This window comes from Pseudomonas sp. LB3P31, from assembly GCF_054897945.1.
In genome coordinates this window covers 3,092,620-3,148,957 of the sequence record NZ_CM142710.1, presented here as the reverse complement: position 1 = coordinate 3,148,957, position 56,338 = coordinate 3,092,620, and the positions used below count along the sequence as shown (strand labels likewise).

At 59.5% G+C, this 56,338-nt stretch carries 50 protein-coding genes and 1 pseudogene (2 of these 51 running past the window's edge); 28 read left to right on the top strand and 23 right to left on the bottom strand.

All coding sequences use genetic code 11. From position 1 onward, the window contains the following. The 3 genes in view from ACYZTK_RS14255 to mgrA are tightly spaced (at most 42 nt apart) and all read left to right on the top strand, a layout consistent with a single transcriptional unit that may run on beyond the window. Positions 1 to 1,212, top strand: partial view of a TonB-dependent receptor gene (locus ACYZTK_RS14255; RefSeq protein ID WP_462010483.1) — the 3' portion only. It extends 1,014 nt beyond the left edge of the window; only the last 1,212 of its 2,226 coding nucleotides appear in the window; its start codon lies beyond the left edge, outside the window; its stop codon occupies positions 1,210 to 1,212. A 2-nt stretch (positions 1,213 to 1,214) separates the two neighbouring features. Next, positions 1,215 to 2,534: an LLM class flavin-dependent oxidoreductase gene (locus ACYZTK_RS14250; protein WP_462010482.1), complete on the top strand. Its 1,320-nt coding sequence runs from the start codon at positions 1,215 to 1,217 to the stop codon at positions 2,532 to 2,534. Positions 2,535 to 2,576: 42 nt separating this feature from the next. Continuing rightward, positions 2,577 to 3,614 (top strand): L-glyceraldehyde 3-phosphate reductase, encoded by a 1,038-nt coding sequence (mgrA, locus tag ACYZTK_RS14245; protein ID WP_462010481.1) that lies wholly within the window; start codon positions 2,577 to 2,579, stop codon positions 3,612 to 3,614. Positions 3,615 to 3,760: 146 nt separating this feature from the next. On the opposite strand, the gene tauD is transcribed toward mgrA, so the two are convergent. From tauD to ACYZTK_RS14210, 7 genes are all read right to left on the bottom strand, one after another. Next, entirely contained in the window at positions 3,761 to 4,603 is an 843-nt protein-coding gene (gene tauD, locus ACYZTK_RS14240; RefSeq protein WP_462010480.1) for a taurine dioxygenase, read from the bottom strand. Positions 4,604 to 4,644: 41 nt separating this feature from the next. Further along, positions 4,645 to 5,478, bottom strand: coding sequence for a taurine ABC transporter permease TauC (tauC, locus tag ACYZTK_RS14235; RefSeq protein WP_462010479.1), 834 nt, complete (start codon positions 5,476 to 5,478; stop codon positions 4,645 to 4,647). After that, positions 5,475 to 6,269: a taurine ABC transporter ATP-binding subunit gene (tauB, locus tag ACYZTK_RS14230; protein ID WP_462010478.1), complete on the bottom strand. Its 795-nt coding sequence runs from the start codon at positions 6,267 to 6,269 to the stop codon at positions 5,475 to 5,477. The genes tauC and tauB overlap by 4 nt, the downstream gene beginning before the upstream one ends. A 16-nt stretch (positions 6,270 to 6,285) precedes the next feature. Next, a complete protein-coding gene (tauA, locus tag ACYZTK_RS14225) occupies positions 6,286 to 7,263 on the bottom strand; it encodes a taurine ABC transporter substrate-binding protein (protein ID WP_462010477.1) in 978 nt (325 codons plus the stop codon). Between the two features lie 227 nt (positions 7,264 to 7,490). Beyond that, positions 7,491 to 9,074, bottom strand: coding sequence for a glutamate--cysteine ligase (gene gshA, locus ACYZTK_RS14220; protein ID WP_462010476.1), 1,584 nt, complete (start codon positions 9,072 to 9,074; stop codon positions 7,491 to 7,493). A gap of 292 nt (positions 9,075 to 9,366) precedes the next feature. Then, positions 9,367 to 9,750 carry a PaaI family thioesterase gene (locus tag ACYZTK_RS14215; RefSeq protein ID WP_462010475.1) on the bottom strand — a complete coding sequence of 128 codons (384 nt, stop codon included), beginning with the start codon at positions 9,748 to 9,750 and terminating at the stop codon, positions 9,367 to 9,369. Then, a complete protein-coding gene (locus ACYZTK_RS14210) occupies positions 9,750 to 12,074 on the bottom strand; it encodes a Tex family protein (RefSeq protein WP_462010474.1) in 2,325 nt (774 codons plus the stop codon). Before ACYZTK_RS14210 ends, ACYZTK_RS14215 begins: the two co-directional genes overlap by 1 nt. Positions 12,075 to 12,435: 361 nt before the next feature. On the opposite strand from ACYZTK_RS14210, the gene ompR reads away from it, so the two are divergent. Together ompR and ACYZTK_RS14200 are read left to right on the top strand one after the other, a co-directional pair. Next, positions 12,436 to 13,176, top strand: coding sequence for an osmolarity response regulator transcription factor OmpR (gene ompR, locus ACYZTK_RS14205; protein ID WP_027922237.1), 741 nt, complete (start codon positions 12,436 to 12,438; stop codon positions 13,174 to 13,176). A 103-nt stretch (positions 13,177 to 13,279) separates the two neighbouring features. Continuing rightward, positions 13,280 to 14,593 carry an ATP-binding protein gene (locus tag ACYZTK_RS14200; RefSeq protein WP_462010473.1) on the top strand — a complete coding sequence of 438 codons (1,314 nt, stop codon included), beginning with the start codon at positions 13,280 to 13,282 and terminating at the stop codon, positions 14,591 to 14,593. Positions 14,594 to 14,729: 136 nt separating this feature from the next. On the opposite strand, the gene rimK is transcribed toward ACYZTK_RS14200, so the two are convergent. The 3 genes from rimK to rimA are packed head-to-tail and all read right to left on the bottom strand — an operon-like array spanning position 14,730 to position 16,909. Beyond that, on the bottom strand, positions 14,730 to 15,635 hold the full coding sequence (rimK, locus tag ACYZTK_RS14195; RefSeq protein WP_045061318.1) for a 30S ribosomal protein S6--L-glutamate ligase: 906 nt from the start codon (positions 15,633 to 15,635) through the stop codon (positions 14,730 to 14,732). Continuing rightward, a complete protein-coding gene (gene rimB / locus ACYZTK_RS14190) occupies positions 15,632 to 16,111 on the bottom strand; it encodes a retropepsin-like aspartic endopeptidase RimB (protein WP_462010472.1) in 480 nt (159 codons plus the stop codon). Before rimB ends, rimK begins: the two co-directional genes overlap by 4 nt. Before the next feature lie 18 nt (positions 16,112 to 16,129). Beyond that, positions 16,130 to 16,909 carry a S6 modification regulatory phosphodiesterase RimA gene (gene rimA, locus ACYZTK_RS14185; RefSeq protein ID WP_462010471.1) on the bottom strand — a complete coding sequence of 260 codons (780 nt, stop codon included), beginning with the start codon at positions 16,907 to 16,909 and terminating at the stop codon, positions 16,130 to 16,132. Between the two features lie 116 nt (positions 16,910 to 17,025). On the opposite strand from rimA, the gene ACYZTK_RS14180 reads away from it, so the two are divergent. The 3 genes from ACYZTK_RS14180 to ACYZTK_RS14170 all read left to right on the top strand — a co-directional run bounded on the left by ACYZTK_RS14180 (position 17,026) and on the right by ACYZTK_RS14170 (position 20,206). Continuing rightward, positions 17,026 to 17,433, top strand: a complete 408-nt coding sequence (locus tag ACYZTK_RS14180) for an RNA-binding S4 domain-containing protein (protein WP_462010470.1) — start codon at positions 17,026 to 17,028, stop codon at positions 17,431 to 17,433. 147 nt (positions 17,434 to 17,580) lie between these two features. After that, positions 17,581 to 18,483: an Hsp33 family molecular chaperone HslO gene (gene hslO / locus ACYZTK_RS14175; RefSeq protein WP_462010469.1), complete on the top strand. Its 903-nt coding sequence runs from the start codon at positions 17,581 to 17,583 to the stop codon at positions 18,481 to 18,483. A 181-nt stretch (positions 18,484 to 18,664) separates the two neighbouring features. Continuing rightward, positions 18,665 to 20,206 carry a phosphoenolpyruvate carboxykinase gene (locus tag ACYZTK_RS14170; RefSeq protein WP_462010468.1) on the top strand — a complete coding sequence of 514 codons (1,542 nt, stop codon included), beginning with the start codon at positions 18,665 to 18,667 and terminating at the stop codon, positions 20,204 to 20,206. A 61-nt stretch (positions 20,207 to 20,267) separates the two neighbouring features. On the opposite strand, the pseudogene ACYZTK_RS14165 reads toward ACYZTK_RS14170, so the two are convergent. Next, positions 20,268 to 20,681: pseudogene (locus tag ACYZTK_RS14165) on the bottom strand (EamA family transporter); the annotation flags it as partial. 141 nt (positions 20,682 to 20,822) lie between these two features. On the opposite strand from ACYZTK_RS14165, the gene ACYZTK_RS14160 reads away from it, so the two are divergent. The 3 genes from ACYZTK_RS14160 (at position 20,823) to ACYZTK_RS14150 (ending at position 24,793) form a co-directional block, all read left to right on the top strand. Beyond that, the gene (locus ACYZTK_RS14160; protein ID WP_462010467.1) at positions 20,823 to 22,757 is read left to right on the top strand and encodes a RecQ family ATP-dependent DNA helicase; all 1,935 of its coding nucleotides are present in this window, start codon (positions 20,823 to 20,825) and stop codon (positions 22,755 to 22,757) included. Positions 22,758 to 22,972: 215 nt separating this feature from the next. Beyond that, positions 22,973 to 24,199, top strand: coding sequence for a 3-hydroxyacyl-CoA dehydrogenase (locus ACYZTK_RS14155; protein WP_462010466.1), 1,227 nt, complete (start codon positions 22,973 to 22,975; stop codon positions 24,197 to 24,199). Between the two features lie 174 nt (positions 24,200 to 24,373). Next, a complete protein-coding gene (locus ACYZTK_RS14150; protein WP_462010465.1) occupies positions 24,374 to 24,793 on the top strand; it encodes an acyl-CoA thioesterase in 420 nt (139 codons plus the stop codon). 69 nt (positions 24,794 to 24,862) lie between these two features. On the opposite strand, the gene ACYZTK_RS14145 is transcribed toward ACYZTK_RS14150, so the two are convergent. From ACYZTK_RS14145 to ACYZTK_RS14130, 4 genes are all read right to left on the bottom strand, one after another. After that, positions 24,863 to 25,348 (bottom strand): glycine zipper domain-containing protein, encoded by a 486-nt coding sequence (locus tag ACYZTK_RS14145; RefSeq protein WP_462010464.1) that lies wholly within the window; start codon positions 25,346 to 25,348, stop codon positions 24,863 to 24,865. 200 nt (positions 25,349 to 25,548) lie between these two features. Then, entirely contained in the window at positions 25,549 to 27,897 is a 2,349-nt protein-coding gene (locus tag ACYZTK_RS14140; protein WP_462010463.1) for an FdhF/YdeP family oxidoreductase, read from the bottom strand. Continuing rightward, entirely contained in the window at positions 27,894 to 28,733 is an 840-nt protein-coding gene (fdhD, locus tag ACYZTK_RS14135; RefSeq protein WP_462010462.1) for a formate dehydrogenase accessory sulfurtransferase FdhD, read from the bottom strand. The genes ACYZTK_RS14140 and fdhD overlap by 4 nt, the downstream gene beginning before the upstream one ends. A 91-nt stretch (positions 28,734 to 28,824) precedes the next feature. Beyond that, on the bottom strand, positions 28,825 to 29,712 hold the full coding sequence (locus ACYZTK_RS14130; RefSeq protein ID WP_462010461.1) for a LysR family transcriptional regulator: 888 nt from the start codon (positions 29,710 to 29,712) through the stop codon (positions 28,825 to 28,827). 138 nt (positions 29,713 to 29,850) lie between these two features. On the opposite strand from ACYZTK_RS14130, the gene lysM reads away from it, so the two are divergent. Beyond that, on the top strand, positions 29,851 to 30,300 hold the full coding sequence (lysM, locus tag ACYZTK_RS14125) for a peptidoglycan-binding protein LysM (RefSeq protein WP_462010460.1): 450 nt from the start codon (positions 29,851 to 29,853) through the stop codon (positions 30,298 to 30,300). A 118-nt stretch (positions 30,301 to 30,418) separates the two neighbouring features. On the opposite strand, the gene yrfG is transcribed toward lysM, so the two are convergent. Continuing rightward, positions 30,419 to 31,081, bottom strand: a complete 663-nt coding sequence (gene yrfG / locus ACYZTK_RS14120; RefSeq protein WP_462010459.1) for a GMP/IMP nucleotidase — start codon at positions 31,079 to 31,081, stop codon at positions 30,419 to 30,421. An 89-nt stretch (positions 31,082 to 31,170) separates the two neighbouring features. Here yrfG and nudE point away from each other — a divergent pair, with 89 nt between their 5' ends. Both nudE and cysQ read left to right on the top strand, forming a co-directional pair. Further along, positions 31,171 to 31,737: an ADP compounds hydrolase NudE gene (gene nudE, locus ACYZTK_RS14115; protein WP_462010458.1), complete on the top strand. Its 567-nt coding sequence runs from the start codon at positions 31,171 to 31,173 to the stop codon at positions 31,735 to 31,737. Then, entirely contained in the window at positions 31,734 to 32,561 is an 828-nt protein-coding gene (cysQ, locus tag ACYZTK_RS14110) for a 3'(2'),5'-bisphosphate nucleotidase CysQ (RefSeq protein WP_462010457.1), read from the top strand. The genes nudE and cysQ overlap by 4 nt, the downstream gene beginning before the upstream one ends. 44 nt (positions 32,562 to 32,605) lie before the next feature. Here cysQ and ACYZTK_RS14105 read toward each other — a convergent pair whose 3' ends face one another. Genes ACYZTK_RS14105 through ACYZTK_RS14095 form a run of 3 tightly spaced genes read right to left on the bottom strand, consistent with a single transcriptional unit; the run spans position 32,606 to position 36,291 of the window. Beyond that, complete coding sequence (locus ACYZTK_RS14105; protein ID WP_462010456.1) at positions 32,606 to 33,061, bottom strand: thioesterase domain-containing protein; 456 nt, start codon at positions 33,059 to 33,061, stop codon at positions 32,606 to 32,608. A gap of 39 nt (positions 33,062 to 33,100) precedes the next feature. After that, positions 33,101 to 34,486 carry a sigma-54-dependent transcriptional regulator gene (locus ACYZTK_RS14100; RefSeq protein ID WP_462010455.1) on the bottom strand — a complete coding sequence of 462 codons (1,386 nt, stop codon included), beginning with the start codon at positions 34,484 to 34,486 and terminating at the stop codon, positions 33,101 to 33,103. Next, on the bottom strand, positions 34,483 to 36,291 hold the full coding sequence (locus ACYZTK_RS14095) for a sensor histidine kinase (protein ID WP_462010454.1): 1,809 nt from the start codon (positions 36,289 to 36,291) through the stop codon (positions 34,483 to 34,485). Before ACYZTK_RS14095 ends, ACYZTK_RS14100 begins: the two co-directional genes overlap by 4 nt. Positions 36,292 to 36,435: 144 nt before the next feature. Between ACYZTK_RS14095 and ACYZTK_RS14090 the strand changes: the two genes are divergently transcribed. The 4 genes from ACYZTK_RS14090 (at position 36,436) to ACYZTK_RS14075 (ending at position 42,144) form a co-directional block, all read left to right on the top strand. Next, positions 36,436 to 39,348, top strand: a complete 2,913-nt coding sequence (locus ACYZTK_RS14090) for an aminotransferase (protein ID WP_462010453.1) — start codon at positions 36,436 to 36,438, stop codon at positions 39,346 to 39,348. A gap of 348 nt (positions 39,349 to 39,696) precedes the next feature. After that, complete coding sequence (aguB, locus tag ACYZTK_RS14085) at positions 39,697 to 40,575, top strand: N-carbamoylputrescine amidase (RefSeq protein WP_462010452.1); 879 nt, start codon at positions 39,697 to 39,699, stop codon at positions 40,573 to 40,575. 5 nt (positions 40,576 to 40,580) lie between these two features. Beyond that, on the top strand, positions 40,581 to 41,687 hold the full coding sequence (gene aguA, locus ACYZTK_RS14080) for an agmatine deiminase (RefSeq protein ID WP_462010451.1): 1,107 nt from the start codon (positions 40,581 to 40,583) through the stop codon (positions 41,685 to 41,687). A gap of 244 nt (positions 41,688 to 41,931) precedes the next feature. Continuing rightward, positions 41,932 to 42,144 (top strand): HAD family hydrolase, encoded by a 213-nt coding sequence (locus ACYZTK_RS14075; protein WP_462010450.1) that lies wholly within the window; start codon positions 41,932 to 41,934, stop codon positions 42,142 to 42,144. Positions 42,145 to 42,325: 181 nt separating this feature from the next. On the opposite strand, the gene ACYZTK_RS14070 is transcribed toward ACYZTK_RS14075, so the two are convergent. Further along, positions 42,326 to 44,419 (bottom strand): TonB-dependent receptor, encoded by a 2,094-nt coding sequence (locus ACYZTK_RS14070; RefSeq protein ID WP_462010449.1) that lies wholly within the window; start codon positions 44,417 to 44,419, stop codon positions 42,326 to 42,328. Positions 44,420 to 44,799: 380 nt separating this feature from the next. Here ACYZTK_RS14070 and ACYZTK_RS14065 point away from each other — a divergent pair, with 380 nt between their 5' ends. After that, positions 44,800 to 46,086 carry an OprD family porin gene (locus ACYZTK_RS14065; protein ID WP_462010448.1) on the top strand — a complete coding sequence of 429 codons (1,287 nt, stop codon included), beginning with the start codon at positions 44,800 to 44,802 and terminating at the stop codon, positions 46,084 to 46,086. Between the two features lie 205 nt (positions 46,087 to 46,291). Here ACYZTK_RS14065 and ACYZTK_RS14060 read toward each other — a convergent pair whose 3' ends face one another. Continuing rightward, positions 46,292 to 47,449, bottom strand: coding sequence for an ATP-binding protein (locus ACYZTK_RS14060; protein WP_462010447.1), 1,158 nt, complete (start codon positions 47,447 to 47,449; stop codon positions 46,292 to 46,294). A gap of 251 nt (positions 47,450 to 47,700) precedes the next feature. Here ACYZTK_RS14060 and ACYZTK_RS14055 point away from each other — a divergent pair, with 251 nt between their 5' ends. Then, a complete protein-coding gene (locus tag ACYZTK_RS14055; protein ID WP_462010446.1) occupies positions 47,701 to 47,922 on the top strand; it encodes a tautomerase family protein in 222 nt (73 codons plus the stop codon). A gap of 128 nt (positions 47,923 to 48,050) precedes the next feature. After that, complete coding sequence (locus ACYZTK_RS14050) at positions 48,051 to 48,761, top strand: SDR family NAD(P)-dependent oxidoreductase (RefSeq protein ID WP_462010445.1); 711 nt, start codon at positions 48,051 to 48,053, stop codon at positions 48,759 to 48,761. Positions 48,762 to 48,874: 113 nt separating this feature from the next. On the opposite strand, the gene ACYZTK_RS14045 is transcribed toward ACYZTK_RS14050, so the two are convergent. Further along, positions 48,875 to 49,171, bottom strand: coding sequence for a DUF6124 family protein (locus tag ACYZTK_RS14045; RefSeq protein WP_462010444.1), 297 nt, complete (start codon positions 49,169 to 49,171; stop codon positions 48,875 to 48,877). A gap of 866 nt (positions 49,172 to 50,037) precedes the next feature. Here ACYZTK_RS14045 and ACYZTK_RS14040 point away from each other — a divergent pair. Continuing rightward, the gene (locus ACYZTK_RS14040; protein ID WP_462010443.1) at positions 50,038 to 50,439 is read left to right on the top strand and encodes a type II toxin-antitoxin system HicB family antitoxin; all 402 of its coding nucleotides are present in this window, start codon (positions 50,038 to 50,040) and stop codon (positions 50,437 to 50,439) included. Between the two features lie 512 nt (positions 50,440 to 50,951). Here ACYZTK_RS14040 and ACYZTK_RS14035 read toward each other — a convergent pair. Beyond that, entirely contained in the window at positions 50,952 to 51,212 is a 261-nt protein-coding gene (locus tag ACYZTK_RS14035) for a hypothetical protein (protein ID WP_462010442.1), read from the bottom strand. Positions 51,213 to 51,870: 658 nt separating this feature from the next. Here ACYZTK_RS14035 and ACYZTK_RS14030 point away from each other — a divergent pair. The 6 genes from ACYZTK_RS14030 to ACYZTK_RS14005 form a co-directional block, all read left to right on the top strand. Further along, positions 51,871 to 53,319 (top strand): tyrosine-type recombinase/integrase, encoded by a 1,449-nt coding sequence (locus tag ACYZTK_RS14030; RefSeq protein ID WP_462010441.1) that lies wholly within the window; start codon positions 51,871 to 51,873, stop codon positions 53,317 to 53,319. 505 nt (positions 53,320 to 53,824) lie between these two features. After that, positions 53,825 to 54,052 (top strand): helix-turn-helix transcriptional regulator, encoded by a 228-nt coding sequence (locus tag ACYZTK_RS14025; RefSeq protein WP_462010440.1) that lies wholly within the window; start codon positions 53,825 to 53,827, stop codon positions 54,050 to 54,052. Positions 54,053 to 54,055: 3 nt separating this feature from the next. Next, positions 54,056 to 54,199: a hypothetical protein gene (locus tag ACYZTK_RS14020; protein ID WP_462010439.1), complete on the top strand. Its 144-nt coding sequence runs from the start codon at positions 54,056 to 54,058 to the stop codon at positions 54,197 to 54,199. After that, a complete protein-coding gene (locus ACYZTK_RS14015; RefSeq protein WP_462010438.1) occupies positions 54,196 to 54,588 on the top strand; it encodes a virulence-associated protein E in 393 nt (130 codons plus the stop codon). The genes ACYZTK_RS14020 and ACYZTK_RS14015 overlap by 4 nt, the downstream gene beginning before the upstream one ends. Further along, entirely contained in the window at positions 54,585 to 55,826 is a 1,242-nt protein-coding gene (locus tag ACYZTK_RS14010) for an AAA family ATPase (protein WP_462010437.1), read from the top strand. Before ACYZTK_RS14015 ends, ACYZTK_RS14010 begins: the two co-directional genes overlap by 4 nt. 2 nt (positions 55,827 to 55,828) lie before the next feature. Continuing rightward, positions 55,829 to 56,338: the 5' portion of a hypothetical protein gene (locus ACYZTK_RS14005; RefSeq protein ID WP_462010436.1), read on the top strand. It continues 267 nt past the right edge of the window; 510 of the gene's 777 nt are visible here — the first part of the coding sequence; its start codon is at positions 55,829 to 55,831; the stop codon falls past the right edge of the window.

Below are 56,338 nucleotides of genomic sequence, written 5' to 3'. Positions count from 1 at the left end.
CAGGATGGCGATCGCCTGGGCACGGTCACTGTCGCGTTCCCCGGCACCGCCGACAAGGGCGATCTGGCGTTTGACCAGTATTCCCAGGAGCTGCGCCTGGCCTCGCCCAAAGGCGAGTTCCTGGAGTACGTCGGCGGCGTGTTCTACATGCATGGCAAGGACGAGGAAACTTATCAGCGCACGCTGACCACGCCCACCAGCGTCAATCGCGGAGTCGCCGATTACAGCACCACCAGCGACAGCTACGCGATATTTGGCGAAAGCACCCTGAACTTCACCTCGGACTTTCGCGGCATTGCTGGCCTGCGCTGGACCCACGACGATCTGGAATACGATCACCGGCGGGTCTCGACTTCGGCGACCACGGTCAGCGGCATTCAGCCTGCCACCAGCAGCTCCGGTTCGGTGGACGAAGACGGCTGGTCCGGCCGGCTCGGTGTGCAGTACGACCTGAGCGATACAGTCACCACCTACCTGACCTATTCGCGCGGCTACAAAGGGCCAGCCTACAACGTGTTCTTCAACATGCAACCGCGGGATACCGTTGCGCTGAAACCGGAAACCTCCAACACCTGGGAGGCCGGCATCAAGGCCACGTCGTGGAACAATCGCCTGACCACCAATTTGGCGATTTTCCACAGCGACTACGACAACTATCAAGCGAACTTCTTCGACACTGTCGCCGGCCAGGTGGTCACCCGACTGATCAACGCTGGCAGTGTCAGTACTGAAGGGGTCGAACTTGATTACGCCCTGCAGGCGACCCAGCAACTGAAATTCTCCGGCGCCCTGGCCTACACCCGCGCACGCATTGATGAGTTCGCCTGCCCTGCCGGCGCAGCGGCGTCGTGCAACGTCAACGGCAAGCCATTGCCGTTCAGCCCGGACTGGAAAAGCTATGTGCGTGCCGACTACTCGATCCCGCTGGAAAACGGTCTGGATATCGAGTTGGGAACCGACTACAGCTGGCAGAGCGAAGTGCAGTACGACATCAGCCAGAACGTCGATACCAAACAGGGCGCCTACGGCCTCTGGAACGCCAGCATCGCCCTGGCCGACTACAGCAACGGCTGGCGCGTGGCGCTGCTGGGTAAAAACCTCGCGGATAAATCCTATTCACCGCTGCTGGCCAGCGGCGGCAGCTATATCTACCGCGCCGTGCCGCGCGACGACGAACGCTACTTCGGCGTGCAACTGCGCAAGGATTTCTGATCATGGCTCGCCAACTCAAACTCGGCGCATTCCTGATGGCCACGGGGCACCACGTCGCGGCCTGGCGTCATCCTGACGTACCGGCCGATGCCGGGCTGGATTTCGCCCACTACAAGCGCCTGGCGCAAATTGCCGAAGCGGCCAGGTTCGATACCTTGTTTGTCGCCGACAGCATCGCGGCACCCGGCGGCGAGATTGCCAGCCGCATGGCGCGCTCGGATGGCTTTGAACCGCTGACTCTGTTGTCAGCCCTGAGCGCCGTGACTGAATACATTGGCCTGATCGCTACCGCTACTACCAGCTACAACGAGCCGTACCACGTGGCGCGCAAATTCGCTTCGCTGGATCACCTGTCCGGCGGGCGGGCAGGGTGGAATCTGGTGACCTCGGACAACGCCGCCGAAGCGCAGAATTTTGGCCGCGAGGAACATATCGGCCACGCCGAACGCTACAGCCGTGCCCGGGAGTTCCACCAGGTGGTCACCGGCCTGTGGGACAGCTGGGACGACGACGCCTTCATTCGCGACAAGGCCAGTGGTGCCTATTACGACCCGGCCAAGGTCCATGTGCTGGATCACGTCGGCGAGCATTTTCGGGTCAAGGGTCCGCTGAACTTGGCGCGCTCACCCCAGGGGCAACCGGTGGTCGTACAGGCGGGGTCGTCCGAAGTCGGTCGCGAACTCGCGGCGCAGACCGCAGAGGTGGTGTTCACTGCGCAAACTTCATTGGCCGGCGCCCAGGCGTTTTATGCCGACCTCAAGGGGCGCTTGGCGCGGTACGGCCGCAGCGCCGACTCGCTGAAAATCATGCCGGGGGTTTTTGTCGTGGTCGGGCAAACCGAAAGTGAGGCACAGGAAAAATATGAAACGTTTCAGCAATTAGTCGAACCCGAGGTTGGCGTCGCGTTACTTGGGCGTATGCTGGGTAACTTCGACTTGTCGAAGTACCCGCTGGATGGGCCGTTGCCGCAACTGCCGCTGACGGACAGCGGCCAGCAAAGCCGGCAGAAACTGCTGACTGAATTGGCCGGCCGGGAGAACCTCAGCCTGGCCGCGCTGGGCCGCAAAATCGCTGGCGGTCGCGGGCATTACAGCTTGATAGGCACCCCCGAGCAGATTGCCGATCGGTTGCAGCAATGGTTCGAACAGGGCGCGGCGGATGGCTTCAATGTCCTGGTGCCGCACTTGCCTGGCGGGCTGGAAGATTTCGCCAACAGCGTGGTGCCTGAACTGCAACGGCGCGGCTTGTTCAGAACAGAGTACGAAGGCCGCACGCTGCGCGAGAACCTTGGGCTGGCCAGGCCTTCCAACAGATTTGTGTAAAGCGCCAAGGGGCGCGCAACTGAGCAAACAAGAGAGGATTCGATGACTTATACCGCTGCCGAAAACCGCTATCAATCTGTTCCTTATCGCCGCGTAGGGCGCAGCGGTCTGGTCCTGCCGGCGCTTTCCCTGGGCCTGTGGCACAACTTTGGCGACAGCACGCCGATCGACACCCAGCGCTCGTTGTTGCGCACGGCATTCGACCTGGGCATTAACCATTTCGACCTCGCCAACAACTACGGCCCGCCGTACGGCAGTGCGGAAATCAATTTCGGTCGCTTGCTGCGTGAAGACTTCAAGCAGTACCGCGATGAGCTGATCATCTCCAGCAAAGCGGGTTGGGACATGTGGCCTGGTCCTTATGGCCAGGGCGGCGGTTCGCGCAAGTACGTGCTGGCCAGTCTTGATCAGAGTCTGCAGCGTTTGGGTCTGGACTACGTCGACATCTTCTATTCCCACCGCTTCGACCCGGATACTCCGCTGGAAGAAACTGCCAGCGCACTGGCCACCGCGGTGCAGCAGGGCAAGGCCCTGTACATCGGGATCTCGTCCTACTCCGGGGTGAAGACTCGGGAAATGGCGGCGCTGTTGCAGGAGTGGAAAGTGCCGTTGCTGATCCATCAGCCGGCGTACAACCTGCTCAATCGCTGGGTGGAAAAGGATCTGCTGGATGTCACCGATGAACTCGGGACTGGCGTGATTGCGTTCACTCCTTTGGCCCAGGGGCTTCTGACCGACAAATACCTAAATGGCATTCCCGAGAATGCCCGGGTCAATCGTCCGGGTGGCAGCTCTTTGCAGGCCTCGCACTTGTCCGAATCGAACATCGCTCACGTACGGGCGCTGAACGAAATCGCTCAGCGGCGTGGGCAGAGCCTGGCGCAATTGGCGCTGGCCTGGACGCTGCGTGATCCGCGAGTAACCTCGGCGTTGATTGGTGCGAGCCGGCCGGAGCAGATTGTCGAGAACGTCGGGGCGTTGAAGAATCTGAGTTTCAGTGCGGAGGAGTTGGCGGAGATTGATCGGTTTGCCCAGGAGGGGGGGATTAATCTTTGGGAAAGGCCTTCGACGGCTGAATAAGTGTTCGGCGCCGGTTTATCTGGTGCCTGGTCTACCTCATCGCGAGCAGGCTCACTCCTACAGTGGATTTGTGTATGACCCAGATCCCCTGTAGGAGTGAGCCTGCTCGCGATGAGGCCCTCACATTCACCACAAAAATTGAATTCCTACCGAAAAAACGGCACATCCCCCAACACCGTCGCCCGCTGCATCACCCGCCGCGCCGGACGGTAGTCATCGACCGCATAATGCTGCGTTACGCGGTTATCCCAGAACGCCACATCGTCCTTCTGCCAGCGCCAGCGAATAGTGAACTCGGGCCGGGTCGCGTGGGCGAACAGGAATTTGATAATCGCCTCGCTCTCGGTTTCCGACAGCTCGTTGATCTTCGAGGTGAAGCCTTCGTTGACGAACAACGACCGCCGCCCGCTGACCGGGTGCGTGCGGATTACCGGGTGCGACAGCGGCGGGTTTTTACGCCGGGCTTCTTCCCACTGCGCCAGCGCGTCCGGCGTGTTGCCGTAGCGCTCCAGCGGAAACGAGCGAGTGAAGTCGTGAGTGGCGGTCAGCCCTTCCAGCAGGCTTTTCATTGGCGCAGACAGCGCTTCATAGGCCGCGATGCCGCTGGCCCACAGGGTATCGCCGCCGAACTCCGGAAGCAGCTTGGCGCTGAGCACCGCGCCCATCGCCGGGGTCGGCAGGAAGGTCACGTCGGTGTGCCAGATCGCGTTGTCACGCACGTCGGTGACGGCGGTGTCGAGGATCAGTACTTCGGGTTGTTCCGGCACATTGGGGTAGATCGGGTGGATGTGCAGATCGCCGAAGTAGGCGGCGAATCGCGCCTGTTGCTGTGGCGTGATCGGCTGGTCGCGGAAGAACAATACCTGGTGCTTGAGCAGCGCCTGTTCAATGGCGGCATGTTGCTGCGGGTTGAGTGGCTGGCTGATGTCGATGCCACTGATTTGCGCACCGAGGGCCGAGCTTAATGGGGTGATGGTCAAGTGAGTCATGTCGGGTCTCTTCAACCTGGATCTCCAGGTTGTCAGGTTATTCAGTGAGCCTGGCCGTGCCACGGCACCAGTTTGCGTTGCAGGGCGCGCAGGCCCATTTCCATGGCGAAGGCGATCAGCGCAATGACTAGGATCCCCAGCACTACCACGTCGGTGACCAGGAACTGCGCGGCCGACTGCACCATGAAGCCCAAACCGCTGGTGGCGGCGATCAATTCGGCGGCGACTAGCGTCGACCAGCCAACGCCCAGGCCAATGCGCACGCCGGTCAGAATGTCCGGCAAGGCACTGGGCAAAATCACATGGCGGATCAACTGCGCACGAGTCGCGCCCAAGGACTGCGCGGCGCGTAATTTGGCCGGGTCGACGGTGCGTACGCCGGTCGCGGTGGCAATGGCAATCGGGGCAAAGATCGCCAGGTAGATCAGCAGGACTTTCGACAGCTCACCGATGCCGCACCAGATCACGATCAGCGGCAAATAAGCCAGCGGCGGGATGGGGCGGTAGAACTCGATCAGCGGATCGAGAATGCCACGAGCAATGCGGTTGTGGCCGATGGCGATGCCGACGGGCACTGCCGTCAGCACCGCAAAGCCGAGGCCCAGGCCAATGCGGCTGAGGCTAGCGCCCAGATGCTGCCAAAGGGTGGAATCCATATAGCCGGTGGTCACCAGCAACCAGCCCTTCTGCAGCACGGCCGCCGGAGGTGGCAGGAACAGCGGCTCGATCATGCCGGTGGCCGTCACGGCCCACCACAGCGTCACCAGGACGAACAAGGTCAGCACGCTGATCCAGCGCGTGCTCAGGCTGCGACGAACTGGTATCAGCGTCGAGCCGGGTTTGGCCGTCACGGCTGGAATTTCGTAGCTGCTCATGCGCGCTCCTGCCGCGTGGCGGCGCTGCGTTGGTTAAACACCTTGCCGAGCACGTGTTCACGGGTTTCGATGAAGCGCGGGTCCGACTTGATCGCTCGAGCCGACTCGCCCGCCGCGTAACGCTGGCCAAAATCCAGGCTCAGGCGCTCGACGATCTGCCCTGGGTTGGGCGCGAGCAGAATCAGGTCAGTGGCGAGAAACACCGCTTCTTCGATGTCGTGGGTGATCAGAAATACCGGCTTGGCGGTGCGTTGCCAGACTTGCAGCAACAGCTCCTGCATCTGTTCGCGAGTGAACGCGTCGAGGGCGCCGAAGGGTTCGTCCATCAGCAGCACGCGCGGGTCGGCAGCCAGGGCACGGGCCAGCCCGACTCGTTGTTTCTGGCCACCCGAGAGCTGCCAGATGCGTCGGTGTTCAAAGCCCGACAAGTCCACCAGCGCGAGCATTTCCCGAGCGCGGATTTCACGTTTGGCTTTCGGCACACCGGCCAGTTCCAGACCGAAGCCGACATTCGCCAGCACGTCCTGCCAGGGCAGCAGGGCGTCGTCCTGGAACACCACGCCGCGTTCGGCACTCGGTCCCTTGACCGGTACACCATCAAGGGTGATGCGCCCGGCGCTTGGCTCGACGAAGCCGGCAATCAGGTTCAACAGCGAGGTCTTGCCACTGCCGGACGGACCAAGCGCCACCAGCAATTGCTGCGGCCCCAGGCTCAAGGAAATATCCGCCAGTACCGGTTCGGGGCTGCCGGGGTACTGTGCGCTGATGCGCTCCAGCTGTAGCAAGGCCATCGCAATTAACTCCCGATCAGTTGGTGATGAACTTGGCGTTCACGTACGGAGCGTAGTCCGGCAACACCGCATCGACCTTGCCCTGCTCCTTGAGGAACACGGCGGTGTCGGTGATGGCCTTGGTGGTCGGCGCGCCGAGTGTGGTGACCTGGTCAGCAGCCAGCGGGTAGACGTTGCCCTGCAGCAGCAGAGGAATGTCGCTGGCCTTGGCGCCGGACAGCTTCACCAGCTTGTCGACGTTGCTTTGATTGGCCAGCCAGGCTTGCGGATCCTTGCGGTATTCGGCGTAGGCGTCGAGGGTCACCTTGGCAAAAGCGGTAACGATTTCCGGATGCTTCTCGGCGAAGTCCTTGCGCACGATCCACGCATCAAAAGTCGGTGCGCCAAACTTGGCCAGTTCGCCGGAGGTGATCAGCACCTTGCCGGTTTCCTTGGCCACGCCCAGCGCCGGGTCCCAAACGTAAGTGGCGTCGATATCACCGCGTTTCCACGCTGCGATAATCGCCGGCGGCGCAAGGTTGAGGACGGTGACTTTCGATGGGTCGATGTTCCAGTGTTTGAGCGCGGCCAGCAGGCTGTAGTGACCGGTGGAAACGAACGGCACGGCGATTTTCTTGCCGATCAGATCTTGTGGGGTCTTGATCCCGGAACCGTCGCGAGCGACCAGGGCTTCGGCGGCACCGATCTGAGTGGCGATGAGGAAGGTTTCCACTGGCACTTTGCGAGTGATCGCAGCGGTCAGGGGGCTGGAACCGAGATAACCGATCTGCACGTCGCCTGAAGCGATGGCCGCGATGATGTCGGCACCGTTGTCGAATTTGCGCCAGTCGATCTTGGCGTTGGTGGCTTTTTCATAAGCGCCGTCGGCCTGGGCGACTTTCGCCGGGTCAACGGTGGTCTGGTAAGCGACGGTGACGTCGGCGGCCTGGGCAAAGAAGCTTGCTGCAGCCAATGATGCAGCCGCCAGGAGGCGAAGGGGGAAAGTCAGTTTCATTGAGAAGCTCCTTTTCAGACGACCGAGAGTCGGTGTGAAAGGAGACTAAATGATATAAGAATTCGAAAATAAATAACTTTTTCGAATTAGCTTATGAGCGGAATATTCTAAAGATCAAAAGATCGCAGCCTCGTTGCACTCGACAGCTCCTACGGCCCTACAGTGACCAGCCATCACTGTAGGAGCTGTCGAGTGCAACGAGGCTGCGATCTTTGAACAGGCGCCGCTTAGTTACTGATCGCCAGAATACTCGCCTGATACGACCCGACAAACACATCAAAATCGCCGACTTCGTTTTGCTCCAGCTCCACCTGCTCCGCCAGCGACGACCGTGCCCGCGCTTCGAATTTCGCCTGGTCTTCAGCCGAAAGCGGTTCGCTGCGGAAATATTCCGCGTGCGCCTGACTCTGGCGCAACGAGAATTGGCTGAAGCTCTCCTTGTGCTCAGCCATCGCCGCCAGCACCTGGGCCGATGGCGTCAGGGACGGGTCCTTGACCTTGGCCAGCTGCGCATCCAGGGCTTTGCTATGGGCATCGCTGCCCTGGCTCTGGTCCAGCAGCGCGGCTAACGGTGCAATTTTCTCCAGCAACTCGCTGGCCCATTCCTTCAGGTCTACCGGCTGACCGTCCCGCTGCAATTGCAGGCCCGGGCGGCGACCGTCCTTGACCACACTGAGGAAGTTCGAGGTCGCGTTGCCGCACGAGCAGTTGGTCAGCAGCGGGCTCTCGTTGAACGCGCAGTACAACAGGAACGCGTCGAGGAAGCGCGACTCGGTGAGGTCGACGCCCATCGGCAGGAACGGGTTGATGTCCAGGCAGCGCACTTCGACGTACTGAATGCCGCGGGCGACCAGCGCCTGGATCGGCCGCTCGCCGGTATAGGTCACGCGCTTGGGCCGGATGTTGGAGTAGTACTCGTTTTCAATCTGCAGGATGTTGGTGTTGAGCTGAACCCACTCGCCGTCCTGATGGGTGCCAATCTCGACATAGGGCGCATAGGGTGTTGCCACAGCCTCGCGCAGGCTGTCGGTATAGCTGGCCAGATCGTTGTAGCACGGCGTCAGGCCGGCCTGGGCGTTGCTCTGGTAACCCAGGTCGCTCATGCGCAGGCTGGTGGCGTACGGCAGGTACAGGGTGTCCGGATCGAGCTGTTCAAGCTGATGCGAGCGACCGCGCAGGAAGCCCGCATCCAGGGCTGGCGAAGCACCGAACAGGTACATCAGCAGCCAGCTGTAGCGACGGAAGTTGCGGATCAGCGCGATGTAGGCCGACGACTGATAGTCGCGGTCGGTGCCGACAAATCCTTCGGCTTTCTTCAGCAGCGGCCAGAGCTTTTCCGGCAGGGAAAAATTGTAGTGAATCCCGGCGATGCATTGCATGGTCTTGCCGTAACGCAGGGCCAGGCCCTTGCGGTACACGTATTTGAGCTGACCGATGTTGGACGTGCCGTAATAGGCGATCGGGATATCTTCCTCGGCCGGCAACGGGCACGGCATCGAGGGACTCCACAGGTACTCGTTGCCGAGCTTGCTGTAGGCAAAGCGGTGAATGCTGTCCAGGCTCGCCAGGGTATCTGCCGGGTCGGGCAGGGCGGGCGTGATGAACTCCAGCAGCGACTCGGAGTAGTCGGTGGTGATTTGTTCATTGGTCAGCGCGGAACCCAATTCTTCCGGGTGAGGCGTTTGCGCCAGGCGACCTTCGCTGGTCACGCGCAGGCATTCACGTTCGATGCCGTGAAGGCACTGTTCGAGCAGAGAGAGGTTAGCGCGCTCGCCGAGCAGAGCCAGGCGGCGGTTGAGAAGTTCGCTCAAGTTGGATTCCTTCACGCGTCAGTCGCCCCAATATGGGGGTGGGCAAGACGGTCTACAAGGGTGAAGTTGAAACTGGCGTTTTCGCCTGGTTTTTGGATCGCACGGGTCTGGTGGCAACCAGCCAGGGAGTGATCGCCGCAATCCCCTGTGGGAGCGGGCTTGCTCGCGAAGGCGGCGGATCAGGCAACATCATGGTTACCTGACACACCGCCTTCGCGAGCAAGCCCGCTCCCACAGGAATTCCGGCGCTGCGGTCACAGCGCTGAAATTAACTCAAAATGATGGTCTTCATCTACAGCACTGCGAACGTGCCTTGCGCTTTTGCGACCAATTTTCCGCCTTGCATCACCTCGGCCTCGACCACCAGCGTGCGCCGGCCCGGGTGGATCACCCGCGCCGTGCACATCACTTCGCCGTCGGAAACCGCGCGAATGTAGTTGATCTTGCATTCGATGGTCGCACTCTGCTGGTCAAAGCCGTGGGTGCTGGAACAGGCCAGCCCCATGGCAATGTCGACCAGGCTGAACAACGCCCCGCCATGCAACTTGCCGCCGCGGTTACGCAATTCTGGCTCAAGCACCAGGGCGACTTGCGCCACCCCGGTTTCCAGGCTGTGCAAGCGACAGCCCAGCAGCCTGAAAAAAGCGCTTTCGGTGACCCCGTCAGGGAGCTCCATCACCGCTTCTTCAGCTGCTTGGCGTTGGCGAACAATGAAGCCATGGCGTTGTTGGCCGGAGCCGCCGCCGTGGTTTCCTTGCGTGGTGCGTTGTTCTGCGACTGGCGTGGCGCCGAACCCGGACGTGCGCCACGGGCACCATCGATTTTCTCGCCCGGAGTGTCGCTCATGCGCATCGACAGGCCGACGCGTTTGCGCGGGATGTCGACTTCCATGACCTTCACTTTCACCACGTCACCCGCTTTCACCGCTTCACGTGGATCCTTGATGAATTTCTCCGAAAGCGCAGAGATATGCACCAAACCGTCCTGATGCACGCCGATGTCGACGAATGCGCCAAAGTTGGTCACGTTGGTCACCACGCCTTCGAGGATCATCCCCAATTCAAGGTCCTTGAGGTCTTCGACGCCTTCCTGGAATTCCGCGGTCTTGAACTCGGGACGCGGGTCGCGGCCTGGTTTTTCCAGCTCTTGCAGGATGTCGGTCACCGTTGGCAGGCCGAAAGTCTCGTCGGTGTACTTCTTCGGATCGAGGCGTTTGAGGAAGCTCGCGTCACCGATCAGCGAACGGATATCACGGTCGGTTTCAGCGGCAATGCGCTGCACCAGCGGATAGGCTTCAGGGTGAACCGCAGACGAGTCCAGCGGGTTGTCACCGTTCATGACGCGCAGGAAGCCGGCGGCCTGTTCGAAGGTTTTTTCACCCAGACGCGCGACTTTTTTCAGCGCGGCGCGGGTCTTGAATGCACCGTGTTCGTCACGGTGGCTGACGATATTCTGCGCCAGGGTCGAGTTGAGGCCGGAAATACGGGCCAGCAGCGCCACCGAAGCGGTATTGACGTCGACGCCCACGGCGTTGACGCAGTCCTCGACCACCGCATCCAGGCCACGCGCCAGTTTCAGCTGCGACACGTCGTGCTGATACTGGCCGACGCCAATCGATTTCGGATCGATCTTCACCAGTTCAGCCAGCGGATCCTGCAGGCGGCGAGCAATCGAGACTGCGCCACGGATCGACACGTCGAGGTCCGGGAATTCCTTGGACGCCAGTTCCGACGCCGAGTAAACCGATGCCCCGGCCTCGGACACCATGACCTTGGTCATTTTCATCGCTGGATATTTTTTGATCAGTTCCGCGGCCAGCTTGTCGGTTTCACGGCTGGCGGTGCCGTTGCCGATGGCGATCAGGTCTACCGCGTGCTTGGCGCACAGGGCCGCCAGAATCGCGATGGTCTGGTCCCACTTATTGTGCGGCACGTGCGGATAAACCGTGGCGTGGTCCAGCAGCTTGCCGGTGGAGTCGACCACCGCTACCTTGCAGCCGGTGCGCAGGCCTGGATCGAGGCCGAGGGTGGCGCGTGGGCCGGCCGGTGCAGAGAGCAGCAGGTCGTGCAGGTTGTGCGCGAACACGTTGATCGCCTCGGTTTCCGCGCCATCGCGCAGTTCGCCGAGCAAATCGGTTTCCAGGTGGGTGTAGAGCTTGACCTTCCAGGTCCAGCGCACCACTTCGCCCAGCCATTTGTCGGCGGCACGGTTCTGGTTCTGGATGCCGAATTGCTGGCCGATCATGCCTTCGCACGGGTGCATGGTGCCCGGCAGTTCGTCGCCGACTTTCAGTGCCGAGCTCAGAATGCCCTCGTTGCGGCCACGGAAAATCGCCAGGGCGCGGTGCGACGGCATGCTTTTGAGCGGTTCATCGTGTTCGAAGTAGTCGCGGAACTTGGCGCCTTCTTCTTCCTTGCCGGCGATTACGCGGGCACTGAGGATCGCTTCCTGCTTGAGGTAGCTGCGCAGTTTGTCCAGCAGGCCGGCGTGTTCGGCGAAACGCTCCATGAGGATGTACTTGGCGCCCTCGAGGGCCGCCTTCACATCGGCCACGCCTTTTTCGGCGTCGATGAAGCGCGAGGCTTCGGCGTCCGGGGTCAGAGAAGGGTCGTTGAACAGGCAGTCGGCCAGCTCGCCGAGGCCGGCTTCCAGGGCGATCTGGCCCTTGGTGCGGCGCTTCTGCTTGTACGGCAAGTACAGGTCTTCAAGGCGGGTCTTGGTGTCGGCGAGCTTGATGTCGCGTTCCAGCGCCGGGGTCAGCTTGCCTTGTTCCTGGATACTGGCCAGGATGCTGATGCGCCGTTCGTCGAGTTCTCGCAGGTAGCGCAGACGCTCTTCCAGATGACGCAGCTGGATGTCATCGAGGCTGCCGGTCACTTCTTTCCGGTAGCGGGCGATGAAGGGTACGGTAGAGCCTTCATCGAGTAGCGCGACGGCCGCTTCGACCTGTTGTGGGCGTACACCGAGTTCCTCGGCGATGCGGCTGTTGATGCTGTCCATATAACCACCTGACAAATTGTGAAAGCAGGCTCGCAGGCACAGGAATAGAGGCTCGGCGAGTCTGGTTGAGCGGCCTGGCCTGCGCCGCTACCTGGATCAACAGGCATCCCGTTGACCCGTGAAATCGAACAATTACTGCCAGCGCCATGAAAATAAAAAGCGGCCGCTGCAGCAAACGATCAGACGTTGCCTGACACAAAAGGCCGCGCATTATAACCAGCGAACGGAGATCTGGGGGCATCGCAGGCGCAAGGCACCCACCCCGGTTTACTGGCGGTCGAGGAAAAATCTGCTAACAATGCACACGGTGCGTATAACGGCAGCTACGCCATAATGCGCGCCGAGCTAAAAGGAGCATCTAATGAGCAGCACTGCAAACATTGCTGAAGGCGAAAAAATTCTAATTGTTGATGACGATCCGGGGCTCAGCAGCCTGCTGGAGCGCTTTTTCGTCAGCAAGGGCTATCGTGCTCGCGCGGTACCGAACACTGAACAGATGGACCGCCTGCTGGCGCGTGAAGTGTTCAACCTGGTCGTACTCGACCTGATGCTGCCAGGCGAAGACGGCCTGACCGCCTGCCGCCGCCTGCGCACCGCAAACAACCAGATCCCGATCATCATGCTCACCGCCAAGGGCGATGAACTGAGCCGGATCAAGGGTCTGGAGTTGGGCGCCGACGATTATCTGGCCAAGCCGTTCAACCCGGACGAGCTGATGGCGCGGGTCAAGGCCGTGCTACGTCGCCAGTCGACTCCTGTGCCGGGCGCACCGGGCAGCGAAGACGAGAGCGTAACCTTCGGGGATTACGAGCTGTCACTGGCCACCCGCGAGCTGAAGCGCGGCGACGAGGTGCACATGCTTACCACCGGTGAGTTTGCCGTGCTCAAGGCGCTGGTGATGAACGCACGTCAGCCATTGACCCGCGACAAGCTGATGAACCTGGCGCGTGGCCGTGAATGGGATGCCCTGGAGCGTTCCATCGACGTGCAGATCTCCCGTCTGCGCCGGATGATCGAGCCTGATCCATCCAAGCCGCGTTACATCCAGACGGTATGGGGCGTAGGTTACGTATTCGTCCCGGATGGCGCTGCCACCAAGTGATCGGCGATTTGTAGGAGCGGGTCATGCGGATGATTTTGTCCGCAGACTCGCGAACCGCAATATGCGAGCATCGCTCGCTCCTGCAAGTGTTTAGCGGTTATCCATGAAAACCCCCGTGTGGTTCCCCCAAAGTTTCTTCTCCCGCACCCTCTGGCTGGTGCTGATCGTCGTGCTGTTTTCCAAGGCGCTGACCCTCGTTTACCTGTTGATGAACGAAGACGTGCTGGTGGATCGGCAGTACAGCCACGGCGTCGCCCTGACGCTGCGCGCCTATTGGGCGGCGGATGAAAACAATCGTGACAAGATCGCCGAAGCTGCCACGCTGATTCGTGTGGTGGGCACTGGCGTGCCGGAAGGTGAGCAACACTGGCCTTACAGCGAGATCTATCAGCGGCAGATGCAGGCGGAACTGGGCGCGGATACCGAAGTCCGGCTGCGTATGCATTCGCCTCCGGCGCTGTGGGTTCGGGCGCCAAGCCTGGGTGACGGTTGGCTGAAAGTACCGTTGTACCCGCATCCTCTGCGCGGTCAGAAGATCTGGAACGTATTGGGTTGGTTCCTCGCCATTGGGTTGCTGTCCACGGCATCGGCATGGATTTTCGTCAGTCAGCTCAATCAGCCGTTGAAACGCCTGGTCTACGCCGCGAGGCAACTTGGTCAGGGGCGCAGTGTGCGCCTGCCCATCAGCGATACGCCAAGCGAGATGACCGAGGTTTACCGCGCTTTCAACCAAATGGCGGAGGATGTCGAACAGGCGGGCCGTGAGCGCGAGCTGATGCTGGCCGGGGTGTCACACGACCTGCGAACGCCGCTGACCCGCTTGCGCCTGTCTCTGGAGCTGATGGGCGATCACAGCGACCTGACGGACGATATGGTGCGCGACATCGAGGACATGGACGCGATTCTTGACCAGTTCCTGGCGTTTATTCGCGATGGTCGCGACGAGTCGGTGGAAGAGGTCGATCTGATCGACCTGGTGCGTGAAGTCGCTGCACCGTACAACCAGAACGAAGAAAAAGTGCATCTGCGTGTGGAGCCGATTCAGCCGTTTCCGCTACGGCGGGTGTCGATGAAACGTTTGTTGAACAACCTGATCGGCAATGCGCTACATCACGCGGGCAGCGGAGTGGAGGTCGCGGCGTACGTGTCTGGCGATACCAGTGCGCCCTATGTGGTCCTGAGCGTAATGGACCGTGGGGCGGGGATAGATCCGGCGGAGCTGGAGGCGATCTTCAACCCGTTCACTCGCGGCGATCGTGCCCGGGGCGGCAAGGGCACTGGCCTGGGTTTGGCAATCGTCAAGCGGATTGCTTCGATGCATGGCGGCAATGTCGAGCTGCGCAACCGCGATGGCGGTGGGCTGGAGGCGCGGGTGCGGTTGCCGTTGGGGTTGATGTTGCCGCGAGATGCTGTCTAGTCGCTGATGACCCCTTCGCGAGCAAGCCCGCTCCCACAGGGTTTTGCAGTGAACACATGATTGTGCTTTACCACAGACCCTGTGGGAGCGGGCTTGCTCGCGAAGGCGGCCTCCCGGCCGCCATAAACTTGAAGGTTTAACCCTTGCCCTTGGTGCGCGTCATATTCGGCCCACCATTCTTCTCAAGATGCTCAATGATGATCCCTGCCACGTTCTTCCCGGTGGTGGTCTCGATCCCTTCCAGACCCGGCGACGAATTCACCTCCATCACCAGCGGCCCGTGATTGGAACGCAGGATGTCCACACCGGCCACCGCCAGCCCCATCACCTTCGCTGCACGCAAGGCCGTCATGCGCTCTTCCGGCGTAATTTTGATCAGGCTCGCGCTGCCTCCGCGATGCAAGTTGGAACGGAACTCCCCAGGCTTGGCCTGGCGCTTCATCGCAGCGATGACCTTGTCGCCCACCACAAAGCAGCGAATATCCGCACCGCCAGCTTCCTTGATGTACTCCTGGACCATGATGTTCTGCTTGAGGCCCATGAACGCCTCGATCACCGATTCCGCCGCCGTAGCGGTTTCACACAGCACCACGCCGATACCCTGGGTACCTTCGAGCACCTTGATCACCAGCGGGGCGCCATTGACCATCTCGATCAAGTCGGGAATGTCGTCCGGGGAGTGGGCAAACCCGGTAACCGGCAAGCCAATTCCCCGGCGCGAGAGCAACTGCAGCGAACGCAGCTTGTCCCGCGACCGCGCGATCGCCACCGATTCGTTGAGCGGGAACACCCCCATCATTTCGAACTGACGCAGGACGGCGCAGCCATAAAACGTCACGGATGCACCGATACGCGGGATCACCGCATCAAAACCCTCCAGCGGCCGGCCACGATAGTGGATCTGCGGCTTGTGGCTGGCGATGTTCATGTAGGCGCGCAGGGTGTCGACCACGACCATTTCGTGGCCACGCTCGGTGCCGGCCTCGACCAGACGACGAGTGGAATACAGACGCGGGTTCCGCGACAGCACAGCGATCTTCATGCAACACCTGTGGAAAGGGTAGATACCGGGAACACCGGCTTGTCTTGTACGTATTTGATACCCGGATTGACCACCAGTTGGCCGTCGATCAGGGCTTTGGAACCGAGTAGCAGGCGATAACGCATGGATTTGCGGCAAGCGAGCGTGAACTCGACCCGCCAGACCCGATCACCCAGGGCCAGGGTGGTGCTGACCACGTAGCGCTTTTGCGCGTGGCCATTGGAACTCTTGATGGTTTTCATCGTCACCAGCGGCGCTTCGCAACGCCGGTGACGCAGTTGCACTACCGTGCCCAGATGCGCGGTAAAACGCACCCACTTTTCGCCCTCGCGTTCGAACGGCTCGATGTCAGTGGCATGCAGGCTCGAGGTGCTGGCACCGGTGTCGATTTTTGCTCGCAGGCCAGCGACTCCCAGATCCGGGAGCGCCACCCACTCGCGCAGACCGACAACGGTCAAATGGTCAAATGTCTTCAATAGGAAATAAACCGGCGATTAACGCGTCCAGGCTCCAGGTGTTACCTGGGCCAACGCTTTGAATGCAGGCCTGGCGAACCAGTAACCCTGCATCAGAAAAATTCCACAGTCCGCCAGGAAATCCCGTTCTCCAGCGCTTTCAATGCCCTCGGCAATGACTGTAACGTCCAACTCCGCACAGATTGTGACAATCCCTCGCACGATCGCCTGACGAACACGATCGCGGTCGATATCACGGATCAGTGCCATGTCGAGTTTGATCAGGTCTGGTTGGAAGTCGGCAAGCAGATTGAGCCCCGAGTACCCCGCCCCGAAATCATCGATGGCGGTCTTGAAGCCGAATTCGCGGTATTCACGCAGAATATTGGTCAAATGGCGATAGTTATCTACGTGCTGGCTTTCCAGGGTTTCGAAAATAAGCCGGTTGATCGGGAAGTCGTGCTTTTTTGCCGCCTCCAGTGTGCTGCGAATACACAGCTCGGGGCGGTACACGGCATTGGGCATGAAATTGATCGACAGGTTGGTTTGCATGCTCAGATTCGCCGCACCTGCAATAGCCCGAGTGCGGCAGAGCTGGTCGAATCGATAGCGATTGCTCTCGGTAACCTGGTCGAGTACCGACATTGCGCCTTCACCGGCGATTCCGCGCACCAGCGCTTCGTGGGCAAAAATCGACTGATCTCGCAGGTCAACGATCGGTTGATAGGCAAAGGCAAAATCGAAGCCCAGGGGTTCGCTTTGCTGACATCCCAGGCAACTGCCCTTGGGTGAAGTCAATGAAGTCGGGAAAATAGTCAATCGAACACTCCACAGCAATGAACCGACCAGGATCACATTGTATCTGCAGGAGCGGGTTCTTGCGCCCGACAGAAACGGTAGTACAGTTCCGACTATTGGCTGAAAGAGGAATTCCGGTGGCACAAAAACAGGAACAGGACGACAAGGTTCGTCTCGATAAATGGTTGTGGGCTGCGCGGTTTTATAAAACACGTGCCTTGGCCAAGTCGGCAATCGAGAGTGGCAAGGTGCACTGTCGGGGCGAGCGCTGCAAACCCGGTAAGGAACCACGGATCGGCGACGAGTTCCAGATCCGCATGGGCTTCGAGGAGCGCACGGTGGTGGTTCAGGGATTGTCGATCGTACGCCGTGGTGCGCCCGAGGCGCAGGCGCTGTACGCCGAGACCGACGCCAGCGTCGCCAAGCGCGAGGCCGCCGCAGCGATGCGCAAGGCCGGTACGCTAGGCATGACCACCGACGGCAAGCCGAGCAAAAAACAGCGGCGAGATCTGTTTAAATTCCGTGGAAGCAGCAACGACGAGTGAGGCGGCGCAGACTTGCAATCCGGCGCGCGCGCAGCCATATCGGGTTGATCCCGGCAAACACCACTCGTCGAATAAACTTTGCGTGCGCAAAAAGCCGTGCGAATTACTCTTTGAAATCTTTTGACATTAATTCAGATACCCAGACCTATGACCGATCTAACGGATACCGACTACACCCAACGCTTCATCTTCGATGACAGCGATACCCGCGGCGAACTGGTTTCGTTGGAGCTCAGCTACGCCGAAGTCCTGGCCAAACATGCGTACCCGGAACCGGTCGCGCAATTGCTTGGCGAGCTGATGGCGGCAGCGTCGCTGCTGGTTGGCACCTTGAAGTTCGATGGCTTGTTGATCCTTCAGGCTCGTTCCGATGGCCCGATTCCGCTGCTGATGATCGAGTGCTCCAGCGAGCGCGAAATCCGTGGCCTGGCCCGTTACGAAGCCGAGCGTATTGCGCCGGATGCAACGCTCGCCGACCTGATGCCTAACGGTGTCCTGGCACTGACCATCGATCCGACCCAGGGCCAGCGCTACCAGGGCATCGTCGACCTGGATGGCGAAACCCTGTCGGAATGTTTCACCAACTATTTCGTAATGTCTCAGCAAGTAGGCACGCGCTTCTGGCTCTACGCCGATGGCCGTCGCGCCCGCGGCCTGCTGTTGCAGCAACTTCCCGCTGACCGCCTGAAAGACGAAGAAGACCGCGCCGCCAGCTGGCAGCACATTACCGCCCTGGGCAGCACGCTGACCGCCGATGAGTTGCTCAGCCTGGACAACGAAACCGTGCTCCACCGCCTGTATCACGAAGAACAGGTGCGCCTGTTCGATGTGCAGCGCCTGCGCTTCCGTTGCAGCTGCTCGCGCGAACGATCGGCCAATGCACTGGTCAGTCTGGGTCTGGAAGATGCTCAGGAGCTGGTTGTCGAACACGGTGGCAACATCGAGATTGACTGCCAGTTTTGTAACCAGCGTTACCTGTTTGATGCTGCCGATATCACCCAATTGTTCGCTGGAGCAGGTGTCGATACCCCGTCAGATACCCGTCACTAAAACGGTTCAGCGCAGGTAAATTCACTGGTAAGTGGCGGATTAACGCCGTTACGACGGGAGGGCCCTACTATTTTTGGGCTTTTCTGGCATAATCCGGCCCACTTTTTTCGCGGTAGTAGTGCACGACTTTCTACTACAAAACGTTTGGAGCACACTCGGCCACTGGCCGACGGGGAACCTCATGACGCAAGCCAATAACGCCGTGTACACCGATCTGAGTGTTGATGATCTGGTAAAAGAAGCCCTCAATCGCGGTGAAGGCGAGCTTGCCGATACTGGCGCGCTGGTTGTTCACACCGGTCACCGTACCGGCCGCTCGCCAGTTGACCGCTTCATCGTTGAAGAGCCGTCCACCCAGGCTGCCATTGCCTGGGGCCCGATCAACCGCAAGTTCCCGGCCGACAAGTTCGATGCCCTGTGGGACCGCGTCGAGGCATTCAACAACGCGCAAGAGCATTTTGTTTCCCATGTTCATGTAGGTGCGTCTGCCGATCACTACCTGGCCGTGAAAATGACCACCCAGACTGCCTGGCAGAACCTGTTCGGTCGCTGCCTGTTCATTAACCCGGCCCAGTACAACCCGGCTGGCCGTGAAGAGTGGCAAGTGCTCAACGTCGCCAACTTCGAATGCGTCCCTGAGCGTGATGGCACCAATTCCGATGGTTGCGTGATCCTCAACTTCGCCCAGAAAAAAGTGCTGATCGCTGGCATGCGCTACGCCGGTGAAATGAAAAAAGCCATGTTCTCGGTGCAGAACTTCCTGCTGCCGGCTGCCGACGTGCTGCCAATGCACTGCGCTGCCAACATCGGTGAAGAGGGCGACGTGACCCTGTTCTTCGGCCTGTCCGGCACTGGTAAAACCACCCTGTCCGCCGACGAAAGCCGTTACCTGATCGGTGACGACGAACACGGCTGGGGCGAAGGTGTTGTGTTCAACATCGAAGGTGGTTGCTATGCCAAGTGCATCGACCTCTCCGAGAAGAACGAGCCGGTTATCTGGAAAGCCATCCAGCACGGTGCAGTCCTGGAAAACGTCGTTATCGATGACGCCAAGCACGCCGACTACGCTGATGTCAGCCTGACCCAGAACAGCCGCGCCGCCTACCCGCTGGAGCACGTTGCCAAGCGTTCCGAGAAGAACCTCGGTGGCGAGCCAAACGCGGTGATCTTCCTGACCTGCGACCTGACCGGCGTACTGCCGCCAGTGTCGATCCTCAGCGAAGAGCAAGCGGCCTACCACTTCCTGTCCGGCTACACCGCTCTGGTGGGCTCGACCGAAATGGGTTCCGGCAGCGGCATCAAGTCGACCTTCTCTACCTGCTTCGGCGCACCGTTCTTCCCGCGCCCAGCTGGCGAATACGCAGAGCTGCTGATCAAGCGCATCCGCGGCTTCGGTTCCAAGGTCTACCTGGTCAACACCGGCTGGACCGGCGGCGGCTACGGCGTCGGCAAACGCTTCAACATCCCGACCACTCGCGCGGTCATCGCAGCGATCCAGAGCGGCGCGTTGATCGGTGCCGAGACCGAACACCTCGACACCATCAACCTCGACGTGCCATTGGCCGTGCCGGGTGTTGAAACCGGCCTGTTGAACCCACGTAATACCTGGGCTGACAAAGCTGCTTACGATGAATCGGCGAAAGCACTGGCCGGTCTGTTCGTGGAGAACTTCAAGAAGTTCGACGTGAGCGACGCGATCAAGGCTGCAGGTCCAAAGTTGTAAGTGTTGGCCTGATGCAATGAAAAAGCCGCCTTCAGGGGCGGCTTTTTTGTGCGCGGTGTCTTCAAGTCTTGAGGTGCAGCACCAACGTACCGAGCAACACCAGGACCACCCCTAGCACCTGGATTTTCGCCAGCCGTTCCTTGAAAAACACGTACCCCAGGATCGCCGCAATCCCTCCGGACAGGGTGCTGATCACCGTCACCACCGAAACCGAGCCCGCCACCGCGCCCCAGGCAAATGACGAGAACCCGCCAAGGTTCATCAGGCTGGCACCGGTCAGTATCATGCAGTTTTTCAGCGGCGGGATCTTCAGGCCGTCCTTGATCCTCACTACGATCACCACCAGCACGATCAGCCTGATCAGATAGGCGAGCCACAGCATCGTCACCGGTCCAAGCACCGGCAGTACAAACTGGCCCTGCAACCAGAAACTGGTGCCATAGAAAACCGCCGCCAGCAGCGCGTAGGCCAGACTTATCGCTGTCTTGATCTCCCACTCAGTGCCATCCCCCGCGCGGTATCATCCCGTATCTTTTTTTACCCCGACCTTTTCTCGACTCGCGGCGATCGCCAGCTAGGCTTTGGGCTTCGCCAGCGGTCAACGGAGTGACAGCTTATGCACAACACCCTGGAACAGGTTTTCGGTTATCCACAGTTTCGTCCCGGCCAGGAGGCTGCGATCTGTGCAGTGCTGGCCGGGCGCTCGGCAGCGGCGATCTTCCCCACGGGCTCGGGAAAATCGCTGTGCTATCAAGTCTCGGCCATATTGCTGCCGCACCTGACGCTGGTGGTTTCGCCACTGCTGGCGCTGATGCAGGACCAGTTGGCATTCCTGCAGCGTCACGGCATCTCGGCAGGCAGTATCGACTCGGCGCAGAGCCGCGATGACGCCGCCGATGTGATGGCGCGGGCCAAGTCAGGTGAGCTGAAGATCCTGATGGTTTCGGTGGAACGGCTGAAGAACGAGCGCTTTCGAAATTTTCTCCAGCAGGTGCCGATCTCGTTGCTGGTAGTGGATGAAGCGCACTGTATTTCCGAGTGGGGTCATAATTTTCGGCCCGATTACCTCAAGCTTCCGGACTACCAGCGCCAGTTCAATATTCCCCAGGCACTGCTGTTGACCGCGACTGCGACGCCGAAGGTGATCGCAGATATGGAAGCCAAGTTCGCCATCGCTGCAGAGGACGTGGTGACCACCGGTTTCTATCGTCCCAACCTCAACTTGCTGGTGGAGCCGGTCCGCGGACAGGACAAGCGCCGGCGCCTGGTTGAATGGATGAGCCAACGTCCAGGCCAGCCGAGCATTGTCTACGTCACCCTGCAGAAAACCGCCGAGCATATTGCCGAGCACCTGGGTCGCAACGGCATCCAGGCCGAGGCCTATCATGCGGGGTTGGCCCACGATAAACGTGAAGCCATCCAGAAGCGCTTCATGGGTGGGCAGTCCAATTGCATCGTCGCCACCATTGCGTTTGGCATGGGCATCGACAAGAGTGATATCCGCAACGTGGTGCATTTCGACCTGCCCAAATCCATCGAGAACTACAGTCAGGAAATCGGCCGCGCCGGGCGTGACGGACAGCCGTCGGACTGCCTGGTACTGGCCAACCGCGACAGCCTTAACGTGCTGGAAAACTTCGTCTACGGCGACACCCCGGAGCTGGAGGGAATCCAGCGGGTGCTGGACGAGTTGAAAGCTGCCGCGCCGGACGGGCAATGGGAGTTCCTGCTGGGGCCGCTGGCGGACCAGAGCAACATCCGGCAGTTGCCGCTCAAGACGCTTTTGGTGCAGCTGGAGTTGCGCCGGATCATTGCCCCGCGTTACGCCTACTACGCCGAGTACCGCTTTAAATATCTGCAGGAGCCCGGTGAGTTGCTGGGCCATTTCGAGGGTGAGCGCAGGGATTTCGTCGCGGCAATCATTCAGTCTTCCGCGCGTGCGCGAGCCTGGGCGACAGTGAATTTTGACGCGCTGTACGAGCAGTATCAGGCTGAGCGTAATCGAGTGGTCAAGGCACTGGATTATTTCCAGGAGAAGGGCTGGATCGAGCTTGAAAGCAAGCAGATGACCGAGGTGTACAGCGTGTTGCAAGCAGACTTTGAAAGTCAGGCGCTGGCCTCGGAACTGCACTCGTACTTCACCCGGCACGAGCAAACCGAGGTCGCGCGGATTCACGCGATGCTCGACCTGTTCGCTACGGAGCACTGCCTGGGCTACCGCTTGGCTGAGTACTTCGGCGACTACAACGCGCCGCAGCAGTGCGGGCATTGTTCGGTGTGTCATGGCGATATCGCACGACTGCCTGCGCCGCCAGAACTGCCAACGCTTGTGGATAAAAACTTCGAGGCATTGTGCGGTGAGTTTATCCACAAGCATGAGCAGCACACCGGGAGCCTGCCTTCGGCCGAGCGAGTGACGCGGTTTTTGTGCGGGGTCAGCGTGCCGTTGTTCACCAAGCTCAAGGCGCGGTCGATGACGGGGTATGCGGCGCTGGAGGCGTATCCGTATGGCGAAGTCCGGTGTTGGGTCGCGACGCATCTTCCAACCTGAACCGGATCCCCTGTGGGAGCGGGCTTGCTCGCGAAGGCGGTGTGTCAGTCATCGCTGTTTTGAATGGCGCGCCGCCTTCGCGAGCAAGCCCGCTCCCACAGGGGATTTCTTGCATCCATTCGGTGAATGTCCCCCATCACAGGAATAAATTTCAAAAATGATCGGTGGCTGACTATGGTGAGGGCTGTCTTTGGATCGCCAACAAGAGAACAAGCATGAGCCAGACACCGTTCGACATTCAGCGCGCCGCCGTGATTGGCGCGGGCACCATGGGCCGAGGCATTGTGATGTGCCTGGCGAATGCCGGAGTGCCGGTGCAATGGGTCGATAACAACCCGCAGATGCTTGAGCAGGCCCTGGCCGCCGTGGCTGATACCTACGCTCACAATGTGCGCCAGGGTCGGATCGATCAGGCTGAAGCGGATGCGCGCATTGCGCGGGTGACGACAGCGGCCGATTACGCAGCCATTGCCGAAGCGGACCTGGTGATCGAAGCGGTGTACGAGAACCTCGAACTCAAGCAGAAGATCTTCCGCGAGCTTGACGCTGTGCTCAAGCCCGGGGCAATTCTGGCTAGTAATACCTCGGCGCTGGATATCGACGCCATTGCGGCAGTCACTGGCCGGCCGGAGCAGGTCCTGGGCCTGCATTTCTTCAGCCCGGCGCACATCATGAAGCTGCTGGAGATCGTCCGCGGGGCGAAGACTGCGCCAGCGGTACTGGAAGCGGCGCTGGCGTTAGGCAAGCGCATGGGCAAGGTCAGTGTGGTGGCGGGCAACTGCGAGGGTTTCATTGGCAATCGCATGCTCAATACCTACGTCCTTGAAGCGCGCAAGATGTTGCTTGAGGGCGCTTATCCGTATCAGGTCGATGCGGCGCTGCAGGGTTTTGGTTTCGCTATGGGGCCGTTTCGCATGTATGACGTAGTCGGCGTCGATCTCGGATGGCGGGCGAGGGAGTTGGCGGGCGTCGGGCAGGATGCACCAGAGATTCAGATCGATAATCGCTTGTGTGAGCTGGGTCGTTTCGGGCAGAAGAGCGGCAATGGTTACTATCACTATGAACACGGCAGTCGCCAGGCTGAGCACGATGTAGAGGTCGACGCGCTGGTGCTGGAGGTCAGCGAAGGATTGGGCTTCCAGCGCCGGGATATCTCACCTGAGGAGATTCTGGAGCGTTGCCTGATGGCATTGGTCAATGAGGGGGCGAAGATCCTTCAGGAAGGGATTGCGGGATCAGCCCATGACATTGATCTGGTTTATTTGAATGGCTATGGTTTCCCGGCGGACAAAGGTGGCCCGATGGCGTGGGCGGATCAGCAGGGATTGGCGGACATACATCAGCGGTTGCTGGCGCTGGAAACCCGCCAGGGTGATCACTGGAATCCGGCCCGGTTGATTGGGGAGTTGGCGGCGGCAGGGAAGGGTTTTGCTGACAGGTAAATGATACTGCGCCTGTGCTGGCCCTATCGCCAGCAGGCTGGCTCCCACAGGGAATCTCTGTTGTTCGCCTGGTCTGTGTTAATCGCCGATCATTTGTAGGAGTGAGCCTGCTCGCGATGAACGATAACGCGGTACCCCTTTCAAATGAGTACCCAAGCCAAGGAACCAACTCAGATGCCCCAACGCTCCGAATACCCGCACTTCCAGCCCATCACCACCCGCTGGCATGACAACGATGCCTACGGTCACGTCAACAACGTCACCTACTACAGCTTCTTCGACACGGCGGTGAATACCTATCTGATCGAAGTCGGCGGCCTGGATATTCACGACGGCGAAGTAGTCGGTTTTGTGGTGAGTTCGGCCTGCGATTATTTCGCTTCGATTGCCTTCCCGGATCGTATCGAAATAGGGCTGCGCGTGGGCAAACTGGGCAACAGTTCGGTGCAATACGAACTGGCCGTATTCAAGGCCGGTGAAGACGAAGCCTGTGCGGCTGGACGCTTTGTGCATGTGTTTGTGGATCGAGGGTCGAATCAGCCCGTGGCGATCCCTGCGGGGTTGCGCGGGGCGCTGGAGCGGCTGACGGTTTGACCGGCAAAAAAAAATCGCAGCCCAAGGGCTGCGATTTTTCTATCTACCGCTAACGAGGCGATCGATGCCTCAGTCGCGATAGCGATGTTTGTTCTTGCGGTGGCCATAGGCGTGACCGCGACCGTGATGGCCGTCACGGTAGTAGCGACGATCATCACGACCACCCCGGTAGGAGCGGCGATCATCGTCTTCATCGCTCTTGTTGCCCATGTAGTTACCGAGCGCGCCACCAGCGCCACCGCCGGCTGCGGAGCCGATCAGGCTGCCTGTGGTGCCGCCCATGCTGCGGCCGACCACGTTACCGCCGGCTGCGCCCAGCGCACCGCCGATAGCCGCTTCGCCACGGCTGCGTTTGTCTGCGCCGACTGCGCTACCACCCGCGCCGCCCAGGGCTGCGCCAATGGTCGAACCTGTGTTGCCGCCTAACGATTGACCGACGACCGAGCCTAAAACCCCACCCAATGCGCCGCCCACACCTGCTTCGGTGGTGCCTCCGGCAGAAGCGAAGCCACTGACCAGGCCAAGGGACAACAAGAGAATCGAGGAGAACTTCATAGAGGAACCTCAAGGGGATGACGGCGCGATCCTGAGGCTGGGAGAGGGTGGTTACAATCGAAATCCGACGAGTGACACGACTTGTACACAATTGCGTAAGTTACTGTTTTTTGGGCGGAACTTAATGCTTTTTCGCGGGTCTTTATCTACTTAAGACAGGCCGTTTCCTCACAGAAACGGCCTTTTTTGTGGGCATTTGATTACGCCGACCTGGCCATGATCAACCCGGTCGCACTCGCCGCTTCCAGTCGAATCGCCACAAACTTCGAAGTCGGCGTATGGCTGCCATCCCCCGTGCTCTCCAGCGGCACCAATGGATTCACTTCCGGATAATAAGCCGCAGCCTGTCCCGCCGGAATATCAAACGCCAGCAAGGTAAAGCCTTTTACCCGACGCTCACGGCCATCATCCCAGATCGATACGATGTCAGCCTTCTGCCCCGGCTTGAAGCCCAGGCGGATGATGTCTGCTTCATTGACGAACAACACGTCGCGCTGGCCCTTGACCCCGCGATAACGGTCATCGAGCCCGTAGATCGTGGTGTTGTACTGATCGTGGGAGCGCATCGACTGCATGATCAGGTCCGGCAGCACGCCAGTGGCGCGCGTACGTTCGTGAACCAGGTCCTTGGGCAGGATGTTCGGGCGGAAGTTGGCCCGGCCCGATGGAGTATTCCACTTGCGCGCACCGGCGCTGTTCCCCAGGTAAAAACCACCCGGATGTTTCACTTTCTCGTTGAAGTCCTTGAAGCCCGGGATAGTGTCGGCAATCAGGTCACGGATACGGTCGTAGTCGGCCACCAGCCAGTTCCAGTCCACCGGCTGGCTGCCCAGGGTGGCGGCAGCGATGCCGGCGATGATCGACGGCTCGGAGCGCATCTGGTTCGACAGCGGTTGCAGCTGGCCGTTGGAGGCGTGGACCATGCTGAACGAGTCTTCAACGGTCACCGCCTGCGGGCCCTCGGTCTGGATGTCGATGTCGGTGCGCCCCAGGCACGGCAGGATCAGCGCGTCCTTGCCATGGGCCAGATGGCTCCGGTTGAGCTTGGTGCTGATCTGCACGGTCAGGTCGCAGTTGCTCAGGGCCTGGAACGTGCGCGGGCTGTCTGGCGTGGCCTGGGCGAAATTGCCACCCAGGCCGATGAAGACTTTGGCGCGACCTTCGGCCATGGCGTGGATCGACTCGACGACGTTGTGACCGTGTTCGCGCGGTACCTTGAACTGGAAGCGACGCTCCAGGGAATCCAGGAACGCCACCGGCGGACGCTCGTTGATGCCCATGGTGCGGTCGCCCTGCACGTTACTGTGGCCACGCACCGGGCACAGGCCCGCACCTGGCCGACCGATGTTGCCACGCAGCAGCATCAGGTTGGCAATTTCCTGGATAGTCGGCACGGAATGGCGATGCTGGGTAATACCCATCGCCCAGCACATGATGACGTTCTTGCCGGTGGCGTACATGCGCGCCGCCTGCTCGATCTCCACCAGGGCCAGACCGGATTGCTCGACGATCTGCTCCCAGGGGGTGTCGTCAATGGCGCCCAGGTATTCCAGCACGTTGACGCTGTGTTCATTGAGGAAGTCGTGATCGAACACCGCGGGACCGCCGGCTTTCTGCGCGTCGCGCTCCCACTGCAGCAGGAACTTGGCCATGCCGCGCAGCAAAGCCATGTCACCCCCCAACGCCGGGCGGAAGTACGCGGTGTTGGTCGGCTTGTCGCCGTTGGTGAGCATTTCGATCGGGTGCTGCGGGTGCTGGAAGCGTTCCAGTCCACGTTCCTTCAGCGGGTTGACGCAGACCACCTGGGCGCCGCGCTTGACCGCTTCGCGCAACGGCTCAAGCATGCGCGGGTGGTTGGTGCCGGGGTTCTGGCCCCAGACGAAAATCGCATCGGCATGTTCGAAGTCGTCGAACGTCACCGTGCCTTTACCCACGCCGACACTCTGCGCCAGGGCCACACCGCTGGCCTCGTGGCACATGTTCGAACAGTCGGGAAAGTTGTTGGTGCCATAGGCGCGCACGAACAGCTGATACAGGTACGCGGCTTCATTGCTGGCGCGGCCCGAGGTGTAGAACTCGGCGTGATCCGGGCTCGGCAGGCCCTGCAAATGCTTGCCGATCAGGGCAAAGGCCGCTTCCCAGCTGATCGGCTTGTAGCGATCGGATGCGGCGTCGTAGCTCATCGGCTCGGTCAGGCGGCCCTGATATTCCAGCCAGTAGTCGCTCTGCTCCAGCAACGAGCTGACGCTGTGTTTGGCGAAGAATGCAGCATCCACCCGGCGTTTGGTCGCCTCCCAGTTCACCGCCTTGGCGCCGTTCTCGCAGAACTTGACCACGCCGCTTTCCGGCGAGTCGCCCCAGGCGCAACCCGGGCAGTCGAAGCCGCCGTTCTGGTTGGTCTTGAGCATCATCCGCAGGTTCTTCAGCGCGTTGTCGCTGGTCAGCCACGCCTGGGCCACACTGATCAGCGCGCCCCAGCCACCGGCCGGGCCTTTATAGGGCTTGTAGCGGGGAACGGGTTTCTGGTCGGCTTGATGATGTTGGCTCACGCTAAATTCTCCATCGCAGGGCTGTAAACCCGCGGCGCACTTTTCTGCGGCAGGTGGATGAGATTGAGGTTGTGGCGGCGCGCCCACTGCACGGCGAGGCCGGTGGGTGACGACAGGCTGACAAGGGTCTGGATGCCTGCGCGCAACACTTTGTGTATCAATTCGAGACTGCAGCGGCTGGTGACAATCGCCAGCCCGCCGTCAATCGGGATGTCCTGGCGAACAAGCCCGCCGATCAGTTTGTCCAGGGCGTTATGCCGACCGATGTCTTCGCGCCCCAGCAGCAACTCGCCCTGATCATTCATGAACACTGCCGCGTGGACCGCGCCGCAATGCTGGCCAAGCGGCTGGAAAGCACCGATGCGCTGGCGCAAGCCGTCCAGCCATTCAGCGGGCGGCAGGGCGGCGCCGGGCAGCACTGTCAGGTCTGGCAACGCCTGCTCGACTGCTTCCACACCGCACAGGCCGCAACCGCTGGTGCCGGCCAGTTGTCGACGTTGCTGCTTGAGGTTCCAGAACGCGCGGTTGGCGATGGTGACCTGGGCGTATTGCGCCGCGCCTGAACCGCTGAGCTGCAGGTCGTAGATGTCGCTGGCGTCCTTGATGATGCCGCTGCCGAGGCTGAAGCCAACGATAAAGTCTTCGAGGTCTGTCGGAGTCACCAGCATTACAGCCTGGCTGATGCCGTTGTAGGCGATCGCCAGCGCGACTTCTTCAGCCAGTTCGGTGCTGGCCGCTTCGGTAACGTCGAGGTTGCTGTAGCTGTAGGTCTGACTCGCAGCGGGCGCGGGCGTTTCAAGGGCAGGCGCCGCGCTGGCTGGGCGCTTGGCGTTCATGGCATCACCACGGATTGATAAGTATCAAGCCTAGGCGCGTCAATCGGTCGCGTCTAATCGCTAATACTGATGTGCCGATAGATGCCGTCGATCAAGCGTCCGTGCTCGATTTCTGAAAAATCGCAAAACACGCTTCTGCAAGTGCCGAGCGGGGCGCGCTACGCCGCATGATCAAACCCAGGCGAGCGAGGGTCTGCGCATTTTCAATGGGTTGCAGGCGCAGATGATCGGTGAGGTTCTCCAGTCCGCCGTCCAGTGGCATCACTGCGCAGCACAAACCTCCATGCACGGCTTGTAACAATTGATGCACGGCATCGGTCTGTAGCAGCGGCTGGGGCGTAAGGCCCCGGCTGTGGAAATTATGGTCGATGGACTGGCGAAAATGCATGCCGCTGGTGAGCATGCCCAACGGCAGTTCGATCAGCGACTCCCAGCTCAGCGGCGCCTCGCCGAAGTTGAAAAAGCGCTGGTCATAGAGCAGGCCCATGCGGGTTTCGCTGAAAGCCAGGGAGTCGAAGCGCTCGCCGTCGAGGCGTTCGAGGTACGACACTCCGAGGTCCAGGCGATTGCTTGCCAGTTGTTCGAGGATCTGTTCGGAGCTCAGGGCGGACAGCTCGAAACGCAAATTCGGGTGTTCGGCGTGCAGGCGTTGCATCAGCGGCAAGGGATCGAAGCTCGACAGCGGCACCACGCCCAATCGCAAGGTGCCGACCAGATTGCCGCGACAGGCGGCAGCCTCGGCTTGCAGACCGTCGTAGGCCGCCAGCACCGTGCGCGCCCACGCCAACACGCGCTCGCCGGGCGCGGTGAAACTCTCGAAGCGTTGCCCGCGATTGACCAGCGGCAACTCGAGTTCTTCCTCGAGGCTGCGCAGGCGCATCGACAGGGTCGGTTGGGTGATGTGGCAGCGCGCGGCGGCCTGGCCGAAATGTCGGGTCTCGTCGAGTGCGATGAGGAATTTCAGCTGCTTGATGTCCATCTTCGCTCCAGGGCGCAGGAAGGGACCGATTCTAGCGCCTGGGGGGAAGCGGCGTCATTGGTCGGGTTGGAACCGCGATGCGCAACCTTGGTCTAGGCTTTTGCGTCTGGACCCTTTTATTCCCATGGAGAGCACACGATGAGCCTTTTCAGTTTTCTTAAAGAAGCCGGTGAAAAAATCCTCGATGCGCTAACGCCGGACAAGGCCGAAGCGAATAGCGAGGCGCTGACCAAGCACGTTAAAGACGCGCTGACCGGGATCGATACTTCGAAGATTCAGGTGAAAGTCGAGGGCGACAAGGTCATCGCCACAGGCGAGGCTGCGACCCAGGAAGAGAAAGAAAAGATCCTGTTGTCCCTGGGTAACGTGGCCGGTGTCAGTGGTGTTGAAGACCAGATCACCGTGACCGGGCCGGTGGCCGTGGCGGCGAAATTTGTGGTGGTCGAGAAGGGCGATACGCTGAGCGCGATTTCCCTGCGGGTGTATGGCAATGCCAACCAGTATCAGAAAATCTTTGAGGCCAACAAGCCGATGCTCAAGGATGTGAACAAGATTTATCCGGGGCAGTCGTTGCGGATTCCTGAGTAGACCTCTAGGCCGCTTTCGCGAGCAAGCCCGCTCCCACAGGTTCAGTGTCGTTCGCCGAAAATGCGAACGACGCGAAACCTGTGGGAGCGGGCTTGCTCGCGAAGCAGGCGATCCGGTCTCAAAGCCCCACAACAAGCTCCCGATAATCCTCAACCGCCGCAAACTCCGCAGTGTCCTTGGGCCCCTTGCGACTATCGGGCTCACGTACCGCCAATAAATGCGCGATGCCAAATTCCCGCGCACTGCGCAAAATCGGCAAGGTATCGTCGATGAAAAGACTGCGCGCCGGATCGAAACCGATATCTGCCTGCAAGGCGTCCCAGAACTGCGGGTTTTCCTTGGGGAAGCCGTAATCATGAGAGCTGATCAAGCGCTCGAAGTACGGCGCCAGTTCAATCCGTTCAAGCTTCAACGACAGCGAATCACGATGGGCATTGGTGATCATCACCACCCGCTTGCCGGCTTTCTTGATCGCTGCCAGGAAGGTGTCTGCGTCCGGACGCAGGGCAATCAGGTGCGCGGTTTCCAGTTTCAACTCGCGCACCGGCAACTTCAGCTCGGCGCTCCAGAAATCCAGGCAGTACCACTGCAGCTGACCGGCGTTGCGTTCGAACAGCGGCTGCAATTCCATTTCGGCCATCGCCCGACTGACTCCGTGCAGCTCGGCGTAGCGTTGCGGCAGGTGCTCCAGCCAAAAGTGGTTGTCGAAGTGCAGGTCCAGCAGGGTGCCGTCCATGTCCAGCAAAACGGTATCGATGTCGTGCCAGGGCAGTAGGGACATAAAAACTTCTCCAGCGCTAAAAAGGATATCCGGGGTCAACATTCAGGATAGGCCGGGTATAGTAACTCGCTATCACCCAGGAGCCGCTCATGCGCCAGAAACCTACCATCCTCGCCCGCGAGATCGTCGCCACCAGTCGCCTGTTCTGCGTCGAAGAGCTGAAGTTGCGCTTTTCCAATGGCGTTGAGCGCACCTACGAGCGCTTGGTTGGCAAGGGTGCCGGATACGGCGCGGTGATGATCGTGGCGATGCTGGATGCGGATCACGCGGTGCTGGTCGAGGAATACTGCGGTGGCACCGATGAGTATGAGATGTCCTTGCCCAAAGGCTTGATCGAACCGGGCGAGGACGTGCTGGCAGCGGCCGAGCGTGAGCTCAAGGAGGAGGCCGGGTATGGCGCGCGGCAGCTGGAGCATCTGACCGAGTTGTCGTTGTCGCCCGGTTACATGAGCCAGAAGATCCAGGTGGTGCTGGCCACCGACCTGTACGAAGAAAGCCTGGAGGGCGATGAGCCTGAGCCGATGGGCGTAAGCAAGGTCAACCTGCGTGAGTTGTCGGCGCTGGCGCAGAACCCGAAGTTCACTGAAGGCCGTGCCCTGGCAGCACTGTACCTGGCCCGTGATCTGCTGACTCAGCGCGGAGTGTTCCTGCCATGAAGTTTCCACATCCGTTGATGGCGCCAGTGATCGAATTGGCCTTGCAGGCTGGCGAGGCCATTTTGCCGTTCTGGCGCACCGGCACTGCGGTGACTGCCAAGGCCGACGATTCACCGGTGACCGCCGCCGATCTGGCCGCTCATCATCTGATTCTGGACGGGCTGACTGCACTGGACCCGAGCATTCCGGTGCTCTCGGAAGAAGACGCCAACATTGCCCAGAGCGTGCGCGCCGGCTGGCAACGCTGGTGGCTGGTCGATCCGCTGGACGGGACCAAGGAATTCATCTCGGGCAGCGAGGAATTCACTGTGAATATCGCGCTGATCGAGCAAGGCCGCGTGGTATTTGGCGTGGTATCGATGCCGACCACCGGGCGCTTTTACGTTGGTGGTGAGGATCTGGGCGCGTGGCGTGGTGATAAAGATGCGCAGCCGCTTCCGATCCAGGTTCGCGAGTTGCCGCCGCCAGGTGAGGCCTTCACGGTAGTCGCCAGCCGCCGGCATTCGAGCCCCGAACAGGAACGCTTGCTGGCGGGCTTGAGCGCCAGCCTCGGCGAGCTGGAACTGGCCAATATCGGCAGTTCATTGAAGTTTTGCTTGCTGGCCGAAGGTGCGGCGGACTGTTACCCGCGCCTGGCGCCGACTTCGCAGTGGGACACTGCGGCGGCCCAGGGCGTCCTGGAAGGTGCCGGAGGCGAAGTGCTAGAGCTGAGCGGGGAAACGTTCAGCTATCCGGCGCGGGAATCCCTGTTGAACGGGTTTTTCCTGGCGCTGCCGGCGAAGGCCCCATGGCGCCAAAAGTTATTGGATTTAGCTCAGGCGTAGGAGCTGCCGAGGGCACCGAGGCTGCGATCTTTTGATCTTGTAATCTACCGGTGCAAAACATACTGCCCGGTAAACCTCACCGCATCCTCACCACCCTCCACATTCACAATCCGCGAATGCAGGGCCAATCGCGCCCGCCCGTACCGGTGGTACATCGCCAAAAATCTCTTCCAAGCCGCCGCCCCCGGCGCCTGGCAAATCGCAATCGCGTCCATGGTCACCGGTAGCGGATAGCTGATCTGGCCTTCCTGGATCACGATGTGCCCGTCCTCGATCCCTTCCTCACGCAAGCGCAAATGCAGCCAGCCCCAGCCGGCCAGCACCGCGCCGCAATACAGGCTGCCGCCAAACATCGTGCTCTTGTGGTTGACGTTGGGTTCGAGCGGCAAGTGCAGACGCAGTTGCTGATCGTGCCAGTCGAGCACCTTGAGGCCCATGTCCCGCGTCAGGGGGATGTCGTGATGGAGGATGCTTTCCAGATGACGACTGTCGCGGCTCATGAACGCACTCTTGTTGGATGGGTATGAATTGACGGTAGCTCAGTCGAGGTCGTCAGTGGAGGTGGGTGCGCCGCTGTCGGCGAAGTTCAGCCCGTGCTTACGCAGTTTGTCGTGCAAGGTCTTGCGCGGGATACCCAAGGCTTCCGCCAGGCTGCGCACCGAGCTGTGGGAGCGCGCGAGTTCCGCAGCGATCAGGCTCTTCTCGAAGTGCTCAACCTGTTCGCTCAAGCCACCCTCGATCACTTCTACAGCTGTGCCATTCGGAGCGCTGTTATCCAAAGCCAGCTCAAGGCCCAGGGCGAAGCGTTCTGCAGCATTTTGCAGCTCGCGGACATTGCCAGGCCAGGTGTGACGTAGCAGCAGGGCGCGTTGACCCGGTTGCAGTTCATGGGGCGGCAGGCCGTGGCGGGTGCTGGCTTCGTTGGCAAAGTGCTGGAACAGCATCAACGCGTCTTCACCGCGCTCGCGCAGTGGCGGGATGCGTAGCGGCGCGACATTGAGGCGGTAATACAAGTCGGCGCGGAAGCGGCCCTGATCGGCGGACTGGCGCAGGTCCTCCTTGGTCGCGGCGATGATGCGGATGTCCAGCGGGATCAGCTGGTTGCCACCGAGCCTTTCAACCACGCGCTCTTGCAGCAGGCGCAGTAATTTGACCTGCACGTCCAGGCTCATGCTTTCGATTTCATCGAGGAACACCGTTCCGCCGCTGGCGAATTCGAACTTGCCGATACGCCGCTTCTGCGCGCCGGTAAAAGCGCCTGGCTCGTGACCGAACAGCTCGCTCTCCACCACCGATTCGGCCAGGGCGCCGGCATTGATCGCCACGAACGGCCCGTTACGCCGGCTCGACAGATCGTGCAGGGCTCGGGCCACGACTTCCTTGCCTGCGCCAGTTTCGCCGAGGATCAACACGTCGGCCCGGGTGGCTGCCAGTGCGCCGATCTGCTGGCGCAGGCGCAACATCGGCGCCGACTGGCCGACCAGGCGGGTGCTCAGCTCGTTGCGATCGCTCAGGGCCAGACGCAGACTGCGGTTGTCCAACACCAGGCGGCGCAGGGCGAGTGCGCGACGAACGCTGTCGAGCAATGCGTCGCTGGCGAAAGGTTTTTCGAGGAAATCGTAGGCCCCGGCGCGCATCGCTTGCACTGCCAGCGGCACGTCACCGTGACCGGTGATCAATAGCACCGGCAGCTCCGGGTCCTGGGCATGCAGTTCGGTCAGCAGTTCGAGGCCGTCCATGCCCGGCATGCGAATGTCGCTGACCACCACGCCCGGCCAGTCGCGCTCCAGTTGCGCGGCGAGCCCTTTGGCTTCGGCCAGCGGCAGGATCTTCAGGCCGGCAAGGTCCAGCGTCTGGCTCAGGGCCTGGCGCAAGTGCGGATCATCGTCGATCAGCACGACCTGGATGCGGTTGTCGATGGTCATGCGCTTCGGTCCTCGGACGGTTGCAGGCTCACGCCCGGTGCGCCTGCGCGCAGCTTCAAGGTGATCAGGGCGCCGCCCTCCTTGTGGTTGGCGAACGACAGTTCACCGCCGAAGGCGCGCATCAGGGTTTCGCAAATCGCCAGGCCCAACCCCAGGCCCTGGGTGCGGGTCTTGGTGGTGTAGAAGGGTTCGCTGGCGCGGCCCAGGGCTTCCATGCAGAAACCCGGGCCGTTATCGCGAATGTACAGGTTGACGCCATCAGCGGTGGATTGGGCACTCAACCAGAGCTTTCGTGGCGGGCCTTTTTCCGTGAGTGCGTCCAGGGCGTTCGCCAGCAAGTTGCCCAGCACCTGGCGCAGTCGGGTCTCTCCAGCCTCGACCCACAATGTGGCGGCCGGCAAATCACGAATCAGCTCGACCTCCATACTGCGCCGGCGCTTGGCGAGCAGGGCTAGCGCATCATCCAGCGCCGGCTGCAGGGCCACACTTTCCGGGGCGTGGCGATCTCGGCGAGCGAAGGCGCGCAGGTGCGCAATAATCGACGCCATGCGCGCGGTCAGTTCGCTGATCAACTTGAGATTGCCGCGGGCTTCGTCGGTGCGCTGGTGATCGAGCAGCACCTCGGCGTTTTCCGCATAGCTGCGGATCGCTGCCAGCGGTTGATTCAACTCGTGGCTAATGCTTGCAGACATCGTCCCCAAGGCTGACAGCTTGCCGGCCTGCACCAGGTCATCCTGGGCGCGAACCAGCTCCTGCTGGGCCTGTTCGCGTTCCAGCACTTCCTCCTTGAGGCGCCGGTTAAGGCCTTCGAGATCGCTGGTGCGTTCGGCCACCCGGCCTTCAAGCTCGCGCCGGGCTTTGGCCTCGAAAGCGATGCGCTCAAGGTAGTGGCGGCGGCGCTGCATCATCAGGCCGAGCAGCAGCATCAACACCAGCAGGGTGGCGCCACCGATGGCAACGACGGTGCGCACCGGGCGGTCGATCAGAGTGCGCGGCGCGAGGATGTTCACCGTCCAGCCGGTCTCTTCGATCTGCCGGGATTGGATCAGCCAGGCATCTGGATTCAGCTTCAGCGGCTTGGGGTCACGAATCGGATAGGGCTGGATTGCCGAGATCGCTTTGGTTTCTTCTTCGCTCAACGCACGGGTTGAGCGAAAGCGCCATTCCGGTCGCGAGGTGAGGATGACCACGCCGTTGTAGTCGGTGGCCAGCAATTGTTCAGGCGTATTGCCCCACAGGCTTTCGGTATGGTCGAGGTCGACCTTGACCACCAGCACGCCGATGACTTTTTCGCCGTGGCGCACCGCGGCAGCGAAGAAGTAGCCACGCTTGGCGGAAGTGGTGCCCAATCCGAAGAAGCGCCCCAGGCGCCCGGCCATGGCTTCACTGAAATACGGCCGGAAGGAAAAATTGCGCCCGACGAAGCTGTCGTGTTTGTCCCAGTTGGACGCCGCCAGGGTTTTGCCGTTGGTGTCCATCAGGTACATCACTTCGGCGCCGGTCTGCGCGCTGATGTTTTTCAGCAGGCGGTTGGCATTGCCCTGGCTGACGCCATCGTCCGGCGCACCCAGCACGGCGCGCAGGGCCGGAAGTTCGCCGAGAATCTGCGGCAGCACTTCGTAGCGGTGCAGGGTGCCGAGCAAGTTGGCCACGTAGAGATCGAGGGTCTGGCGGTTCTGCCCGGCCAGTTCGCTGCGGTAATAACGCTCGGCCAGGTGCTCCAGCGGCCACAGCAACGGCGCCAGGCATAACGCAAGCAGTGCGAGGCTGCGCCAGCGGGGTCTGCGGGGGAGGGTCGGGGTCATGAGGTCGAGCGCCGTTTAGCGTTGATGGTCGGCATTCTTGCGCAAAGTCTCGGGTGGCGCGAGGGGTCTGTCGATGCAAGGGGTTGCGTATCGTCCCGAGCAGTGGCGATATAAGCGCCTGATCAAATTCCCAGGGGTCGTTGTATGCCGCTCGCCACGTTGATTCATCGCGCCAGTTTGCCCAGCCCGCAAGTGTCTGCCGAGCTTGCGCTTGGCCTGCTCGAAGCGCATTACGGCTTGAGTGGACGGCTGCAGGCCCTTGGCAGCCAGCAGGATCTCAACTACCGCGTCGACAACGATCAAGGGCGCTTTGTCCTGAAGATCTGTCGCGGAGACTATGCGGTGCAGGAGCTGCACGCCCAGCACGCTGGTCTCAAGCACCTGGCCGAGCACGCCGGGGTGCAAGTGCCAAAAGTCATACCCGCGAGCAACGGGGCCGATCTGCTGACCCTGGAAGTCGCCGGTCAGACCGTGCACGTGCGCCTGTTGGGTTACATCGAAGGCCAGCCGCTGACTGACCTCGATCATCTGCCAAGTGCAGTCGTTAGCGGCTTCGGGCGCCTGTGCGGCGAGATGGACCTGGCGCTCGCCGGCTTTGATCACCCGGGCCTGGAGCGCACCCTGCAATGGGACGCCCGGCACGCCAATGCCTTGATCACGCATCTGTTGCCAGTGATCAAGGACGACCAGCAGCGCCGGCAAATCGCCGCTGCGGCCGAACGCGCCGAACGGCATTTGCAGCCGCTGGTGGAAAAACTGCCGGTGCAGGCCATCCACATGGACATCACCGACGACAACGTGGTCTGGCAACGCGATTCTGAGCGCCTGTGGCAGTTGCAGGGTGTGATCGACTTCGGCGACTTGATCCGAACGTGGCGCATCACCGATCTGTCGGTAACCTGCGCGGCGCTGTTGCACCATGCCGGTGGCGATCCGTTTTACATCCTGCCGGCGGTGCAGGCGTATCACGTGGTCAATCCGCTGCAGCATGAAGAGCTGCTGGCGCTGTGGCCGCTGATCGTCGCCCGGTCGGCGGTGCTGGTGCTCAGTGGCGAGCAGCAGGTGAGTATCGATCCGGGTAATGCTTATAGCCGTGACAATCTGACCCACGAGTGGGAAATCTTTCGGGTGGCCACGTCGCTGCCGCTGGAGTTGATGGAGGCGGCAATTCTCGCTGCGGTCGGCCAGCACCAGCCGAGCATTGGCAGTGAAGGTTTCGCGCCGCTGCTGCCGGGCCTGGTGGGGCGAGAATTTGCCTTGATCGACCTGGGTGTATTGAGCCCGCATTTCGAAGCCGGCAATTGGGAGCAGGCCGGGATCGATCAGCGCCTGCTGGACGAAGCGGCGGCGGTGCATGAACTGGCCGCCAGCCGTTACGGACAATATCGCCTGTCACGTACGCAACCGGATACTTGCGCCGAGCCGGAGACTTGCCCATTGCACGTAGAACTGCGAGTGCCCATGGGCACGGCGGTCGAATCGCCATTTGCCGGCATGGTGCATGAGCCGGAGGCGGGCGTGCTGCAGCTCGACGGTCCGCAATTGAGCCTGCGATTGTGGGGCGTTACGCCGTCGCTGCACACCGGCGCGGCGCTGGTTAAAGGCCAGGTGCTGGGCTCGGTCAGCGGGCCGTTAAGGGTGCAACTGTGCCGCGGCGCCTCGTTAAACGCGCCGTTGTTTTGCACGCCGAGCCGTGCTGCCGCCTGGCAGGCGTTGTGCCCGTCACCGGCGAGTCTGCTGGGGCTGGCATGTGATGCGGAACACGAGCTCGATTCACACACTTTGCTGGCGCGCCGCGATGCCAGTTTCGCCCGCACGCAAAAACACTACTACGTCGACCCGCCGCGCATCGAACGGGGCTGGCGCAATCACCTGATCGACATGCAGGGCCGCTCGTATCTCGACATGCTCAACAACGTCGCGGTATTGGGCCACGGGCATCCGCGGATGGCGGCGGTCGCCAGTCGGCAGTGGTCGCTGCTCAATACCAACTCGCGATTCAACTATGCCGCGGTCGCGGAATTTTCCGAGCGCCTGCTCAAGCTGTCACCGGATTCCATGGACCGGGTATTCCTGGTCAACAGCGGCAGCGAGGCCAATGACCTGGCAATCCGTCTGGCCTGGGCCTACAGCGGCGGCCGCGACATGCTCAGCGTGCTGGAGGCCTATCACGGCTGGACAGTCGGTGCGGACTCGGTTTCGACCTCGATTGCCGACAATCCGCAAGCCTTGAGCAGCCGGCCAGACTGGGTCCATGCGGTGACTGCACCAAACATGTATCGCGGCGAATTCCGTGGCCCCGACAGCGCACCGGACTACGTGCGCAGCGTCGAGCACAACCTGGCGAAAATCGCTGCGCAGAATCGCCAGCTGGCCGGTTTCATCTGCGAGCCGGTGTATGGCAACGCGGGCGGGATCTCGTTGCCGCCGGGCTATCTGCAACAGGTCTACGCGCTGGTGCGCGCCCAGGGCGGCGTGTGCATCGCCGATGAAGTGCAGGTCGGTTACGGGCGTATGGGTCACTTTTTCTGGGGCTTTGAAGAGCAGGGCGTGGTGCCGGACATCATCACCATGGCCAAGGGCATGGGCAATGGCCAACCATTGGGCGCGGTGATCACCCGCCGGGAAATTGCCGAAGCGCTGGAGGCTGAGGGTTATTTCTTTTCTTCTGCCGGTGGCAGTCCGGTGAGCTGCCAGATCGGCATGGCGGTGCTGGATGCGATGGAGGAAGAGAAACTCTGGGAGAACGCTCAGGTGGTCGGCGGGTATTTCAAGCAGCGGCTTGAGGCGTTGATCGATATTCATCCGCTGGTGGGCGCGGTGCATGGTTCCGGGTTCTATCTGGGCGTGGAGCTGGTTCGCGACCGCGAAACACTGGAACCGGCGACGCAAGAGACCGCGGCATTGTGCGATCGCCTGCGCGAGCTGGGGATTTTCATGCAGCCGACGGGGGACTACCTGAACGTGCTGAAGATCAAGCCACCGATGGTGACATCGCGCAGGAGTGTGGATTTCTTTGTGGATATGCTTTCGAAGGTGTTGGCAGAAGGGTTGTAAGGGTTGAGATTGCCATCGCGGGCAAGCCTTGCTCCCACAGGTCTGTGTTGCACATTGGATTTGGGAACAACACAGCCACAGACCGGTGCTGCATCCACCTGTGGTGCTTGCACCCTGTGGGAGCAAGGCTTGCCCGCGATGGCGTCCTCAAAATCACCGATTTAATCGATTGTTATCGATATTTTAAGGTAAATTCTCGAGGTTATTAAAAATATTAGCTTCTAAACCCGATTTTTATCGGCTATAAAGTCGCCATTGCCTCGGCATGGTGCAACTTCGCCTGGGCTTCCGATTTCTGTCACGGGTCTCTGCCACACTCGACCCAAGCGTTTGCCCAGGAGATGATTCATGAGTCGTATTGTTACCGTCGCCGCTACCCAGATGGCTTGTTCCTGGGACCTTGAGGCCAATATCGAGACCGCTGAAAAGCTGGTCCGCGAGGCTGCAGCCAAGGGCGCGCAGATCATCCTGATCCAGGAACTGTTCGAAGCGCCGTACTTCTGCCAGAAGCCCAACGCGGATTACCTGCAACTGGCCACCACGGTTGAAGACAATGTCGCCATCAAACACTTCCAGAAAGTCGCCAGGGAACTGCAGGTAGTGCTGCCGATCAGCTTCTACGAACTGGCCGGCCGCGCGCGTTTCAACAGCATCGCGATCATCGATGCCGACGGCAGCAACCTCGGGATTTATCGGAAAAGCCACATTCCGGATGGCCCGGGCTACCACGAAAAGTACTACTTCAACCCAGGCGATACCGGCTTCAAAGTGTGGAACACCCGCTACGCGAAAATCGGCGTGGGTATCTGCTGGGATCAGTGGTTCCCCGAGTGCGCCCGCAGCATGGCGCTGCAAGGTGCGGAAATCCTGTTCTACCCGACCGCCATCGGCAGCGAGCCGCATGACAAGACCATCTCGTCCCGGGACCACTGGCAGCGCGTGCAACAAGGCCATGCCGGGGCCAACCTGATGCCGCTGATCGCCAGCAACCGCATCGGCAATGAGGAGCAGGACGGGTACGACATCACCTTCTACGGCTCGTCGTTTATCGCCAACCAGTTCGGCGAGAAGGTCCAGGAACTCAACGAAACCGAGGAGGGCGTACTGGTCCACAGTTTTGACCTCGATCACCTGGAACACACCCGCAGCGCGTGGGGCTCCTTCCGCGACCGCCGCCCGAACCTGTATGGTGCTATCAAAACCCTAGACGGTGCCCTGGAGTCCTGATCGTCATGACCACTTTAAACAGCACGCCCCGCGCCGATGGCTTCTACATGCCGGCCGAATGGGCGCCACAAACCCAAACCTGGATGATCTGGCCCGAGCGCCCGGACAACTGGCGCCTGGGTGGCAAACCGGCGCAAGCCGCACACGTCGCAGTGGCCAAGGCCATCGCCCGTTTCGAACCGGTCACCGTGGCGGTATCCGCCGGCCAGTACGAAAACGCCCGGGCCCGCCTCGACGTGCCGAATATCCGCGTGGTCGAGATGTCCAGCGACGACGCCTGGGTCCGCGATACCGGCCCCACCTTCGTGATCAACAACAGCGGCGAAGTTCGCGGCGTGAACTGGGATTTCAACTCCTGGGGCGGCTTCGACGGCGGCCTGTATTCGCCGTGGAATCGCGACGCGCAGGTCGGCGGCAAGATCCTCGAGATCGAACGCAGCCCGCGCTATCGCACCGAAGGTTTTGTCCTGGAAGGTGGCTCGATCCACGTCGATGGTGAAGGCACGCTGATCACCACCGAAGAGTGCCTGCTCAATCGCAACCGCAACCCACACCTGGACCGCGCTGAAATCGAAGCGGTACTGAGTGCCAACCTGGCTGTGGATAAAATCATCTGGCTGCCGGACGGTTTGTTCAACGACGAAACCGATGGTCATGTGGATAACTTCTGCTGCTACATCCGTCCGGGTGAAGTGCTGTTGGCCTGGACCGACGATCCGCAGGATCCGAACTTCCCGCGCTGCCAGGCTGCGATGAAAGTGCTGGAAAGTGCCACCGACGCCAAAGGGCGCCCGTTCACGGTGCACAAGATGCCAATTCCGGGGCCGCTGTATGCGACCGAGGAAGAGTGTGCGGGCGTGGATCCGGTTGATGGCAGCCAGGAGCGCAATCCTACCGTTCGCTTGGCCGGTTCCTACGTGAACTTCCTGATTGTCAACGGCGGCATCATCGCTCCGAGCTTCGACGATCCGCTGGACGGTCCAGCGCGGGAAATCTTGCAGAGTCTGTTCCCGCAGCATGAAGTGGTGATGGTGCCGGGTCGTGAACTGTTACTGGGCGGCGGCAACATTCACTGCCTTACCCAACAGCAGCCAGCGCCACACAATCAGTGAGTGGGGTTGTAACAGATTGAGTTAGCTGGAAAAATTTTTACCCGATCGTTTCCCTGCTTGCTGTTACCCGAGGCCCGCAGTCCATCAGGACTGCGGGCCTTTTTGTATCCGCTGATCGACAACACCGACAGATTGGCACAGCTCTTGTATCGATCCTGGTGTGAAACAGGGAGGGGAGAACTGCGATGTTCTGTCATAAACCTTGGATAAGTTAGCCGCTCACAATCCGGGAGAGAGCGCGGAAATGAACGCCGAAGTAAACGTAGTGAGCGAGCAGGCGTCGCATCCCCTGGCAGTCAATAGTGAATCGCTCCAGATCCTGGCGCACTGGTTGAAATCCAATGGAACGCGTCAGATCAGGGAACCTGATCCGCGCCGGATGATGATCGAGCGCTACCCCGCTGGTTTGTTCAGCGAAGCGGAACTGGAAGCGTTGTGGGATGTGATGGAAGGATAAGAAGGAACAACGGATTGATAAAAGCGCTGCCGGGATGGCAGCGCTTTTTTTTTCGCGTTTTTGGACGCTGGAGATCAAATGTAGGAGTGAGCCTGCTCGCGATAGCGGTGTGTCAGAAGCATCCATGTTGACTGACACTCCACTATCGCGAGCAGGCTCACTCCTACAGGTTCCGCGTTGATTAGAAGCTATAAGTTCCAGTCACAACCAGGCTCCGCGGCGCCCCCGGCTGTATCTGATACTGACTCGTCGCCGACTCGTAATACTCTTTATCCGCAATATTATTCAGCGCCGCACGCAAATCCCAATCCTTCTGCCGGAACCCGGCCAACGCATCCCAACGGCCATAACCCGGCAGCATCACGGTGTTAAGGTTGTCGGCATAGCGATCCCCCACCAGCGTCAACCCGGTTTCCGCATACCAACCCATCTCCGGTTTCCAGGTCACGAACAGGCTGCCGTTCCGCTTGGCCACGTCACTGATGCGATTGCCTTCAAAGCCATTGTTGTCCTTCTCCACCGTCGCATTCTGAATACCCACGCCACCGCGCACATACCAGTTACCCGTAATCTTGCCCGTGCCGGTCAGCTCTATCCCGCGGGAACGCTGCTTTCCCGTCAGCAGGGTGATGGTCGGGTCCAGTGGATCGCTGGTGCGGCGGTTGTAGAGTTCCAGTTCGTAAATTGCCAGGGTGGTGCTCAGGCGATCGTCGAGCCAATCGCTCTTCACGCCAATTTCCTTCTGCTTGGTCAGCTCCGGGCTCAGGTCATTGCTGTTGCCGGCGGCGCCTGGGGTGATGCCGATCAAACCGCCACCCACGGGCGAGAAGGTCTTGGTCCAGGATGCGTAGAAAGAATGATTCTGCAGCGGCGTCCACACCAGTCCTACACGCGGGCTGGTGCTGTGGCTGTCACGGTCTTCGGAAATGTCCCTCAGCTGGTTGGTCGACTCAATGTCGAAAGTGTCGTAGCGCAGACCCGCCAGGATCTGCCATTGATCGTTCAGGCGCAGCTGATCTTGCACGTACACCGCGCGGCTTTCCACTTCGGTGTGGTTGTTGCTCGACACCTGCATGCGCCCGGTGTGGCGCAGCTCGCGGTTGGGGTTAAACAGATCGAGTGACGGCACCGGTGAGCTGCCGGGGCCCGAAGTGGCGGCGTTGTACAGCGTCGGGTCGCGGCGCTGGCTGCCGATCTCGATACCGGTGAGCAACCGGTGTTCCAGGCCAAAGGTGTCGAAACCACCTTCGATCTCGACGTTGTTGAAAACGTTGCGAGTGGTCAGGTCCTGTTGCCAGTGCTGGCGCGTAACCTGATTGGTCGTCGAGTTGAAACCAGTCTGGTAGGTGTTATCAAAATCGCTGTCGAGCTTGAATACACCGAGGGTGTGGCGCAGCTGCCAGTTGTCGCTCAGTTCATAACTGAGTTTCGAGCGCAGGGATTGCGACTTGTCGTCGATGAAATCGTGATCACTGCCGTAGGTGGTATCCCGTCCTACATCCGCCGGGCGCCCGTTTACCCCGGGGATTCCGCGATCAGGGGTGCGGTTGTAACGGCTATATTCGTACTGCACCAGCCAGTTCAGGTCCGGCGTCAGCTGCCAGCTCATCGATGGTGCAAACAACTGGCGATTGCCGCTGACACCATCGCGAAAGCTGTTTTCGTCCATGTTGCCCATGTTCAGGCGCAGGCTGATGTTGTCGGTCGGGTCGGTGCTCAGGTCCGCGTACAGGCTGCGCAGGTCCTCGCTGCCACCCTGGGCTTCAATGCTCGAGCGCCGGCCGAATTCCGGCATCTTGCTGACCCGGTTGACGATCCCGCCCTGGCTACCACGGCCGTACAGCACCGCAGCCGGACCCTTCAGCACTTCAATGCGTTCGATGTTGTGCAAGTCGCGCACGTATTGGCTGTCGTCACGAATACCGTCGAGGTAAAAGTCATTGCTGGCGTCGAAGCCACGGATGCGCAAGCTATCGAACCGGGTGTCGGCACCGCTGCTGACGTTCGGCATGCCACTGAGTGCGGTGCCGAGGTCGTTGATGCCGTAGTCCATCACGTTCGCGGTCTTCACCGAATCGATCGCTTGCGGCACATAGCGCACCGGCGTCGCAGTTCGAGTGGCGGTGCTGGTTTCCTTCACTCGCGGATCGTCGGCCTCAGCTTCGGCGCTGATCGAAGTCGCCGGTAATGTGGTAGGGGCGGCGTAGGAAAAGCCGGCAGAAAGCACTGCTGAAAGTCCGAAGCTGAAGGGCAGAAGACGAAAATGGGCAGGCATTTGTAGGACGCATCCGTAGGATTTTTGGAGTATTGCTAAAACGACGCGAATGATAATGCTTGCTATTTACTTCCGGTAATTATTCTTGAGAAGGTTCGGAGGTTGAGTGTTTCAAATCATGTCAGAACCCGCACCTAGCTGAATCCTTAGACTTTTTTCGCCTATTCACAGACGATTCTCGAAATTGACACATAGTTATGGGCGCGGCTAGGATTCGCCCCAACGCCTGTGGCCAACCGCCATGACTGACAAAATAAAAAAAGGCCCGCCGCGATTCCTCGTGGGCGGGCCTTTTTGTTTTGCCTTGAAAAAAGAGCGCAATAGCGCCGTTTCAGCCGTCGGCACAGCGCGTATCAACCGGTAATAAGGAAAAAAATAAATTGTTGAATAAGCGAATCAGCCTGATCGCTCTGGGGATGTTGAGCGCTACACAGGCCATGGCTAACGACCAGGCGGAATCCAAGGGTTTTGTTGAAGACAGCAGCCTCAAAGTGCTGCTGCGCAATGCCTACATCAACCGTGACTACAAAGACGGCAACCCGGACAAAGCCGAGTGGGGCCAAGCGGCCATCGGCACTTTCTCGTCCGGCTTCACCCAAGGCACTATCGGTGTCGGCGTAGACGCCTTCGGTCTGTACGCACTGCGCCTGGACGGCGGCAAAGGCCGCAGCGGCGCCGGCGGTATCGACTTCTTTAAACAGGGCGACAGCGGCAACGCGGCGGATGACCTGTCCAAAGGCGGCGCAGCGGTCAAATTCCGTCTCTCCAGCACCACGCTGACCTACGGCGACCAGATGCCGGCCCTGCCGGTGTTGAACTACGACAACTCGCGCCTGCTGCCGGAAAGCTACACCGGCACCCTGATCACCTCCAAAGAGATCAAGGGCCTGGAGCTGAACGCCGGTCGTTTCACCGCTGAATCGCGCAAGAGCGCTGAAGGCCGTGACAGCGGTGGCCTGAAGTCGATCAACGTATTGGGCGGTAGCTACCAGTTCACCGAGCAATTCAAGGCTGCGGTCTACGCGTCCGACGTTGAAGACGTGTTGAAGAAGCAGTACCTCAACGCCAACTACGTGTTCCCGATCGACAAAGATCAGTCCCTGACCCTGGACTTCAACGGCTACCGCACCAAGCTGGACGATTCCTACGTCCGCGAAAGCGGCGCCACTGGCGACGACAACAAGATCTGGAGCCTGGCGGCCACCTTCGCCACCGGCCCACACTCGTTCACCCTCGCCCACCAGCGCAGCACCGGCGACAGCAACCTGGGCTATGCCTACGGCGGCTATCAGCGCGATCAAGGTCGTGTCGGCGACGGCGGCAACACCATCTACCTGGCGAACTCCTACTGGTCCGACTTCAACGCCGAAGACGAACGCAGCTGGCAGCTGGGCTACGGCCTCGACTTCGGCACCTTCGGCGTGCCAGGCCTGAGCTACAACTTCGCCTACGTGCGCGGCGACAACATCACCACTTCCACCAGCGAAGGCGGTACCGAGCGCGAAATCTTCAACCAGTTCAAATACGTCGTCCAAAGCGGCCCGGCCAAAGACCTCAGCGTGAAACTGCGCAGCTCGATCCTGCGGGTTTCGCAGAAGTCGAGCGAGTACAACGTCAGCGGCAACGAAGTGCGTGTGTTCGTGGATTACCCGATCAACATCTTCTGATGCGGATTTGAGTTTTTCTGCATGAAAAAAACCCCGACTGGTTCGGGGTTTTTTTATTTCTGATGTTTGTCTGGGAATTGTCATGTCGCCGAAATCGCATTTCGAGAACATGTCGTCCGCGACGACACGTTCCAATAACGTGTCGCAAAAAGTGGAAATTAGCGACACGTTGTTGGTTAAATTTTAACCAGGCTGTGCAGTTACTTCAGCTTGCGTCAAGTAACGCGCGTTCCTCCAGCCAAATCTCCTGAACGAACTGATCCGTAATCGCGTAGATACCATGCCCACGCCGCATGATTATGTTCTCCGCAACCAAGGCGATGACCACTGGCTGAATCTCTTCAACGCGCACTTCACGACCGACCGTCTTGGAATATTCGGCGGCGGCATCGGTAGAGAAAATTCCTCGGGCATCCCCTTCCGCAGAAGCAATCTTGTTGAAAATCGCCTGCGCCAGACTGCCCAGTTGCTCAACCTTCTCGAGTTCAATGTTGGCTGCCGCTGAGCGCAGTGTGCTTGCGATGACCGGCAGAAAAAGATCAGGATCGCCGTCTTGCTGCATAAGTTGCCTGAGCGCCTTGAGCATTTCCTCAGGCCGATTTCCCAAGGTATCAAATGCCTCGATGGCGACTCCGAGTGACGGTAATTTCTCCTTCTTCACTGTCATCGCGAGGCGGTGCAGCAAGTACTCGACGTAGTCGCCTTTCAGTACTGGATACGCTGCCGAAGTTGCGCCGGAAAATGCCTGGTTACGCTTCGCGGTCAGCTCACTGACTTGCGCTCTATGCGAGCCCGTGCCGATGAACAGAAAGTAACCAGGCGTATTCGGGCGAGGATTGATCGCGTCGCGAGCGGCTTTGAGGGCCAGAAGTAGTCGATTGCCGTCTTCGGAGGAAATGGCGTGTTGCACTTCGTCGATGATCAGCACCAAATCTGTTTTCGCTTGATCGACTACTTCACTCAGGGCCTGTGCAAGTGTCGGCCCGCCTGCGCTGCCAATGCTGTCGAGTTTGAAACCAAATTTGAATGGGCCAGCGCCGATGTCGCCACTGTTGACTCGTTTGAGCATTTGCAGCAGAGCAGAACCTGGAGTCTGCAGCTCTTCCAGGCGCTGGCGGATGGCGTCATGCACCAATGTTGCAGGGTTCGCCAGCGTATCACTCCATAAATCGACGTAGATAACCAGAGCACCTGCTTCTTCCAGCGCCGGGATGAGGTCGTTTCTCAGAAATGTCGTTTTACCGGTCCTGCGTAGTCCGGACAAAAACAAACCTGAGCGCAGACCTTCATCCAGTACACCAGGATTGAGAAGCTGGTTTGCCATCTGTTCAGCCAATTCGGGGCGCTGAAAAATGCTGCTCATGAAATTACCTCTTTTTATGGACTGGCCATAATTATTGGCCAGCCATAATTTAGCATAAAGACCGCAACGTGGGATTCGCCGGCATTTGGTTCATCAATAGGGTCGGTCCTGTCTCGAAAAATGCCCGGAATTCATTACCCCACGTAACTAATGAAGTTCCCGCTCCCATCTTTATCCCCACCACCCAACTCCCTACATTGAGCTCCAACACCTACCCATCATTCCGAAGGGCAGGTCACTGGAGATTCCTCATGCCTTTCGTCAGCGTTCGTATTACCCGCGATGGCGTTACCCCAGAGCAGAAAGCTCAGGTGATCGCCGAAATCACTGAAACCCTGGAGCGCGTTCTCAACAAACGTCCGGACCTGACCCACATCGTGATCGAAGAAGTCGACACCGATAACTGGGGCTACGCCGGCATGACCACCACTGCGTACCGAAAACAACTGGCGGAAGACGAGGGCAAGTCATGACCGCGTCGGTCACTGGTCCGGTTCGCAGTTGATCGAGTACTGAACAGTTTTTGCGAGAAATAGCCAAGGCCCCGTTGAAGCCTGATCACTTACTTCTTTAAACCATCATTTATTAGTAGAGGTTCATCATGAGCAATTCGAAAAAAGTCATCGTTATCACTGGCGGATCCCAAGGCCTCGGCGCCGGTATGGTTAAAGCCTTCCGTGATCTGGACTACCAGGTAGTCGCCACTTCGCGCTCGATTAAACCGTCCACCGATCCGGACATCCTGACCGTGGCCGGCGACATCGGCGAGCCTGAAGTCGCCCAGCAAGTCATCCGCGAAACCATCGCCCGGTTCGGCCGCATCGACACTCTGGTCAACAACGCCGGGATCTTCGTCGCCAAACCGTTCACCGCCTACACCGCTGAAGACTACGCCGCAGTACTGTCGGTGAACCTGAATGGCTTCTTCTACATCACCCAGCTCGCCATTGCCGAGATGGAAAAGCAGGGCAAAGGGCACGTGGTCAATATCACCACCAGCCTGGTGGATCACGCCATCGATGGAGTGCCATCGGTGCTGGCATCGTTGACCAAAGGCGGGCTGAATGCGGCGACCAAATCCCTCGCCATCGAGTACGCCAAGCGTGGGATTCGGGTGAATGCGGTGTCGCCTGGGATTATCAAGACACCGATGCATGGGGAGGAGACTCATGCAGCGATGGGGAGCCTGCACCCGATGGGGCATATGGGCGAGATCGACGATATCTCGCAGGCTGTGGTGTATCTGGATGGTGCCAAGTTTGTTACTGGCGAAATTTTGCATGTGGATGGTGGGCAGAGCGCTGGGCACTGAGGATTGGTGGTTCAGCTCGTTACAAAAAAAGCCCTCTTTTGAGGGCTTTGTTTTGCAGGGTCAGAAATCAATCCGACGCTTTCCTGCAGACATCACAGCCTCATCTCACGCGATCACGCGATCACGCGATCAAGCGGTTGAGCGATCGGGTCGAGTTGATCCAGCGCCCTGTTCACCGAGAGTTCTGCCAGCATAAGGATCTGGTGAACGCCCAGCAGGGAGTTGCGACTTGGCCCGGTTTCTCGGTCGGCAATATCCATGGTGATCACGCTGGCGGATGCCAAGGATTCGCTCACGGAGCCTAGTAGGGTTTGGACATCAACTGTCGGATTGACGGTGTACATCGTGGAGGGGGTACGCGGGGAGGCTTGGATATCTGTGTTCGGGGGATCGGGAGTGACCTTATCCATTTCAAAGTTCCAAATTGGGTGCCAATCCTTTCCACCGCTAAGTGGAAAGGGTGGCAGCTGCACGCAGGTTAGCGGACCGGGGAACTTCGCAAAGCCGGTGCGCCCGAAGGCGCCCTGCGTACAGCCACCATCAGACCGCAGGCATGGGGAACACCTGTGGGATGGATGCACGTGCAAACGAAATACCGCGAGCCGCTAAGCCCGACCACTGATGAGCAGTGGCAGGTCAACGATAGAGCCCGGGCAATAGCCGCACAAGCCGGCGGATTCTGGGGGAGGCGTAGGCAATGTCGCAAGGCTTTGTAGCTTTCAGGAAGTGACTTGTAATCCTATTAAACACGCAGTGCTACACAGGCAGTGCTGGGGATGGCTATGTCCCGCCTGTTTCAATGTTAATCAGCCGGTTGCGCATCTCTGATTGGTTTCTGGGAGTGGACAGAATGTGGACACCCCAAAACAACAAAGCATGGACGTTCCAAGGCTGGCCCGCTTTCACAAACCTACTTAGCCCTTCTAGGAGTGAAAAACCATTTCCTGCCTGCGGCCCAACGCCCGGCTGATTCGGCGCGCAGATTGCACCTGCTAGGGCGGTTGCACATAAAACGGATGCGAGGCCCGTCGGCGGGAGGGGGAAATGTGCATTCTCGCTCCCTCTTTCTTCGGACGTTTGGATCTGGCTGAGCAACGATACATAGTATTTTGAAGTCCGCCGGCCTCAAATGAGGCCGAACGAACCGCCTGGAGCCCTGCAGATGGGGCTTTCGGTGGATCGGTTCGGTAATAGTGACTGTCCTTACGCGGACGATTGCTCTGGCTCAACCGATTGAAAAGCGTATAGCACGCTTGCTACTCAAGGGAGTGCACTAATGAAATTTCCAGTCGTATTACATAAAGACGCTGATTCTGATTACGGGGTGACTATTCCCGACGTGCCTGGATGTTTTTCTTCCGGTAGCACCTTCTCGGAAGCACTCGAAAATGTCCAGGAAGCACTGGCGCTACATTTAGAAGGGATGGTCGCTGACGGCGATGCTCTACCCCAAGGAAAGGAAGTAGATGCTCACTTAGATAATCCAGATTATGAAGGTGGTGTCTGGGCGGTGGTCGATTTCGATCTAACTCCATATCTCGGTAAGTCAGTTAGATTTAACGCTTCTCTGCCTGAAAATCTGTTGTTACGTATCGATGAAAAAGTTAGCAAAGATCATCGCTACTCTTCTCGTTCAGGTTTTTTGGCCACTGCAGCGTTGCGAGAGCTTGCCGTCTAATTTGCAACTTTTTCGTTAAGGGTGCCTATGGCGCCTTTTTGCTGTTCGTATTCGAGTGTTCTCGTGATTGGAGCATGGAGTGAATGTATTCTTTTTCGAACCAAAAGCATTTGCCCCGATAGCCAGAACGTAAGTGCAGATGAATTTCGCTCGAGAGGTTGCATACATCAGAATGGCAGGTGGTAATTTCTTCGGAAGCAAAGGAAAAATTTTTAGCGATGTCGGTTTTTTCAAGCGCCGATGGTGGTGACGACGAAGCAAATTAATCAAGCAAGGCCTTTAGCTCAGCTCCTCACAGGGAACGATTGACGTTTTCTCCCCAAAGGCTCGTATGCACGATAAGCCGCTCCAACTTTGGCTGAAGCGGTTTTTCTGGATCAAAGTTCACCCCACCCTAATCAACCCCGCCAAACCCACTCGCCACCTGCGTAACAACAGGATTTCCGGCAGCGTCACCCTCCGCAAAGTTTGCCGCATTCAGTCCGGGGAGCTCAATGTGAGGTTTCCTTTAACTATTCATCCCAGACGATATCAGCTGCCTGAATGTACGGGCCCAGTTCGTTGGCTACCTCTTGACTCGTGCTTTGCTTAGGGTAAAACTCACCGTCAAACGATACTAAGAGCTTAGTGTCGTTTTGTAATATCTTAAAAATAATAGGGCTACCATTTGCGCCATAATTTCTGCCTATCGCCAGAACTCGGGCTGCTTGTTCGTTCGTAATTGTAAGCTGCGACTTTACAGTTTTCACAGTTCCTGAGAAATAATTTGCCATGTTATTTTCCTTGTGTAGTTATAAGCGTGTTTTCAAATGTGCAGACCATTGGGTGTGCACGTTGAGACTATCACGCTGTGTATGAATAAGTTCTCTGCGAAAAGTATTGTTGCAAATGCCGCGTAATGCAGAACTGGGAAAGGCAAGAAAAAGGGGAAGTCAGGGACTAGAAAGAAAAGAACAGAGAAATAGGATGATCTATTTTACGTTCGATGTCCCCGTATGAGCGGTAAGATTTTTTGTTTGTCTGGCGGGCACTTTCCGTAGTGGGCATCGGCGGACGGATGAGAAGACTACTTTGAGCTTGCCGGCCTCTTCGCGAGCAAGCCCGCTCCCACAGGTTCTGCTTCTACAGATGGATCTCTAAGGGCTCAGGGTGAGCGTAGAAAGTGAACACCCCAGAAACAACAAAGCCCCTGCATTTCTGCAGGGGCTTCGTTTTGTATGGTGCCGGCACCAGGAGTCGAACCCGGGACCTACTGATTACAAGCGGCTTGTCCCGGTGTTTTTTCAAGATTCAGCAAGTAACGAAAATCCGTAAGGCCCTATGTATAAAGGGTGTTTACCTTATTTCGTTGTTTCGTCTCGTTGCACGTTGTAGTCTTGAGTTACCTGAGAAGCTGTGACCAAAGCTGTGACCAAGACCGAGGCGCGACCAATGGCGAGCAACGCATCTAAGACTGTGAATGACCAGAAAGTGCGGGGTATGACTCCCGGCTGCTCACCTCTGGTCGAAAGCCTGCCGGGACGTGGCACCGGGGCACTGGTATTCAAGCGTGCGAACGAAAGCTCGCCCGCTTGCTACTACCGCTATCACCTGGGTGGCAAGCAAGTGCTGATCAAGCTAGGAGTGTATCGACGCACTGCTCGGGAGGTCGGCTTTACCTTGCCGGAACTGCGCGACCAAGCCGCGGCAATGGCGCAGATAGCTAAAGCTCACGGCGACGTTAAGGCGTACTTGGCACAGCAGGAAGCAGGCGTTGAAGCGGCACGTATCGAAAATGAGCACGCTGTCGAGGCTGCTCGCCTGAAAGCGGAGGAGGAAGCCCGAGAGCGCCAGCACCTAGCCGAAGTCGAAGCGTCCCGCGGCACCTTTGGAGAGCTGTTCCTCGACTACATCGAATCGCGCCGGGAGAAGGCTACTGCCGGCGTCGTCAAGGAACTAGAGCGGTTGTATCAGACCAATATGCTGGCCCCTCACGCCAGCATCATGGCGATGAAGGCGCGCGACATTCGCACTGACCACATTCTCGCCATACTTAATCCGATCTGGGATCGAGGTGCAAAGGTACAGGCTGATCGGATGCGTTCGTTCTTGTCGGCGGCATTCAATCATGGTCTGCGGGCCGAGAACGCGGTCGGCAGGTCGAGCGCCAAGAGCTACAGCCTAGAGAGCAACCCGGCCATGCTGGTAGAAGTCGAGAAGGTATCGGTCCCCGCTACGCGGGCGCTTTCGGATGCGGAGTTGAGCAAGTTCTGGGGAACAGTCGAAACCACTGATGGTGTCGGGCCGGTTATGGCGCTGTTGTTCAAGTTCGTCATTGCCACAGGCGGCCAGCGCATCTTCAACGTCTGCCAAACCACTTGGGATGACTACGATCTGGAAGCCGGCACCGTACGCCTGATACACCGTAAGGGGAGGGGAGGCCAAGCGATGAGCAGACCGCACATAGTTCCTTTGACTGAGCGGGCTGTCGCCATTCTGAGGTGTGTCAGAGAGATCAACGGCTGTCATCCCTGGCCGTGGACCACCACCGGAAAGCAGCACATCGTCGTCAGCAGCCCGCGCCATGCCATTGCTGACTGGCTGAAGTCAGAGCACGCAATTATAGATGGGAAGCAGACCTCCAGCTTCTCGCCGCGCGACTTGCGCCGCACCTGCGCCCAACTGATGCAGAGACACGGAATCAGCGATCAACTGTCCGACCTGCTGCAAGCGCATGGTCAGACTGGCGTAGCGAATATTCACTACCGAAATAGCCCCGAGGCGGCATTACCGGAAAAACGGCGTGCCATAGAGCTGTTCGAGCGTGCGCTTGCGAAGGCATTGAGGGAGCAGCAGACGGCTAAAGTGGTGCCGCTGTCGAGAAAAAGGAAGTTAAAGTGAAAAAAACAAAAATAATTTCTGGTGCATTTGGTATGACATGGGAAGGTATGGATAGATATGGTGAGCAGAGGCATTGTTGCAAATGAGTATCGTTCTCTAATGTGTACTTGAACGGTCCGCGCGCCTCGCTACTATGCGGCTACTGGCTAGACGTACAACACCCAGATGAAACGCCCTGCACGCTGTGGCGGGGGGTTACTGGTGGAATGCAGACAAAGAAAAGCCCTCGACACTGTGAATGCCGAGGGCTGATCTGGGGGGACGGGACAACGTCCTTCTGCAGACCGGCAAGGCCAGTACACTCCCCAAGGTAGAAGCTTTTCGACGGGCTTCAATATCTACAGGCAATGCTTGTAGATGCTGGGAGTTTAAGTCACCTGAATTTGGCGTCAATGCGAATTCGTACCGTCCGACCGACGTAGATCCTATGACCAGTCGTGCGGCACCGGTGACTTTCTTCCCAGCACCGAGGGGAATCCCATTCGTTTCGAAATGGATGCCCAAAATGAGTCAACAAAACAATCGCGTCAGTCCTTCTACTGCAACCCCCAATCTGCCGATTCCCGGCACTTTCGGCACCACCGCACAGCTCTGCACTCGCTACCAAGTCAGCCGCACGACCTGGTGGCGCTGGTCGCAGATGCCTGGCTTCCCACGTGCCGTACGCTTCGGTCGTTCGGTTCGCTGGCCGGTGGAGTCGATTGAAGCCTTCCTGACTCCGCAGGAGGCATAAACCATGCGTACCCAACAACCTGCGAATCAGCGCGGGCGGGCAGCGTTCGGCCTGAAGAAAGCCGCCGCCGACCTTATCCGCCATGAGCAAACCCTCGTAATCCTGCTGTCGCTGTCCACGTATGACGTGCCTGAGGTGTTGCAATGATGCCCGCCGACAAGCTGTTGTCGCGTCTCGACAAAGTTCGCGACGTGAAAATGGGCAAGTGGACGGCTTGCTGCCCGGCACATGATGACAAGACCCCCAGCATGAATATCACAGAGGTCGAAGACGGCAAGCTGTTGGTGAAGTGCTGGGCCGGCTGTTCGGTGACCGTGATCATGGCCTCCGTCGGGTTGGAGTTGCGCGACCTGTTCCCCGATAGCGACAGCAAGCCACGTCGAACCGGCCCGAGCCGAGCTGCAATCGAGCTTGAGCGCTTGGTCTGCGTCATCGCCCGTTCCCTAATTGACCAGGGCACGGAACTGACTGAAGTAGATCAGCGCCGCTTCAAACTGGCGCGTGAACGCTTGGCAAGCATGGAGTTGAAAGCATGAATGCGAAAACCAAAGATCTCTACCTCAACCAGTGGTCGGAGCTAGCACAGCGTCAGCAGCAGACCAGCACTCTCGACTTCCGTTTTGTAGCGGCATCCGATATGCCAATCAAGCCTGTTGCCTGGCTGGTTGAAAACTATATCGAAGAGGACGCGCTGACGGTGATGTACGGCCCTCCCGGTAAGGGGAAATCGTTCGTGGCCCTGGACTTGTCTTGCTGTATTGCTAGCGGCATCCCATTTCACGGCCATGCCGTGAAATCTGGAGTTGCAATTTACATCGCAGGGGAAGGTCACAACGGTATCGCTCGGCGCCTTCACGCATGGGCGCAGCATAACGACGTTGTCTTGCCGAAACTGCTGTACGTTTCGGAAGCCCCTACAGACCTCTCCAGCGCAACAAATTCTGCAAAAGTGGCAGAAGCGGTTAAGGTGATTGCGGAAGCTACTGGCGAAGCTCCCGTGCTGATTGTGATCGATACCATGGCACGTAATTTCGGAGGCGACGAAAACAGCGCAACAGACGTGGGGCAATTTATCCGCAACGTTGACGCACTGCGTCGGCACTGGAAGGCCACTGTATTGATTGTCCACCACAGCGGTAAGGATGGCGAGCGAGGCGCACGCGGATCGTCGGCACTGAAAGGTGCCGTAGATGCTGAATACGAAGTGAGTCGGAGCAACGAAGACGACCTGGTTCGACTGATCCCGCGCAAGATGAAGGATGCTGAAGAGCCGTCCTCACTTGCCTTCGAACTGGTCGGCGTATCAGTGCACGACGACTGTGGCAGCCTGATCAGCGGTGCCGCGCTGCGCCTGACTCAGTACACAGCATCAGCAGCGCCAGTGCTGGCAAAGTTGGGTAAGCAGCAAAAGGCTGCGCTGGAAATACTCGAGCAGATGCACGCGGAGATCGCCCAACGGTTGAATAGCCAGGGCCGGGAAGATCACCCGGTACTCATCACCCTTGACGCATGGAAAGCTAAGTGTGAAGAAGCCGGAATTCCTCGCCAGCGGTTTCACGATCTCAAATACACACTGACTGTTCGTCAACAAATCCGAATCGACGATACGCATGTATTTCTTGTCCGTCCTGTCCTGCCATCCTTGGAGGTGCCGTACCGGACGGACAGCCGAGCAACAGTAAATACCGGACAAGCCGGACGGGAACCGGACCAATATCGGACGCAGAACGGACAGCATGCCGAGTCGCTTGCAGTCGACTTTGAGGATATTTAACCGTGGCCGCCCTGGATTACCTTCTCCGGGCCGGCCTCACCGCCGAGCTCAACGGGGATAAACTTCGCCTGCGTCCCGCTGACCGCATCACCAATGCCGATCGACTCTATGTGCGCGAACACCGAGTCGAGCTCATTGCTGAGCTGAATGCGGCCAATGATCCAACACTTTGCTGGCTGCACCTGCTGGTGCTGGCCGGCGGGTACGTGGTGCAAGCTTGCGGCGATATCGACACCGCTATTACAAAACAGAAGGCTCATCAGCAGCACGGCGATACCTTGTTGGCTGTAGTTGCAGCCCCAGGCTTCGAGCGTCCGCTCTCCGAAGCGGAGATCGTCAAGGCCTTGACCGGCACACTCGCCACGTCATCGCCCACACCTGCACCTTCGAGCCTCTGGCTTCCCCGTGTCGCGCGTCTGCTCGGCACCCGTCCTGCCGTCCTGCTGGAAGGCGGTCACTTGGAGTCGCGTGACTTGACCGAGCTCATCGGTACGGATGCTGCGCTGGTGGCC

What these genes read in the sequence shown, in the direction of transcription:
- ACYZTK_RS14250 (WP_462010482.1), top strand. Translation starts at nt 1,215, where the DNA reads ATGGCTCGCCAACTCAAACTCGGCGCATTCCTGATGGCCACGGGGCAC.
- mgrA (WP_462010481.1), top strand. Translation starts at nt 2,577, where the DNA reads ATGACTTATACCGCTGCCGAAAACCGCTATCAATCTGTTCCTTATCGC.
- tauD (WP_462010480.1), bottom strand. Translation starts at nt 4,603, where the DNA reads ATGACTCACTTGACCATCACCCCATTAAGCTCGGCCCTCGGTGCGCAA.
- tauC (WP_462010479.1), bottom strand. Translation starts at nt 5,478, where the DNA reads ATGAGCAGCTACGAAATTCCAGCCGTGACGGCCAAACCCGGCTCGACG.
- tauB (WP_462010478.1), bottom strand. Translation starts at nt 6,269, where the DNA reads ATGGCCTTGCTACAGCTGGAGCGCATCAGCGCACAGTACCCCGGCAGC.
- tauA (WP_462010477.1), bottom strand. Translation starts at nt 7,263, where the DNA reads ATGAAACTGACTTTCCCCCTTCGCCTCCTGGCGGCTGCATCATTGGCT.
- ACYZTK_RS14215 (WP_462010475.1), bottom strand. Translation starts at nt 9,750, where the DNA reads ATGGAGCTCCCTGACGGGGTCACCGAAAGCGCTTTTTTCAGGCTGCTG.
- ACYZTK_RS14210 (WP_462010474.1), bottom strand. Translation starts at nt 12,074, where the DNA reads ATGGACAGCATCAACAGCCGCATCGCCGAGGAACTCGGTGTACGCCCA.
- ompR (WP_027922237.1), top strand. Translation starts at nt 12,436, where the DNA reads ATGAGCAGCACTGCAAACATTGCTGAAGGCGAAAAAATTCTAATTGTT.
- ACYZTK_RS14200 (WP_462010473.1), top strand. Translation starts at nt 13,280, where the DNA reads ATGAAAACCCCCGTGTGGTTCCCCCAAAGTTTCTTCTCCCGCACCCTC.
- rimK (WP_045061318.1), bottom strand. Translation starts at nt 15,635, where the DNA reads ATGAAGATCGCTGTGCTGTCGCGGAACCCGCGTCTGTATTCCACTCGT.
- hslO (WP_462010469.1), top strand. Translation starts at nt 17,581, where the DNA reads ATGACCGATCTAACGGATACCGACTACACCCAACGCTTCATCTTCGAT.
- ACYZTK_RS14170 (WP_462010468.1), top strand. Translation starts at nt 18,665, where the DNA reads ATGACGCAAGCCAATAACGCCGTGTACACCGATCTGAGTGTTGATGAT.
- ACYZTK_RS14160 (WP_462010467.1), top strand. Translation starts at nt 20,823, where the DNA reads ATGCACAACACCCTGGAACAGGTTTTCGGTTATCCACAGTTTCGTCCC.
- ACYZTK_RS14155 (WP_462010466.1), top strand. Translation starts at nt 22,973, where the DNA reads ATGAGCCAGACACCGTTCGACATTCAGCGCGCCGCCGTGATTGGCGCG.
- ACYZTK_RS14150 (WP_462010465.1), top strand. Translation starts at nt 24,374, where the DNA reads ATGCCCCAACGCTCCGAATACCCGCACTTCCAGCCCATCACCACCCGC.
- ACYZTK_RS14145 (WP_462010464.1), bottom strand. Translation starts at nt 25,348, where the DNA reads ATGAAGTTCTCCTCGATTCTCTTGTTGTCCCTTGGCCTGGTCAGTGGC.
- fdhD (WP_462010462.1), bottom strand. Translation starts at nt 28,733, where the DNA reads ATGAACGCCAAGCGCCCAGCCAGCGCGGCGCCTGCCCTTGAAACGCCC.
- ACYZTK_RS14130 (WP_462010461.1), bottom strand. Translation starts at nt 29,712, where the DNA reads ATGGACATCAAGCAGCTGAAATTCCTCATCGCACTCGACGAGACCCGA.
- lysM (WP_462010460.1), top strand. Translation starts at nt 29,851, where the DNA reads ATGAGCCTTTTCAGTTTTCTTAAAGAAGCCGGTGAAAAAATCCTCGAT.
- yrfG (WP_462010459.1), bottom strand. Translation starts at nt 31,081, where the DNA reads ATGTCCCTACTGCCCTGGCACGACATCGATACCGTTTTGCTGGACATG.
- nudE (WP_462010458.1), top strand. Translation starts at nt 31,171, where the DNA reads ATGCGCCAGAAACCTACCATCCTCGCCCGCGAGATCGTCGCCACCAGT.
- cysQ (WP_462010457.1), top strand. Translation starts at nt 31,734, where the DNA reads ATGAAGTTTCCACATCCGTTGATGGCGCCAGTGATCGAATTGGCCTTG.
- ACYZTK_RS14105 (WP_462010456.1), bottom strand. Translation starts at nt 33,061, where the DNA reads ATGAGCCGCGACAGTCGTCATCTGGAAAGCATCCTCCATCACGACATC.
- ACYZTK_RS14100 (WP_462010455.1), bottom strand. Translation starts at nt 34,486, where the DNA reads ATGACCATCGACAACCGCATCCAGGTCGTGCTGATCGACGATGATCCG.
- ACYZTK_RS14095 (WP_462010454.1), bottom strand. Translation starts at nt 36,291, where the DNA reads ATGACCCCGACCCTCCCCCGCAGACCCCGCTGGCGCAGCCTCGCACTG.
- ACYZTK_RS14090 (WP_462010453.1), top strand. Translation starts at nt 36,436, where the DNA reads ATGCCGCTCGCCACGTTGATTCATCGCGCCAGTTTGCCCAGCCCGCAA.
- aguB (WP_462010452.1), top strand. Translation starts at nt 39,697, where the DNA reads ATGAGTCGTATTGTTACCGTCGCCGCTACCCAGATGGCTTGTTCCTGG.
- aguA (WP_462010451.1), top strand. Translation starts at nt 40,581, where the DNA reads ATGACCACTTTAAACAGCACGCCCCGCGCCGATGGCTTCTACATGCCG.
- ACYZTK_RS14075 (WP_462010450.1), top strand. Translation starts at nt 41,932, where the DNA reads ATGAACGCCGAAGTAAACGTAGTGAGCGAGCAGGCGTCGCATCCCCTG.
- ACYZTK_RS14070 (WP_462010449.1), bottom strand. Translation starts at nt 44,419, where the DNA reads ATGCCTGCCCATTTTCGTCTTCTGCCCTTCAGCTTCGGACTTTCAGCA.
- ACYZTK_RS14060 (WP_462010447.1), bottom strand. Translation starts at nt 47,449, where the DNA reads ATGAGCAGCATTTTTCAGCGCCCCGAATTGGCTGAACAGATGGCAAAC.
- ACYZTK_RS14055 (WP_462010446.1), top strand. Translation starts at nt 47,701, where the DNA reads ATGCCTTTCGTCAGCGTTCGTATTACCCGCGATGGCGTTACCCCAGAG.
- ACYZTK_RS14050 (WP_462010445.1), top strand. Translation starts at nt 48,051, where the DNA reads ATGAGCAATTCGAAAAAAGTCATCGTTATCACTGGCGGATCCCAAGGC.
- ACYZTK_RS14045 (WP_462010444.1), bottom strand. Translation starts at nt 49,171, where the DNA reads ATGGATAAGGTCACTCCCGATCCCCCGAACACAGATATCCAAGCCTCC.
- ACYZTK_RS14040 (WP_462010443.1), top strand. Translation starts at nt 50,038, where the DNA reads ATGAAATTTCCAGTCGTATTACATAAAGACGCTGATTCTGATTACGGG.
- ACYZTK_RS14035 (WP_462010442.1), bottom strand. Translation starts at nt 51,212, where the DNA reads ATGGCAAATTATTTCTCAGGAACTGTGAAAACTGTAAAGTCGCAGCTT.
- ACYZTK_RS14030 (WP_462010441.1), top strand. Translation starts at nt 51,871, where the DNA reads ATGGCGAGCAACGCATCTAAGACTGTGAATGACCAGAAAGTGCGGGGT.
- ACYZTK_RS14025 (WP_462010440.1), top strand. Translation starts at nt 53,825, where the DNA reads ATGAGTCAACAAAACAATCGCGTCAGTCCTTCTACTGCAACCCCCAAT.
- ACYZTK_RS14020 (WP_462010439.1), top strand. Translation starts at nt 54,056, where the DNA reads ATGCGTACCCAACAACCTGCGAATCAGCGCGGGCGGGCAGCGTTCGGC.
- ACYZTK_RS14015 (WP_462010438.1), top strand. Translation starts at nt 54,196, where the DNA reads ATGATGCCCGCCGACAAGCTGTTGTCGCGTCTCGACAAAGTTCGCGAC.
- ACYZTK_RS14010 (WP_462010437.1), top strand. Translation starts at nt 54,585, where the DNA reads ATGAATGCGAAAACCAAAGATCTCTACCTCAACCAGTGGTCGGAGCTA.